The 55,820-nt window shown below is 75.9% G+C and carries 56 protein-coding genes, 1 tRNA gene and 1 pseudogene (1 of these 58 running past the window's edge); 41 read left to right on the plus strand and 17 right to left on the minus strand.

Features of this window, described 5'->3' with window-relative positions; translation table 11 throughout:
- Positions 1-332: pseudogene (locus tag SH587_RS06770) on the plus strand (hypothetical protein); the annotation flags it as partial.
- Between the two features lie 30 nt (positions 333-362).
- Here the strand turns inward: SH587_RS06770 and SH587_RS06775 are convergent.
- Genes SH587_RS06775 through SH587_RS06785 form a run of 3 tightly spaced genes read right to left on the minus strand, consistent with a single transcriptional unit; the run spans position 363 to position 4,216 of the window.
- Positions 363-2,111, minus strand: a complete 1,749-nt coding sequence (locus tag SH587_RS06775; RefSeq protein WP_320669824.1) for a purple acid phosphatase family protein — start codon at positions 2,109-2,111, stop codon at positions 363-365.
- 48 nt (positions 2,112-2,159) lie between these two features.
- Positions 2,160-3,596: a DHA2 family efflux MFS transporter permease subunit gene (locus tag SH587_RS06780; RefSeq protein WP_320669825.1), complete on the minus strand. Its 1,437-nt coding sequence runs from the start codon at positions 3,594-3,596 to the stop codon at positions 2,160-2,162.
- Complete coding sequence (locus tag SH587_RS06785) at positions 3,593-4,216, minus strand: NADPH-dependent FMN reductase (RefSeq protein ID WP_320669826.1); 624 nt, start codon at positions 4,214-4,216, stop codon at positions 3,593-3,595. The genes SH587_RS06780 and SH587_RS06785 overlap by 4 nt, the downstream gene beginning before the upstream one ends.
- A 74-nt stretch (positions 4,217-4,290) precedes the next feature.
- Between SH587_RS06785 and SH587_RS06790 the strand changes: the two genes are divergently transcribed.
- Positions 4,291-4,947, plus strand: coding sequence for a TetR/AcrR family transcriptional regulator (locus SH587_RS06790; RefSeq protein ID WP_320669827.1), 657 nt, complete (start codon positions 4,291-4,293; stop codon positions 4,945-4,947).
- A gap of 3 nt (positions 4,948-4,950) precedes the next feature.
- Here SH587_RS06790 and SH587_RS06795 read toward each other — a convergent pair whose 3' ends face one another.
- Positions 4,951-6,117, minus strand: a complete 1,167-nt coding sequence (locus SH587_RS06795; protein ID WP_320669828.1) for a zinc-binding dehydrogenase — start codon at positions 6,115-6,117, stop codon at positions 4,951-4,953.
- A gap of 269 nt (positions 6,118-6,386) precedes the next feature.
- Positions 6,387-7,061 (minus strand): hypothetical protein, encoded by a 675-nt coding sequence (locus tag SH587_RS06800; protein WP_320669829.1) that lies wholly within the window; start codon positions 7,059-7,061, stop codon positions 6,387-6,389.
- Between the two features lie 177 nt (positions 7,062-7,238).
- Here SH587_RS06800 and SH587_RS06805 point away from each other — a divergent pair, with 177 nt between their 5' ends.
- From SH587_RS06805 to SH587_RS06815, 3 genes are read left to right on the plus strand one after another with little or no spacing between them, the layout of a single operon-like run.
- A complete protein-coding gene (locus SH587_RS06805; RefSeq protein ID WP_320669830.1) occupies positions 7,239-8,408 on the plus strand; it encodes a histidine kinase in 1,170 nt (389 codons plus the stop codon).
- Positions 8,405-9,571: a sensor histidine kinase gene (locus SH587_RS06810; RefSeq protein ID WP_320669831.1), complete on the plus strand. Its 1,167-nt coding sequence runs from the start codon at positions 8,405-8,407 to the stop codon at positions 9,569-9,571. Before SH587_RS06805 ends, SH587_RS06810 begins: the two co-directional genes overlap by 4 nt.
- Positions 9,568-10,248, plus strand: a complete 681-nt coding sequence (locus tag SH587_RS06815) for a response regulator (RefSeq protein ID WP_320669832.1) — start codon at positions 9,568-9,570, stop codon at positions 10,246-10,248. Before SH587_RS06810 ends, SH587_RS06815 begins: the two co-directional genes overlap by 4 nt.
- Here SH587_RS06815 and SH587_RS06820 read toward each other — a convergent pair.
- The 3 genes from SH587_RS06820 to SH587_RS06830 form a co-directional block, all read right to left on the minus strand.
- Positions 10,234-10,803, minus strand: a complete 570-nt coding sequence (locus tag SH587_RS06820) for a TetR/AcrR family transcriptional regulator (RefSeq protein ID WP_320669833.1) — start codon at positions 10,801-10,803, stop codon at positions 10,234-10,236. The genes SH587_RS06815 and SH587_RS06820 overlap by 15 nt on opposite strands.
- Positions 10,800-11,123: a DMT family transporter gene (locus SH587_RS06825; protein ID WP_320669834.1), complete on the minus strand. Its 324-nt coding sequence runs from the start codon at positions 11,121-11,123 to the stop codon at positions 10,800-10,802. The genes SH587_RS06820 and SH587_RS06825 overlap by 4 nt, the downstream gene beginning before the upstream one ends.
- A gap of 121 nt (positions 11,124-11,244) precedes the next feature.
- The gene (locus tag SH587_RS06830) at positions 11,245-12,168 is read right to left on the minus strand and encodes an oxidoreductase (RefSeq protein WP_320669835.1); all 924 of its coding nucleotides are present in this window, start codon (positions 12,166-12,168) and stop codon (positions 11,245-11,247) included.
- A 200-nt stretch (positions 12,169-12,368) separates the two neighbouring features.
- On the opposite strand from SH587_RS06830, the gene SH587_RS06835 reads away from it, so the two are divergent.
- The 10 genes from SH587_RS06835 to SH587_RS06880 all read left to right on the plus strand — a co-directional run bounded on the left by SH587_RS06835 (position 12,369) and on the right by SH587_RS06880 (position 22,380).
- Positions 12,369-13,703, plus strand: a complete 1,335-nt coding sequence (locus SH587_RS06835) for a hypothetical protein (protein ID WP_320669836.1) — start codon at positions 12,369-12,371, stop codon at positions 13,701-13,703.
- A gap of 41 nt (positions 13,704-13,744) precedes the next feature.
- Positions 13,745-14,353, plus strand: coding sequence for a TetR/AcrR family transcriptional regulator (locus tag SH587_RS06840; protein ID WP_320669837.1), 609 nt, complete (start codon positions 13,745-13,747; stop codon positions 14,351-14,353).
- A gap of 50 nt (positions 14,354-14,403) precedes the next feature.
- Entirely contained in the window at positions 14,404-17,325 is a 2,922-nt protein-coding gene (gene uvrA, locus SH587_RS06845) for an excinuclease ABC subunit UvrA (RefSeq protein WP_320669838.1), read from the plus strand.
- Between the two features lie 27 nt (positions 17,326-17,352).
- Positions 17,353-18,126: a helix-turn-helix domain-containing protein gene (locus SH587_RS06850; protein ID WP_320669839.1), complete on the plus strand. Its 774-nt coding sequence runs from the start codon at positions 17,353-17,355 to the stop codon at positions 18,124-18,126.
- A gap of 126 nt (positions 18,127-18,252) precedes the next feature.
- A complete protein-coding gene (locus SH587_RS06855; RefSeq protein ID WP_320669840.1) occupies positions 18,253-19,134 on the plus strand; it encodes a hypothetical protein in 882 nt (293 codons plus the stop codon).
- A gap of 93 nt (positions 19,135-19,227) precedes the next feature.
- Entirely contained in the window at positions 19,228-20,286 is a 1,059-nt protein-coding gene (locus tag SH587_RS06860; protein WP_320669841.1) for a magnesium and cobalt transport protein CorA, read from the plus strand.
- Complete coding sequence (locus SH587_RS06865) at positions 20,283-20,972, plus strand: metallophosphoesterase family protein (RefSeq protein WP_320669842.1); 690 nt, start codon at positions 20,283-20,285, stop codon at positions 20,970-20,972. Before SH587_RS06860 ends, SH587_RS06865 begins: the two co-directional genes overlap by 4 nt.
- A gap of 45 nt (positions 20,973-21,017) precedes the next feature.
- On the plus strand, positions 21,018-21,494 hold the full coding sequence (locus SH587_RS06870) for an SRPBCC family protein (protein WP_320669843.1): 477 nt from the start codon (positions 21,018-21,020) through the stop codon (positions 21,492-21,494).
- 89 nt (positions 21,495-21,583) lie between these two features.
- Positions 21,584-22,219, plus strand: a complete 636-nt coding sequence (locus tag SH587_RS06875; RefSeq protein WP_320669844.1) for an acyltransferase — start codon at positions 21,584-21,586, stop codon at positions 22,217-22,219.
- Positions 22,216-22,380 carry a hypothetical protein gene (locus tag SH587_RS06880; protein WP_320669845.1) on the plus strand — a complete coding sequence of 55 codons (165 nt, stop codon included), beginning with the start codon at positions 22,216-22,218 and terminating at the stop codon, positions 22,378-22,380. The genes SH587_RS06875 and SH587_RS06880 overlap by 4 nt, the downstream gene beginning before the upstream one ends.
- A 48-nt stretch (positions 22,381-22,428) precedes the next feature.
- On the opposite strand, the gene SH587_RS06885 is transcribed toward SH587_RS06880, so the two are convergent.
- Complete coding sequence (locus SH587_RS06885) at positions 22,429-23,427, minus strand: LysM peptidoglycan-binding domain-containing protein (RefSeq protein WP_320669846.1); 999 nt, start codon at positions 23,425-23,427, stop codon at positions 22,429-22,431.
- Between the two features lie 142 nt (positions 23,428-23,569).
- Complete coding sequence (locus tag SH587_RS06890) at positions 23,570-24,178, minus strand: TetR/AcrR family transcriptional regulator (protein ID WP_320669847.1); 609 nt, start codon at positions 24,176-24,178, stop codon at positions 23,570-23,572.
- A gap of 98 nt (positions 24,179-24,276) precedes the next feature.
- On the opposite strand from SH587_RS06890, the gene SH587_RS06895 reads away from it, so the two are divergent.
- Positions 24,277-25,080, plus strand: a complete 804-nt coding sequence (locus SH587_RS06895; protein WP_320669848.1) for an MBL fold metallo-hydrolase — start codon at positions 24,277-24,279, stop codon at positions 25,078-25,080.
- A 54-nt stretch (positions 25,081-25,134) separates the two neighbouring features.
- Here the strand turns inward: SH587_RS06895 and panB are convergent, their stop codons facing one another.
- Genes panB through SH587_RS06915 form a run of 4 tightly spaced genes read right to left on the minus strand, consistent with a single transcriptional unit; the run spans position 25,135 to position 28,118 of the window.
- The gene (gene panB, locus SH587_RS06900) at positions 25,135-26,064 is read right to left on the minus strand and encodes a 3-methyl-2-oxobutanoate hydroxymethyltransferase (RefSeq protein WP_320669849.1); all 930 of its coding nucleotides are present in this window, start codon (positions 26,062-26,064) and stop codon (positions 25,135-25,137) included.
- Positions 26,065-26,099: 35 nt separating this feature from the next.
- Entirely contained in the window at positions 26,100-26,510 is a 411-nt protein-coding gene (gene panD, locus SH587_RS06905) for an aspartate 1-decarboxylase (protein WP_320669850.1), read from the minus strand.
- A 7-nt stretch (positions 26,511-26,517) separates the two neighbouring features.
- Positions 26,518-27,435 (minus strand): pantoate--beta-alanine ligase, encoded by a 918-nt coding sequence (gene panC / locus SH587_RS06910; RefSeq protein ID WP_320669851.1) that lies wholly within the window; start codon positions 27,433-27,435, stop codon positions 26,518-26,520.
- Entirely contained in the window at positions 27,432-28,118 is a 687-nt protein-coding gene (locus SH587_RS06915; protein ID WP_320669852.1) for a DUF2520 domain-containing protein, read from the minus strand. The genes panC and SH587_RS06915 overlap by 4 nt, the downstream gene beginning before the upstream one ends.
- 391 nt (positions 28,119-28,509) lie before the next feature.
- Here SH587_RS06915 and SH587_RS06920 point away from each other — a divergent pair, with 391 nt between their 5' ends.
- From SH587_RS06920 to SH587_RS06930, 3 genes are read left to right on the plus strand one after another with little or no spacing between them, the layout of a single operon-like run.
- Positions 28,510-29,205 (plus strand): uracil-DNA glycosylase, encoded by a 696-nt coding sequence (locus tag SH587_RS06920; protein ID WP_320669853.1) that lies wholly within the window; start codon positions 28,510-28,512, stop codon positions 29,203-29,205.
- Entirely contained in the window at positions 29,206-30,084 is an 879-nt protein-coding gene (locus SH587_RS06925; RefSeq protein ID WP_320669854.1) for a hypothetical protein, read from the plus strand.
- A gap of 11 nt (positions 30,085-30,095) precedes the next feature.
- Complete coding sequence (locus SH587_RS06930) at positions 30,096-32,099, plus strand: choice-of-anchor D domain-containing protein (protein ID WP_320669855.1); 2,004 nt, start codon at positions 30,096-30,098, stop codon at positions 32,097-32,099.
- Here SH587_RS06930 and SH587_RS06935 read toward each other — a convergent pair.
- Together SH587_RS06935 and SH587_RS06940 are read right to left on the minus strand one after the other, a co-directional pair.
- Positions 32,096-33,940, minus strand: a complete 1,845-nt coding sequence (locus SH587_RS06935) for a hypothetical protein (RefSeq protein ID WP_320669856.1) — start codon at positions 33,938-33,940, stop codon at positions 32,096-32,098. The genes SH587_RS06930 and SH587_RS06935 overlap by 4 nt on opposite strands.
- The gene (locus tag SH587_RS06940) at positions 33,937-35,313 is read right to left on the minus strand and encodes a lipopolysaccharide biosynthesis protein (RefSeq protein WP_320669857.1); all 1,377 of its coding nucleotides are present in this window, start codon (positions 35,311-35,313) and stop codon (positions 33,937-33,939) included. The genes SH587_RS06935 and SH587_RS06940 overlap by 4 nt, the downstream gene beginning before the upstream one ends.
- Positions 35,314-35,390: 77 nt before the next feature.
- On the opposite strand from SH587_RS06940, the gene SH587_RS06945 reads away from it, so the two are divergent.
- From SH587_RS06945 to tsaD, 5 genes are read left to right on the plus strand one after another with little or no spacing between them, the layout of a single operon-like run.
- A complete protein-coding gene (locus SH587_RS06945) occupies positions 35,391-35,720 on the plus strand; it encodes an LPXTG cell wall anchor domain-containing protein (protein ID WP_320669858.1) in 330 nt (109 codons plus the stop codon).
- Positions 35,707-36,153 carry a tRNA (adenosine(37)-N6)-threonylcarbamoyltransferase complex ATPase subunit type 1 TsaE gene (gene tsaE / locus SH587_RS06950; protein ID WP_320669859.1) on the plus strand — a complete coding sequence of 149 codons (447 nt, stop codon included), beginning with the start codon at positions 35,707-35,709 and terminating at the stop codon, positions 36,151-36,153. Before SH587_RS06945 ends, tsaE begins: the two co-directional genes overlap by 14 nt.
- The gene (tsaB, locus tag SH587_RS06955) at positions 36,144-36,833 is read left to right on the plus strand and encodes a tRNA (adenosine(37)-N6)-threonylcarbamoyltransferase complex dimerization subunit type 1 TsaB (protein WP_320669860.1); all 690 of its coding nucleotides are present in this window, start codon (positions 36,144-36,146) and stop codon (positions 36,831-36,833) included. Before tsaE ends, tsaB begins: the two co-directional genes overlap by 10 nt.
- A complete protein-coding gene (gene rimI, locus SH587_RS06960) occupies positions 36,830-37,543 on the plus strand; it encodes a ribosomal protein S18-alanine N-acetyltransferase (protein ID WP_320669861.1) in 714 nt (237 codons plus the stop codon). Before tsaB ends, rimI begins: the two co-directional genes overlap by 4 nt.
- A complete protein-coding gene (gene tsaD / locus SH587_RS06965; protein WP_320669862.1) occupies positions 37,540-38,535 on the plus strand; it encodes a tRNA (adenosine(37)-N6)-threonylcarbamoyltransferase complex transferase subunit TsaD in 996 nt (331 codons plus the stop codon). Before rimI ends, tsaD begins: the two co-directional genes overlap by 4 nt.
- A 154-nt stretch (positions 38,536-38,689) precedes the next feature.
- Here the strand turns inward: tsaD and SH587_RS06970 are convergent, their stop codons facing one another.
- A complete protein-coding gene (locus SH587_RS06970) occupies positions 38,690-39,616 on the minus strand; it encodes a hypothetical protein (RefSeq protein ID WP_320669863.1) in 927 nt (308 codons plus the stop codon).
- A 126-nt stretch (positions 39,617-39,742) separates the two neighbouring features.
- Here SH587_RS06970 and SH587_RS06975 point away from each other — a divergent pair, with 126 nt between their 5' ends.
- The 17 genes from SH587_RS06975 to SH587_RS07055 form a co-directional block, all read left to right on the plus strand.
- Positions 39,743-40,834 carry a redox-sensing transcriptional repressor Rex gene (locus SH587_RS06975; RefSeq protein WP_320669864.1) on the plus strand — a complete coding sequence of 364 codons (1,092 nt, stop codon included), beginning with the start codon at positions 39,743-39,745 and terminating at the stop codon, positions 40,832-40,834.
- A 51-nt stretch (positions 40,835-40,885) separates the two neighbouring features.
- Positions 40,886-42,067 (plus strand): carboxylate-amine ligase, encoded by a 1,182-nt coding sequence (locus SH587_RS06980; protein ID WP_320669865.1) that lies wholly within the window; start codon positions 40,886-40,888, stop codon positions 42,065-42,067.
- Complete coding sequence (locus SH587_RS06985; protein WP_320669866.1) at positions 42,064-42,579, plus strand: hypothetical protein; 516 nt, start codon at positions 42,064-42,066, stop codon at positions 42,577-42,579. Before SH587_RS06980 ends, SH587_RS06985 begins: the two co-directional genes overlap by 4 nt.
- Positions 42,576-43,133: a hypothetical protein gene (locus tag SH587_RS06990; protein ID WP_320669867.1), complete on the plus strand. Its 558-nt coding sequence runs from the start codon at positions 42,576-42,578 to the stop codon at positions 43,131-43,133. Before SH587_RS06985 ends, SH587_RS06990 begins: the two co-directional genes overlap by 4 nt.
- A 60-nt stretch (positions 43,134-43,193) precedes the next feature.
- Entirely contained in the window at positions 43,194-45,119 is a 1,926-nt protein-coding gene (locus SH587_RS06995; RefSeq protein WP_320669868.1) for an amino acid permease, read from the plus strand.
- Complete coding sequence (locus tag SH587_RS07000; RefSeq protein WP_320669869.1) at positions 45,116-45,307, plus strand: hypothetical protein; 192 nt, start codon at positions 45,116-45,118, stop codon at positions 45,305-45,307. Before SH587_RS06995 ends, SH587_RS07000 begins: the two co-directional genes overlap by 4 nt.
- 2 nt (positions 45,308-45,309) lie before the next feature.
- Positions 45,310-47,340: an amino acid permease gene (locus tag SH587_RS07005; protein WP_320669870.1), complete on the plus strand. Its 2,031-nt coding sequence runs from the start codon at positions 45,310-45,312 to the stop codon at positions 47,338-47,340.
- Between the two features lie 96 nt (positions 47,341-47,436).
- Positions 47,437-49,059 (plus strand): FAD-binding oxidoreductase, encoded by a 1,623-nt coding sequence (locus SH587_RS07010; RefSeq protein ID WP_320669871.1) that lies wholly within the window; start codon positions 47,437-47,439, stop codon positions 49,057-49,059.
- The gene (locus tag SH587_RS07015; protein WP_320669872.1) at positions 49,056-49,937 is read left to right on the plus strand and encodes a diacylglycerol/lipid kinase family protein; all 882 of its coding nucleotides are present in this window, start codon (positions 49,056-49,058) and stop codon (positions 49,935-49,937) included. Before SH587_RS07010 ends, SH587_RS07015 begins: the two co-directional genes overlap by 4 nt.
- A gap of 51 nt (positions 49,938-49,988) precedes the next feature.
- The gene (locus tag SH587_RS07020; protein ID WP_320669873.1) at positions 49,989-51,434 is read left to right on the plus strand and encodes an MFS transporter; all 1,446 of its coding nucleotides are present in this window, start codon (positions 49,989-49,991) and stop codon (positions 51,432-51,434) included.
- Entirely contained in the window at positions 51,431-52,123 is a 693-nt protein-coding gene (locus tag SH587_RS07025; protein ID WP_320669874.1) for an ArsR/SmtB family transcription factor, read from the plus strand. Before SH587_RS07020 ends, SH587_RS07025 begins: the two co-directional genes overlap by 4 nt.
- Positions 52,124-52,132: 9 nt before the next feature.
- The gene (locus SH587_RS07030) at positions 52,133-52,918 is read left to right on the plus strand and encodes a class I SAM-dependent methyltransferase (protein WP_320669875.1); all 786 of its coding nucleotides are present in this window, start codon (positions 52,133-52,135) and stop codon (positions 52,916-52,918) included.
- Between the two features lie 67 nt (positions 52,919-52,985).
- Positions 52,986-53,411 (plus strand): NAD-binding protein, encoded by a 426-nt coding sequence (locus tag SH587_RS07035; protein WP_320669876.1) that lies wholly within the window; start codon positions 52,986-52,988, stop codon positions 53,409-53,411.
- Positions 53,411-54,073, plus strand: a complete 663-nt coding sequence (locus SH587_RS07040; RefSeq protein ID WP_320669877.1) for a potassium channel family protein — start codon at positions 53,411-53,413, stop codon at positions 54,071-54,073. Before SH587_RS07035 ends, SH587_RS07040 begins: the two co-directional genes overlap by 1 nt.
- 66 nt (positions 54,074-54,139) lie before the next feature.
- Positions 54,140-54,211: transfer RNA gene (locus SH587_RS07045), tRNA-Gln, on the plus strand.
- Between the two features lie 213 nt (positions 54,212-54,424).
- On the plus strand, positions 54,425-55,342 hold the full coding sequence (locus tag SH587_RS07050; RefSeq protein ID WP_320669878.1) for a hypothetical protein: 918 nt from the start codon (positions 54,425-54,427) through the stop codon (positions 55,340-55,342).
- Between the two features lie 195 nt (positions 55,343-55,537).
- Positions 55,538-55,820, plus strand: the start of a protein-coding gene (locus SH587_RS07055) for an NAD(P)/FAD-dependent oxidoreductase (protein WP_320669879.1). The gene runs 1,085 nt beyond the window's last position; 283 of the gene's 1,368 nt are visible here — the first part of the coding sequence; the start codon lies at positions 55,538-55,540; its stop codon lies beyond the right edge, outside the window.

Raw genomic sequence — 55,820 nt, forward strand, 5'->3', positions numbered from 1 at the left:
GCCCGGCCGCCGCCGAGCCGACGCCGGCGCCCGCGCCGACCGCCGCCGCCGAGCCGGTCCCCGATCCGGAGGCCCCGGCGCCGGCCGCTCCGACCGCGGAGACGGCGATCGTCCCCGCCGCCGAGCGGCTGCCGGCCGCCCAGGGCAGCCTCGACGACGCGGCCCCGGCCGCCGACGCGACCGCCGACACCGCCGGCGCCCGGCTGGTGGCGCTGAACATGGTGCTCGACGGGACCCCGCGCGACGAGGTCGACCGCTACCTGGCCGAGAACTACGACCTGCCGGACCGCAGCGGGCTGCTCGACGAGCTGTACGCCCGCCACGGCGGCTGAGTCACCGCCGCGGCGCGGCGCCGGGGCGGCTCAGCCCCGGTGCCGCAGCCGCACCCGCCGGCGCAGCGTGCGCGCGCTGCCCTCGCGCGGGCGCACGCGGACCTCGACCTCGGCGGTCAGCGTCCGCCGCACCCGCCGCAGCAGCAGCCGGTCGAGCGCGGTCGGCCGCAGCCGCAGCCGCACCGTGCCCGCGATCGTGCGCCGCCGGGCCCGGGCGACGACGATCCGCCGCGGCGCCCGCAGGCCGTCGCGACGGCCGAGGCCGGCGATCAGCCGGACGTCGATCTGGGCGTCGCGGTCGACGTGGACCGCGACGGTCAGACCCCGCCGCCGGACCCGGTCGAGCGGCGCCGAGCGGTCGACGTCGACGTCCAGCCGCGGCCGCCGCGGGCCGTCGGTCGCCGGCGGCGTCTCGGCCCCGCGGACCGGCCCCGGCCCGATCCGGCTGGCGTAGCCGATCACGAACGCGCGGCTGTGCAGGTCGCCGCGGGTGATCGACGGGTGCAGGCCCCAGACCTGGCGGGCGCTGGTCGCCGTCCAGTGGCGCGACCAGGCGTTGTCGGGCCGGTGGAAGGTGCGCATGATCCCGTCCTCGTGGACGCGCAGCAGCGCGTAGCCGGCGGGGTACTCCTTGATCGCGCCGTTCTCCAGGAACGGCAGCCGGCCGCCGGTGGTCGGGTGGGCGCGGACGACGTTCGCGTGGGTGTGGCCGTGCAGCACCAGCCGCACGTGGCCGTGGCGGGCGAGCACGTCGAGCACCGCCTGGGCGCCGCGGTCGGCCGCCACGCCCTGGCCGATCAGCAGCGGGTGGTGGAAGGCGACGATCGCGTCGCGGCCCTCGAGCGCGACCGTCCGCAGCTGGCGGTCGAGCCAGGCCGGCTGGTCGCCGAGGTCGAGCCGGCCGGCGCCGCTGTCGGGGTCGGCCGAGTCGAGCCCGATCACGGCCAGCGCGCGGCCGACCCGGACCACCGAGCGGAGCGTCGCGTCGCCGACCCGCTGGCCGGGGAACGCCTGCTGGCGGAGGCAGTCGCCGTCGGTCGCGCAGGCCCCGGCCAGCCGCCGGTCGTGGTTGCCGCGGGTGACCTGGAGCGGGGCGTCCAGGCGGTGGAGCTGGGCCAGCGCCCGCGAGACCTCGTCGGGCCGGCCGCGGTCGGTCAGGTCGCCGTTGGCGATCACCAGGTCGAGGTCCAGCCGCGACAGCTCGTCGATCGCGGCCGACACCATCCGGTGCGCGTAGTCGGGGTAGGCGTCGCTCGAGAAGCAGGGCGGGATCGAGGGGCCGAGCGCGTCGGTGACGGTGCCCGAGCAGTGCTCGCCGACGTGGAGGTCGTTGAGGACCGCGATCGTGGCCAGGTGGCGCCCGGCCGGCGGGACCAGCGTCCGGAAGCTGCCCGGGTCGGCCTCGCCCTGGCCGAGTGAGACCCGGCGGCCGCCGGAGTACAGCTCGTAGCGGTACCGCTGGCCGGGCCGCAGGCCGTCGACGCGGGCGACGTGGACGTGCTGGCCCTCCTCCAGCCGCAGGATCCGGGTCCGGCCGTCCTCGGGACCACCGACCGGGGTCAGGTGGACGGTGGTGTCGGCGGCGTCCTCGGTCCACCACCAGGCGACGAAGGCGGTGTCGGTGACGGTCACCAGCTCCGGTTCGAGCGCTGGGCCCAGGTAGAGCGAGAGGTCGGCGGCCGCGGCGGGGGCGCCGCCGGCGAGCAGGTCGTAGCCGGCGGCGGCACCGGCGGCCGCGGCCGACCCGACCAGGGCGCGACGGGTGAGCGGGCGGGGCATCGCGCCATCCTCGCCGATCGCGACGGCGTACAGGTGAACGGTTCGTGCTCAGCCGTCCCGCGCGGCGCAGCGCTCGGCGACGGTCAGCCAGAGGGCCGCCGCCAGCCCCAGCAGTGAGGCTCCCGTCAGCCACCAGAACGCCTGGTGGAAGGCCGCCGTCGGGCCGTCGGGCAGCGCGCCCGCCAGCACCACCGCGAACAGCGCCCCGCCGAGCGCGCCGCCGATCCGGAGCACGATGTTGACCTGGGTCGAGGCGTCGGGCAGCTGGGCGGGCCGGACCGCCTTGTAGGCCGCGGTCATCGCCGGCATCATCGCCAGCGCCAGCGCGACGCCGCGGACGAGCAGCAGCAGCTGCAGCAGCCACCAGGGGGCGTCGACCGGGACCAGCGCGAACGGCAGCGTGGTGGCGACCGCCGCCAGCCCGCCCCAGGCGCTGACCGGTCCCCCGCCGAAGCGGTCGACCAGCCGCCCGGTCAGCGGCAGCGCGGCCGTGGACCCGAGCCCGAGCAGGATCAGCGAGAGCCCGCTGGTCATCGCGTCCTCGCCCCGCGCCAGCTGGAAGAAGAGCGGCAGCACCAGCCCGGCGCCGAAGAGCGTCGCGCCGGCGAAGGCCGAGGTCGCGCAGGCGGCGGCGAAGCGGCGGTCGCGCAGCAGGCCGAGGTCGAGCAGCGGGTCGGTCCGTCCCCGCGAGCGGCCGACGAACAGCGCCAGCGCCGCGCCGCCCAGCAGCAGCGGCAGCAGCGCGCCGGGCGTGGCCAGCGTCCGCTGCTCGCCCCAGACCGTGGCGCCGAGCACCACCAGCGGCAGCCCGGCGCTCAGCAGCAGCAGGCCGCCGCGGTCGAGCGGGACGCCGGCGGTGGCGTCGCCGCGGGGGACCAGCCGGCGGCCGGCGACCAGCGCCACGATCCCGAACGGCAGGTTGAGCAGGAACAGCCACGGCCACGGGGCGACCTCGAGCAGCAGCCCGCCGACGGTCGGCCCGAGCGCCGGCGCCAGGGTCACCGCCACGCCGAGGGTCGCCATCACCCGTCCCAGCCGCTCGGGCCCGACCGCCTGGCCGAGGACCGTCTGGCCGGCCGGGATCAGCAGCCCGGCGGTCAGGCCCTGGAGCACCCGCAGGGCGATCAGCGACGGCAGGTCGGGGGCCAGCGCGCAGAGCCCGGAGGCGACGGTGAAGCCGGCCAGCGCCCACAGCCACAGCCGCCCGGCGCCGAGCCGCCGGACCAGCCAGCCGCAGGCGGGGAGCGAGACGGCCAGCGCCACCAGGTAGCCGTTGGCGACCCACTGGACCGCGGCCAGCGAGCCGTCGAGGTCGCGGGCGATCGCGTCCAGCCCGACGTTCACGACCGACGTGTCGAGCCCGCTCATGAAGGCGCCGAAGGCGATCACCGCGGCCAGCCGCCAGACCGCGGCCGGGATCGCGCCCGGCCGCTCGTCGCCGCGCTCGCGGGCGGCCGGGCCGGTGGTGGTGGCGACGGCGCTCACCGCGTGGCCCCGGTCTCGGCGTTGGCCTCGGCCTCGGCCTCGCGGGCGGTTCGGAGGCCGCGGAGGGCGCCGCCCCAGGCCAGCAGCTGGTCGAGCAGCGCGTCGAGCTTGGCGACGTGGCGCGGCGTCGGCCGCAGCACGCCGTCGTCGACGTCGTCGATCAGCGACAGCGCGACCTGCGAGCGGACGTCGGCCACTTGGACCTCGCCGAGCACCGACCGCAGGTGCTCGACCGCCCGCGCGCCGCCGGCGTCGGCCCCGTAGCTGACGAAGCCGGCGGCCTTGTCGGCCCACTCCTCGTAGAGGAAGTCGATCGCGTTCTTGAGCGCGCCGGGGATCGAGTGGTTGTACTCGGGGGTGACGAAGACGAAGGCGTCGTGGCGGGCGATCTCGCGCGCCCAGGCGGTGGTGTGGGGGTGCTCGTAGCGACCCCAGAGGGCGGGGGTCGGCTCGTCGAGCAGCGGCAGGTCGTGGTCGGCCAGGTCGACGGTCTCGACGGCGGCGCCGTCGCGGGCGGCGGCGTGCGCGGCGACCCAGCGGGCGACCTCGACGCCGTAGCGGCCGGGCCGGGTGCTGCCGACGATCACGGCGACCTGGAGGGGGGACTCGGTGGTGGGCACGGGGGCTCCTGGGCGATCGAAAGTACAACGATCGTTTTACAGTAGCACCGGATCTGCGACGATCCCCGACGACGATGGCGTCGCCCTCCTCGACCAGCTCGCCGCGGCGCGGGCCGCAGCCCCAGAAGCGCGAGGCGATCGCCCGGGCCGCCCGCCGGGTCTTCGGCCGCGACGGCTACGCGCGGGCCGGGATCGACGCGATCGCCGCCGAGGCCGCGGTCTCGACCCGCACGATCTACAAGCACTTCGGCGGCAAGCAGGCGCTCTTCGCCGCGGTCCTGGAGGAGAGCGCCGGCGAGGTGGCGGAGGGCTTCGACGCCTTCGTCGCCGACGGCCTGCGCGAGGCCGGCGACGACGTCGAGCGGACGCTGACCGTGCTCGGGCGGGCGATGGTCCGGCAGCGGACCGCCTTTCCCGAGCACTTCGCGATGATCCGCCAGATCAACGCCGAGGCGCCGCACTTCCCGCCCGCGGTGATCGAGGCCTGGCAGCAGGCGGGGCCGCTGCGGGTCCAGCGGCGGATCACCGTCGAGTTGGAGCGGCTGGCGGCGGCGGGGCGGCTGCGGCTGGACGATCCCGAGCGGGCGACCCGCCACCTGGTGGCGCTGGTGACGGCCGACCTGGGGGTCCGCTCCTACGCCGGCGGCCCGCCGCTCGACGCGCGCGCGACCGAGGCGATGGTCGTCAGCGGCGTGCGGGCGTTCCTCGACGGCTACCGCTCGCGCGGCTGAGGGTCAGGGCGCGGTCGCGGCGCTGCGGGGGTCGATCAGGATCTTCGCGTGGTGGATGCCGTCGTCGCCGCCGGCGAGCGCGTCGAACGCGGCGGCGACCCCGTCGAGGCCGACCGTGCCGGTGATCAGCGGCCGCGGGTCGACCTTGCCCTCGGCCAGCATCTGGAGCGTGTCGCGGAACTCGAGCGGCGTGTAGCCGATCACGAACCGCAGGTCGATCTCCTTGTTGATCGCCATCGCGGGGGTGAAGCGGTCGATCCCGACGCAGACGCCGACGACCACCACCCGCGAGAACAGCGGCGCGCCGTCGAGCACGCTCTCGATCATCCCCGGGACCCCGACGCACTCGAAGATCACCGGCCGCTTGGGGGCGGCCCCGAGCGCCTCGCCCAGCCGCCAGGCGTGCCACCAGCCGACCGGCAGCCGTTCCAGCTTCTCGCGGGTCGAGACGGCCAGCTCGAGCGCCGAGGGGATGTCGGCCAGCTGCCCGCGCGGGGCGACGGCCGCGTAGGGCGAGTCGCGGGCCGGGTCGACGACCACGTCGGCCCCGCAGGCGCTGGCCAGGGCGCGGCGGTCGGCGGCCAGGTCGCTGGCCACGACCGTGCGGACGCCCTTGGCCTTCAGCATCAGGATCACGCCCAGGCCGACCGGCCCGCAGCCGATCACGATCGCCACGTCGCCCTTGCCGACCTCGCCGCGGCGGACGGCGTGCCAGGCGACGGCCATCGGCTCGGTGAGGGCGGCGACGTCGGCGGCGAGGCCGTTCGGCACCGGCATCATCAGCGACTCCTCGACCACCACCTGCTCGGCGTAGCCGCCGGGCGCGTGCTGCGAGAGGCCGAGCGTGTCGACGCCCTCGGGCCCGCGCAGCAGCGGCAGCGCGACCACCGGGGTGCCGGGGGAGACCGTCTTGCGGCACCCGGGGCCGTGCTCGGCGACCGTCCCCGACAGCTCGTGCCCGAAGACGATCGGCTGGTCGGAGCGGGCGAAGCGGTGGTACCCGGCGCGGGCGGCCAGCTCGGCCCACTCGTCGCAGCCGTGGCGGGCGTGCAGGTCCGACCCGCAGATCCCGCACCGCTCGACCTCCAGCCGCACCTGCCCGCGGCCGGGATCCTTCGCCGGCCGATCCTCCACCGACAGCGCGGCCTCGGTGCAGACGACGGCCCTCATCGGGCGCGGACGGACGGTCGGCGACGGAGCACCGCCCGACTCTCGCACGGATGGCCCGTCGCGCGGGACCGGATGCGACGTTGCGGTCGCTGAGCGGGAAGGAGGTCACAGCGGACCGACCCCCCGACGAGCGACGAGCGCGGGGACGAGGAGAGTCCCCACGCTCGTGCTCGTGGAACCCGTTCGCGACTGGGTGGCACGCCCCCGCGCGCCCGCGAACGGTCGGATGCCCCGGCCCACCCCGCCGGCGCACCACGCTTGGAACGACCTCAGGCGGTCGCCGGCTGGACCCCCGCCTCGCTGACGCCGTCGGGGCCGCCGACGCCGCGCAGGCGCAGGGCGATCCCGCCGTAGGCGACGACGAAGGTGAGCGCGGCGATCGTCGCCATCACCCCGGAGAAGACCACCGTCGAGGCGACCAGGCCGGCGAGCACCAGCAGCGGCGCCCAGACGCCGACCAGGCCGGCGCGCCAGGCGGTCACCACCACCAGCAGTCCGCCGAGCAGCAGGCCGGCCACGGCCGGGATTTGCATCGCCGCCTGGGCGCCGTAGTCGCCGGCGCGCTCGGCCACCGCGACCGCCTGCTCGGGCGGCAGCGACTGGGCGAGGGCGATGTCGTAGAAGTCGACCACGACCAGGCCCGGCAGCATCGTCGCGCCGCAGAAGGCCAGCGTCGCCGCCACCGCCCGCAGCGCGCGCGGCGCCGCCGTCGCTCGCCGCAGCACGGCCAGGAACGCCAGCCCCATCAGGGCGTAGCCGAAGAACAGCAGCACCGCCGACACCTGCGCCTGGTCGGGATGGGCGCCCATCTGCGCCAGGTAGGCGGAGATCTCGTTCTCGCTCTCCCACGGCGTCGCGGCCATCCCCGCCGCCGTCAGCAGCGGCCCGGCCAGCAGGGCGGCGGTGGTGGCGAGGGGTCGACCCGTGTCGGCGCTCCGGTGCATGCCGACCAGCCTGGACCAGCGTGCCCCGCTCGTCGTCGGCCGCGCGGGCGATTCGGCGCGGGAACCGGGACGACCTGCCGCGCCCGGCCAGCGGACGGCGGATCCTCCCGCCGGACGACCCGCCTCGTCCGCGCGGCCGACGACGGGCCGACCCCCGGCGGCTACCGTGTCGGGCACGTGTCCGGGGTCGTGCGCCTGGCGCCGCTCCGCCGCGGCGCTCCCGAACTCGCTCGCCGTTGGCGCGAGCCGCTGTTCTGGCTGGTCGTCGCCGTGACCGGGGTCGAGGGCCAGCTGCAGGCGCTGACCGAGCATCCCGGCAGCGACGGCGCCCGGATCCGGCTGGCGGCGGTGGCCGCGATCAGCACCGTCGCGCTGGCCGTCTGCCGCCGCCACCCGCTGCCCGCGCTGCTGACGATCCTCGGCGGGATGACGCTCTCGCTGTTCGACGACCCGGGCACGATCGTCTACGCGCCGGCGCTCGGGGTCCTGCTCGTCGGCTACTTCGTCGGCCGCCGCTCCAGCGACCGGGCGACGCTGCTGGCGGTGGTCGCGACCGCGGTCGTCCTGACCGTCGGCGAGCTGGCCGACGGCGGCGATCCGACGATCGCCCCGATGGTCGTGCCGGCGGCGCCGATCGCGCTCGGCCGGGCCGTCCGCCAGCGCGAGGCCGCCCACGCCGCGCTCCGCGACCGGGCCGCGGCCGAGGAGGCGGCGCGCCGCGACGGCGCGGCCCAGGCGCTGCTCGACGAGCGGGCCCGGATCGCCGGCGAGCTGCACGACGTGGTCGCCCACGCGCTCTCGGCGATGGTCGTCCAGGCCGGCGCGGCGCGGGTCCTGGTCGGCCGCCGGCCGCCGGCGGCCGCCGCGGCCTTCGCCTCGGTCGAGCGGACCGGCCGCGACGCGCTGTTCGAGATCCGCAGCCTGCTCGGGGTCCTGCGGGCGGCCGGCGACGAGCAGGAGCTGGCGCCGCAGCCGACCCTCGAGCACCTGCCGCAGCTGCTGCGGCGGGCCGGGGCCGACGGGCTGGCCGTCGAGCTGGAGGTCGTCGGCGCGCCGCAGCCGCTCGGCGCCGGCGCCTCGCTGGCCGCCTACCGCGCCGCCCAGGAGGCCCTCCGCGCGGCCCGCGGCGGCGGCGCCCGCCGGGCACGCGTGACCGTCGTCCACGAGGCCGGCGCGGTCCGGGTCGACGTCGACGACGACGGCGGCGACCGCGATCCGCTGGTCGTCCGCGAGCGGATCCTGCTCTACGGCGGCGAGCTGCTGACGTCGCGGCTGCGCGACCCGGCCGCGGACCGTGCCGGCTGGCACCGGACCAGCGTGCGGCTGCCGCGGGAGGCCGCGGCGTGAGCCGGTGGCGCGGGCCGGGACGCCGCAGCGACGCGCTGCTGGGCTTGGGACTGGTCGCGATCGGGCTGGCCGAGACGGTCCTCGACCGACCACCCGGCGGGTTGCTGGCCCACCTGCTGCTGGCGCTGCCGCTGCTCGCGGTCGGGCTGCTGCGGGAGCGGGGACCGGTGGCGATGGTGCTGGCGGCGACCGGGTTCGTGTGGGCGAAGGCGCTCGTCTCCGGGTTCGACCAGCCCAGCTCGGCCGGCTGGCTGGTGGCGCTGCTGATGGCCTACCTCGCCGGTCGCGACGGCCGCGGCCCGGCGGTCGTGGCCGCGGTCGCGGGGCTGCTGGCCAGTCTCGAGCTGATCTGGATCGCCTACCCCGAGTCGGCCGTCTCCGACTACTTCTACCCGACCTTCTTCGCGCTGCTGGCCTTCGTCGGCGGGCGCGTCGTCCACCAGCACGTCCGGATCGGCGTCGACCTGCACGAGACCGCCGCCCGGGTCGAGGAGCACGCCGAGCACGAGCGGGAGCGGGCCCGGGCCGACGAGCGGCGGCGGATCGCGCGCGAGATGCACGACGTGATCGCCCACTCGGTCAGCGTGATGGTGGTCCAGGCCGGCGGCGCCCGCCGGATCCTCGACCGCGACCCGGCGCGCGCCGTCGAGGCCGCGGCGCTGGTCGAGCGGACCGGCCGCGAGGCGCTGGGCGAGCTGCGGACGCTGCTGGGGGCGATCGACCGGACCGCCGCCGCGACCGCGATCGCGCCGCCGGCGCCGTCGCTGGAGCGGGTCGAGGAGCTGCTGGAGCGAGCGCGCGCGGCCGGGCTGCCGGTCCGCCTGGAGCGCCGCGGCGCCGCCGGCGAGCTGCCCGCCGGCGTCGACCTGGCCGCCTACCGGATCGTCCAGGAGGCGCTGACCAACGTGCTCCGCCACGCCGGCCCGGTCGCGACCACCGTGACCGTCGAGCGGGCGCCGGACGCGCTCGTGGTCGACGTCCGCAACGGCCCCGGGCGCGCGCCGCAGGCCGGGCTCTCGCGGCCCGGCGGCCACGGGCTGCTGGGGATGGGCGAGCGGGCCGCGGTCTACGGCGGCCGGATCGAGGCCGGTCCGACGGCCGACGGCGGCTTCGCGGTTCGCGCGCGGCTGCCGATCTCGGAGAGGATGGAGGTCCCCGCATGAGCACCAGCGTGTTGATCGTCGACGACCAGGGCCTCGTGCGCGCGGGGTTCCGGATGATCCTCGACGCCGAGGACGACCTGGAGGTGGTCGGCGAGGCCGCCGACGGGCTGGAGGCGGTCGCCCTGGCCGCGCGGCTGCGACCGGACGTGGTCCTGATGGACGTCCGGATGCCCGAGCTGGACGGGATCGAGGCGACCCGCCGGATCCTGGCCGCCGCCCCGAACGACCCGCCGCGGGTGCTGGTGCTGACCACCTTCGACCTCAACGAGCACGTCTACGACGCGCTGCGCGCCGGCGCCAGCGGCTTCCTGCTGAAGGACGCCCCGCCGGAGCGGCTGGCCGACGGGATCCGGACCGTCGCCCGCGGCGAGGCGCTGCTGGCGCCGTCGATCACCCGCCGGCTGGTCGAGGAAGTCGCCCGCGGCCGTCCGCGGCCGACGCCGCCGGAGGGCCTGGACGAGCTGACCGACCGCGAGCTGGAGGTCTTCCGGCTGATGGCCCGCGGCCTCTCCAACGGCGAGATCGCGGCCGAGCTGGTGGTGGGGGAGACGACCGTCAAGACCCACGTCGCGCGGGTGCTGATGAAGCTCGGGCTGCGCGACCGGGTGCAGGCGGTGGTGCTGGCCTACGAGAGCGGCGTCGCCGTCCCCGGCGGCGGCAGCTCACCGCTGGCCTGAGCCGGTCGCCTCGAGGGCGCGGCGGAAGACGGCCGCGAAGCCGGCGGCGGTCGGCGGCTCGTCGGCCATCAGCGCCTGCAGGCAGAGCCCGTCGGCGACCGCGAGCACGAGCTGCCGCTGGACCGGGTCGGCGTCGGGGATCAGCGGCACGACGACCGCCTCCAGCCAGGCGCGGGCCGCCGCCCGCAGCGCCGGCCGGCGGGCGGCGAGCAGGTACAGCTCGTACTCGGCGACGATCAGCTCGCGGTGCCGCCGCAGGTCCTCGACCAGCAGCCGGGCGAGCGTGTCGACGTCCGGATCGGCCCCGCCGGCGGCCACGCGAGCGGCGGTCCGCAGCTGCTCGCTGGCGTGCAGCATCGTCGAGACGATCAGGTCGTCGATGCTGTCGAAGTGGTAGGAGGCGGAGGCCAGCGGGACCCCGGCCTCGGTCGCGATCCGGCGGTGGGTGAGGCCGGCGGCGCCGTCGCGCTCAAGCACCACCAGCGCGGCGTCGAGCAGCTCGCGGCGGCGCTGGAGGCCGCGCCGGCGGCGGCCGTCCGGCTCGTCGCCGCTCAATGCGAGCCACCCGCCTCGATCGCCACCACGCCGGTGATCACCAGCGCGATCCCGCCGATCTGGAGCGCCGAGAGCGTCTCGCCGAAGAGCGGGATGCTGAGGACGGCGACGCTCGCGATCCCGATCGCCGCCCAGACCCCGTAGGCGACCCCGAGCGGGAGGCCGCGCTGGAGGGCCAGCGTCAGCAGCGTGAAGGCGGCGAGGTAGCCGACCACGACCACGACCGCGAATCCGGCCCGCGAGAAGCCCTCGGACGCGCGCAGGCTGAGCGTGGCGGCGATCTCGCTGACGATCGCCGCGGCCAGGAACAGATAGCCCATCGACCCCTCCGGTCGCGAGGAAACAAGCTGTACGATCGTACCACTAGTCTCCCCGCGGCCGAAGCGGCCGAAGCGGCCGAAGCGGCCGAAGCGGCCGATCGGGCGGGCGGGCGCCGAGCGATCAGGCGGGGACGGCGACCGCCGCCTCGACCCCGGTCAGCTGCTCGGAGAGCGTCCAGAGCGCCTTCGCCGTGGTGACGTCGCTGGCGCGGGCGGTGCGGCCGACCAGGGTCGGCCGGCCGCGCATCTCGGCCAGGCCGTCGGGGCCGACGTAGGAGTTGCCGGGCAGGTCCTGGGTGGCGGCGAAGAGGGTCGGCAGGGTGCCGGCCTCGTCGTCCTGGGCCAGCAGCCGGTTGCCGACCTGCATCACCGCGTGCTGGACCGGACGGCCGCTGTGGCCCTGCAGGTTGGTCGCCGCCCAGCCCGGGTGCGCGGCCAGCGCCCGGACCGGCGAGCCGGCGGCCCGCAGCCGCCGCTCCAGCTCGAGCGTGAAGAGCAGGTTGGCCAGCTTCGACTGGCCGTAGGCCCACCAGGTCTGGAACGGCCGCCGCTCCCAGTTGAGGTCGTCGAGGTCGATCCGGCCGGCGCGGTGGGCGCCCGAGGCGACCGTCACCACGCGGTCGGTGACGTGGGGCAGCAGCAGGTTGGTGAGCGCGAAGTGGCCCAGGTGGTTGGTGCCGATCTGCAGCTCGAAGCCGTCGGCGGTGCGGCCGAGCGGGACCGCCATCACGCCGGCGTTGTTGATCAGGACGTCGAGGTCGCCCTCCCAGCCGTCGGCGAAGGCCCGCACCGAGGCCAGGTCGGCCAGGTCGAGCGGGCGGACCTCGACCTCGCCGGCGATCGTGGCCGCGGCCCGGGCCCCCTTCTCCGGGTCGCGGACGGCGAGCACGGTGCGGGCGCCGGCACGGGCCAGCTCGCGGGCGGCGACCAGGCCGATCCCGCTGTTGGCGCCGGTCACGACGACGGTCCGGCCGGCGAGGTCGGGCAGGTCGCGGGCCGACCAGGACGAGGAGGAGCTGCGGAAGCGGGAGGCGATCGAGGGCATGGCTCGAATGTAGGCAATGCCAACAGAGTTGTCAATGGAAACATTCGGTGAGGGAGCGGGTGAGGGAAACCACCGCTGCGCGCGGCGGACGGCGTGCCTAGGCTGGCGGACGTGCGGGGTGCGACCGGCGCGCCTCGGCGAGCTGGGGGTTGGTCATGGGTCGTGGGTGGACAGGCGGCATCCGCCGCTGGTTGATGATCGTGACGGCGGTCTCGCTGGCCCTGCCGGCGCTGGCCGGGGCCGACGTGAAGGTCGCCGGCAGCGCCGGGAATCCGTTCTCGGGCTACGCCTACGTCAGCGGGCCCTACACGGTGGGGTCGGTGGTTCCCGGCAGCGCGACGGCGGTCACGGTCGTCCCCGACCGGACGGCGAAGCCGACGCGGCTGCGGCTGAGCCTCTTCCGCGAGAACGAGATGACGCCGTTCGTGCCGCTGCGGATCACGCTCCACCGGACCGGGGCGGACGGGCTGCCCGGCGAGCTGCTGGCGACCGAGAACCTGAACACCCGCGACGTGGCGCTCGGGGCGGGGGCGATCACCACGATCCCCGTCCCCGACTGGCCGCGGCTGGAGGCCGGGACCAGCTACTCGATCGCCGGTCTGATCACCGCCAGCGACGCCCGCCTCGGCTGGGCGTTCGACGGCACGACAGCGACGGTGGCCAGCCGCGGCTACGGCCGGGTCCCGCTCGGCGCCAGCGAGCCGGACTGGGTCCAGGCCACCGACCTGCATACGGTCTGGACCGAGGTCTACGCCGATCCCGATCCGCCGCAGACCACGATCGACCAGGGGCCGGACGGTCCGACCGCCAGCGCGGTGGCGACCTTCGCCTTCTCCAGCGAGCCGGGGGCGAGCTTCGAGTGTGCGCTCGACCGCGGCGACTTCTCGCCCTGCACGTCGCCGCTGACCCTGACCGGACTGCGCGACGGCGAGCACCGGTTCGCGGTCCGCGCCATCGACGGCAGCGGCAACGTCGACCCGACGCCGGCCGAGCGGACCTTCGTCGTCGACACCCGCGCTCCCGACACGACGATCAGCTCCGAGGGCGGCCCGCCGTTCGCGTTCAGCGCCGACGAGCCGGGGGCGAGCTTCGCCTGCCGGATCGACGACGCCGAGTTCGCGCCCTGCACGTCGCCGTTCGACCCGGGGGCCGTCGGTCCCGGCCGCCACGTCTTCGCCGTCCGCGCGGTCGACCCGGCCGGCAACGTCGACCCGACGCCGGCGGTGCGCGAGTTCCGGGTCGCGATCCCGACCCGCCTGGCGGTGCGCCGGGGGACGCTGCTGGAGCGGCTGCTGGTGGCGTCGGCGACGCTGACCCGGACCGACACCGGCGCGCCGGTCGCGGGAGCGCAGGTGACCTTCGCGATCGGCGACGAGCAGCTCTGCGTCGCGACCACCGATGCGGCCGGCGTCGCGGCCTGCCCGCTCGACCCGCTGACGCTGGTGGCGCTGCTGTCGGGCGGCTACGAGGCCCGCTACGAGGGCGACGACGCGCATCTGCCGTCGCGGGTGACCGTCCACATCGACGACGAGTAGGCGCTGCCAACATCGACCGGGCCCCGCGCTAGGCTGGGAGCGTGGGAGCCAGCGACACGACCCGGCCGTACCACCACGGGAACCTCCGCGAGGCGCTGCTGCGCCGCGCCGAGGCGACGCTGGAGGAGTCTGGCGTCGCCGGCCTCTCGCTGCGCGCGATCGCCCGTGACGTCGGGGTCAGCCACGCCGCGCCCCGCCGCCACTTCGCCGACCGCCAGGCGCTGCTCGACGCGCTGGCCGAGGACGGCTTCCTGCGTCTGGCCGAGGAGGTGCGGGCGGCGGTGGCCGAGCCCGCCGGCGGCTTCGTCGAGCGGCTCGGGGCGCTGGCCAACGTCTACGTCTCGTTCGCCACCCAGCACGCGGCGCTGCTCGACCTGATGTTCGCCGGCAAGCACCGGCCGGGCGCCGCGGAATCGCTCTACGCCGCCGCCGAGGCCGCCTTCGCGCCGGTCTTCCAGGTGATCGTCGACGGCCAGGCCGAGGGCGAGGTCGTGCCCGGCGACGTCGAGCGGGTGGCGCTGGCCGCCTGGGCGGGGATCCACGGCCTGGCGGCGATGGCCAACGCCGGCCTGGTCGACCGGGCGACCCTGCCGTCGCTGGTGGGGGACGTCGCCGAGCGGATGGTGCTGGGGTTGCGACCGCGGGGTTGATCCGAGCCGCCGACCCGAACGTCCGTTCGCCTGCGTAGACTCCATAACGCATGCGCGGAAGTGGTCGGATCGTCGTCACCGGTGCCCGGGAGCACAACCTCAAGGACGTCTCGCTGGAGCTGCCGAGGGACAGCCTCGTCGTCCTCACCGGCCTCTCGGGCTCGGGCAAGTCGTCGTTGGCCTTCGACACGATCTACGCCGAGGGCCAGCGCCGCTACGTCGAGTCGCTGTCGGCCTACGCGCGCCAGTTCCTGGGCCAGATGGACAAGCCGGACGTCGACTCGATCGACGGCCTCAGCCCGGCGATCTCGATCGACCAGAAGACGACCTCGCGCAACCCGCGATCGACGGTCGGCACGGTCACCGAGGTCCACGACTACCTGCGTCTGCTGTGGGCCCGGATCGGGCGTCCGCACTGCCCCAACGGCCATGGGCCGATCGCCGGCCAGTCGGCCGAGCAGATCATCGACCGGGTGATGGAGCTGCCCGAGGGCACCCGCTTCATGGTCCTGGCGCCGCTGGTCCGCGGCCGCAAGGGCGAGTTCCGCGACGTCCTCGACCACTGGAAGGCCGAGGGCTTCCAGCGCGCCCGGGTCGACGGCGAGCTGCGGATGCTCGAGGACGAGATCGTCCTCGACAAGAAGTACAAGCACGACCTGGCGGTGGTGGTCGACCGGCTGGTGATGCGCGGCGACCTGCGCAAGCGGCTGGCCGACGCGATCGAGGCCGCCGTCGGCCTGGCCGAGGGCCTGGTCGAGGTCGAGATCGTGCTCCGCGACGACGAGCAGCCGCCCGCCGGCCTCGAGCGGGTGATGACCTTCAGCGAGAACTTCGCCTGCCTGGAGTGCGGCTTCTCGATGCCCGAGGTCGAGCCGCGGACCTTCTCCTTCAACGCGCCCCACGGCGCCTGCCCGCGCTGCACCGGCCTCGGCGCGCAGCTGGTGGTCGACCCCGACCTGGTCGTCCCCGATCCGGCCAAGTCGCTCTCCGGCGGGGCGATCAAGCCGTGGTCGTCGTCGCCGAACCCCTTCTACCGCAAGCTGCTCGAGGGCCTGGCCGAGATCTACGACGTGCCGATGGACACGCCGTGGCGGAAGCTCAGCGCCGAGCAGCAGGAGGGGATCCTCTTCGGCGACCCCGACGGCGGCAAGGTGCCGCTGCGGTTCAAGAACCGCGCCGGCCGCCGCCGCACCTACCAGATGCGCGCGGAGGGGGTGATCAGCAACCTCGAGCGACGCCACCGCGAGTCCGACTCCGACGCGGTGCGGGAGAAGATCGAGGAGTACATGTCGATGGTCCCCTGCCCGGAGTGCGAGGGGGCGCGGTTGAAGCCCGGCCCGCGCAATGTGCTGGTCGGCGGGCTCGGCATCCACCAGTTCTCGGCCTTCTCCGTCCACCAGGCGCTGGAGTGGATCTCGCAGGTCGAGCTGACCGAGACCGAGCAGAAGATCGCGCGCCTGATCCTGCGCGAGATCCGCGAGCGGCTGTCGTTCCTGGCCGACGTCGGGATCGGCTATCTGTCGATGGCCCGCGGCGCGGCCACGCTCTCCGGCGGCGAGGCCCAGCGGATCCGGCTCGCGACCCAGATCGGCTCGGCGCTGGTCGGCGTCCTCTACGTGCTCGACGAGCCCTCGATCGGGCTCCACCAGCGCGACAACGAGCGGCTGATCGCGACCCTCGAACGGCTCCGCGACCTCGGCAACAGCGTGCTGGTCGTCGAGCACGACGAGCAGACGATGCGGGCCGCCGACACCCTGATCGACATGGGGCCCGGGGCCGGCGAGCACGGCGGCGAGGTGGTCGCGATCGGCACCCCGGAGGAGGTCCAGGCCACGCCCGGATCGCTGACCGGGCAGTTCCTCTCCGGCGAGCGCGAGATCGCGGTCCCGCTGGCGCGGCGGGCGCGCAAGGGCGAGCTGGTCGTCCGCGGCGCCCGCGAGCACAACCTCCAGGACCTCGACGTCGAGATCCCGCTCGGGGTGCTGTGCGTGGTGACCGGCGTCAGCGGCTCGGGCAAGTCGACGCTGGTCAACGAGATCCTCCACAAGTCCGCGGCCCACCAGCTGAACCGCGCCAAGGCCCGTCCCGGCAAGCACGACCGGATCGACGGGATGGACCAGCTCGACAAGGTGATCCAGGTCGACCAGTCGCCGATCGGCCGCACGCCGCGCTCGAACCCGGCCACCTACACCGGGATCTTCGACCACATCCGGACGCTCTTCGCCCAGACGCCGGAGGCGAAGGTCCGTGGCTACAAGGCCGGCCGCTTCTCGTTCAACGTCAAGGGCGGTCGCTGCGAGGTCTGCAAGGGCGACGGCCAGATCAAGATCGAGATGCACTTCCTGCCGGACGTCTACGTCCCCTGCGAGCAGTGCCACGGCAAGCGCTACAACCGCGAGACGCTCGAGGTCCGCTTCAAGGGCAAGACGATCGCCGACGTGCTCGACATGCCGGTCGACGAGGCGGTCGAGTACTTCCAGAACGTGCCGAAGATCCGCCGCCGGCTGGAGACGGTCCGCGACGTCGGGCTCGGCTACGTGCGGCTCGGGCAGCCGGCGACGACGCTCTCCGGCGGCGAGGCCCAGCGGGTCAAGCTGGCCCACGAGCTGGCGCGGGTCGCGACCGGCCGCACGCTCTACATCCTCGACGAGCCGACCACCGGCCTCCACTTCGCCGACGTCGAGCGGCTGCTGGAGGTCCTGCAGCGGCTGGTCGACGCCGGCAACTCGGTGATCGTGATCGAGCACGACCTCGACGTGATCAAGAGCGCCGACCACCTGATCGACCTCGGTCCCGAGGGCGGCGTCGGCGGCGGCCATGTGGTCGCCGAGGGCACGCCGGAGCAGGTGGCCGAGGTCGAGGCCTCGCACACCGGGCGCTTCCTGCGGCCGCTGCTGCGCCCGGCCGCGGCGCCGTCGCGCAACGGGGCGCGGAAGGCGCCGGCCCGGCGGCGCGCGACCGCCAAGGCCTAGGGCCGGCCGCGGGGGAGGACGCGGGCGTTGGCGGGCCGCTACCGGGAGCTTCCGCCGCCCGCCGCGCTGGCCGACCGGGTCGCCTGCCTCTGGTGGCGCGATCCGGGGCCGGCGGCGGCCGGGGAGGAGGACCGGGTCGTGGTGCTGCCCGACGGCTGCATCGACCTGGTCTGGAGCGGGGGCGTGCTGCTGGTCGCCGGTCCCGACACCGGTCCGTCGCCGGTCGCGCCGTCGGCCGAGGTCGCCGTCGGCCTGCGCTTCCGGCCCGGAGCGGGCCCGACCGTGCTCGGCGAGTCGGCGCTGGCGCTGCGCGACCGGCGGGTGCCGGTGGCCGACCTCTGGGGCCGCGCCGGGCGCGAGCTGCAGCAGCGGACGGCCGAGGCGGCCGACGTCGAAGCCCGGCTGGCGCTGCTGGTCGACGCGGTCCGGGGACGGCTGGCGGCCGGCGCCGGCCCGGCCGATCCGGCCGGCGACCCGCTGGTGGCGGCGGCGGTCAGCGCGATCGGCGACGGCGGGTCGGCGATCGGCGAGCTGGCCGCGCGGCTGGCGATCAGCGAGCGGCAACTGCGGCGGCGCTTCCACGACCACGTCGGCTACGGGCCGAAGACGCTCGACCGGGTGCTACGGCTGCAGCGGTTCCTGGAGGCGGTCGCCGCCGACGACCCGGCCGCCCCGGCGACGCTGGCCGCGCTGGCGGCCGAGGCCGGCTACGCCGACCAGGCCCACCTGGCCCGCGAGACGCGGGCGCTGACCGGCGACACCGCCAGCGCCCTCGCCGCCCGCTGGCGCACCCCCGGCTGACCCCACCCCGGCGCGCGCTGTTTGGTACCCGGGCGGTATACAGCGGCGCGCGCTCGCGGCGGTCGTCCGCCGAGGACGTCCGGAACGTGCAAGCCGGGCGGCGGCCGACGCGCGAGGATCGGTCGCATGGCCGCCGAGATCGACCTGCCCGCCGCCGAGCGCTTCCTGCTGACCGACGCCCGGCTGATCGACCGGCTGCGCTTCGCCCACCGCTTCCGGGGCGGCGACGCCGGGGCCGTCCGCCGCGCGCTCGCCGCCTACCGCAACGACGACGGCGGCTACGCCGGGGTGCTCGAGCCGGATCTCCGCACCCCCTCCAGCCAGCCGCAGTCGGCCGAGTTGGCGCTGCGGCTGCTCGACGAGCTGGGCCCGATCGACGCCGCCGACGCGCGGCCGCTGTGCGACTGGCTGACCACCGTCAGCGACGACGAGGGCGGCGTGCCCTTCACCCTCGCCAGCGCCCGCGAGCACCCGGCCGCCCCGCACTGGCACCACGGCGACGCGGACCACGGCTCGCTCAACCCGACCGCGGCGCTGGCCAGCCTGCTCCACCGCCACGGCATCGAGCACCCCTGGCGCGAGCGGGCGACGGCCTTCTGCTGGCAGCGGCTGGCCGATCCCGCGGTCCCGCTGGAGATGTACGACGTGCGGGCCGCACTGTGGCTGCTCGACCCCGCCGTCCCGCCCGGTCCCGAGGCGGCCCGCGAGCGGCTGGTGGCCGGTCTCCACGAGCACACCGCGCTCGACCCGGCGGCGCTCGCGCCCGGCCAGCCGCACCGGCTGGGACCGCTCCAGATGGCCCCGCTGCCGACCAGCCCCGGCCGGGCGCTGCTGCCGCCGGACGCGGTCGCGGCCCAGCTCGACGCGCTCGCCGGCGAGCAGCGCGAGGACGGCGGCTGGGACGTGCCCTTCCCGACCGTCTCCGCCGGCGCGCGGGCCGAGTGGCGCGGCTGGGCGACGGTCGAGGCGCTGACGATCCTCGACGCCGCCGGCCGTCTCGACCGCTGAGCCGCCGCCGCCCGGGCGGGGGCGTAGGCTGCCGGATGGTCCCGCCGCCCGACCGATCGCGAGCCGATGCGCCGTCCGCCCACGCCCCGAACCGTGCTGTCCGTCTTCGGCGATCGCCAGACCGCCGCGCCGCCGCCCGCCGAGCCGACGCCGCGCGGCGCGGCCGCGGTCGACGCGGCGCTGACCGACTGCGCGGTCTACGAGAGCGGCAACCGCCAGGGCGGCAAGGTCCAGCTGGAGCAGGCGCTGCAGCGGGCCCGGGCCTGCGAAGACGGGTTCGTCTGGATCGGGCTCCACGACCCGGTTCCCGGCGCGGTCGAGCTGGTCGGCGAGTACTTCGACCTCCACCCGCTGGCGATCGAGGACGCGATCCACGCCCACCAGCGGCCGAAGCTGGAGCGCCACGACCAGATGGTCTTCGTGGTCCTGAAGACCGCCCGCTACGTCGACGACGGCGAGCGGGTCGAGATCGGCGAGCTGATGGTCTTCGCCGGCCGCCGCTTCATCGTCACGATCCGCCACGGCGACGCGACCCCGCTCGGCCCGCTGCGGCGCGAGCTGGAGGCCAACCCGGAGCGGATGTCGGGCGGTCCCGGGGTCGTCTTCCACGCGATCATCGACAAGGTCGTCGACGACTACGCCGATGTGATCGACGGGCTCTCGAACGACGTCGACGAGGTCGAGGAGACGGTCTTCTCCGGTCTCCGCGAGAACCCGACCGAGCGGATCTACCGGCTGAAGCGCGAGGTGATCGCGTTCAAGAAGGCGGTCACGCCGCTGGTGACGCCGATCACCCGCCTGGTCGAGGACGAGCAGCTGCCGGTGCCCGACCACGCGCGGCCCTACCTGCGCGACGTGCTCGACCACCTGACCCGCGACGCCGAGGCGGTGACCGCGCTCGACGAGCTGCTGAGCGGGATCCTGCAGGCGAACCTGGCCCAGCTCTCGGTCCGCCAGAACGACGACACCCGCAAGATCTCGGCCTGGGTGGCGATCGTCGCGGTGCCGACGATGGTCTTCGGGCTCTACGGCATGAACTTCACCCACATGCCGGAGCTGAAATGGACGCTCGGCTACCCCGCGGTGATCGTGGTCACGGTGCTGATCTGCGCGCTGCTCTTCCGCCGCCTGCGCCGGGCGGGCTGGCTGTGAGCGCGGTCGAGCGGGCCGTCGTCCGGGTGACGGTGGTCAGCGACCAGCACGGGCACCTGCCGGAGATCGAGCCCTGCGACCTGCTGCTGCTCGGCGGCGACCTCTGCCCGACCGACAGCCACGAGATCGAGCACCAGCGCGACTGGCTGCTAGGCCCCTTCCGCGCTTGGCTGGAGCAGCTGCCGGCCGAGCGGGTGGTGGCGATCGCCGGCAACCACGACTTCGTCCTCCAGTCACCGCTGGCCGCCGACCTCGCCGGGCTGCCGTGGACCTACCTGGAGGACGAGACCGCCGACGTGCTCGGGCTGCGGATCCACGGCAGCCCCTGGCAGCCGTGGTTCGGCGGCTGGGCGTTCAACGCGCCGCGCGGGGCCGAGGCGGGGGAGGCGTTCCTGGCCGAGCGCTACGCGCTGGTGCCCGACGACGTCGACGTGCTGCTGGTCCACGGCCCGCCGCGCGGCTACGGCGACCGGACCGCCAGCGGCGTCGACGCCGGCTCGACCGCGCTGCTGACGACCATCGAGCGGACCCGGCCGCGGCTCTGCGCCTTCGGCCACATCCACGAGGGCGCCGGCCGCTGGTGGCATGGCCCCAGCGAGCTGGTCAACGCGACCCTCGTCGACCTGAGCTACGCCCCCGTCCACGCCCCGACGGTGGTCGAGCTGGCGGTGCCGGAGCGTCGGTGACGCCGGCGTCACGAATTTTCCTACGGTGCCGTAGACTCGCCGCCCATGCCGGCCCATCCGCTCCGTCACGTCGACGATCAGTTCCTCCGCGACGCCCCCCTGGTGGTCGCCGCCAGCGTCGACCTCGCCGCCACCCCGGCCCAGGTCTGGGAGGCGCTCGGCAGCGACCGGATGTGGTCGTGGCTGCCGGTGATCGACCGCCTGGAGTGGCTGTCGCCGCGGCCCCACGGTCCGGGGTCGGTCCGCCGCCTGCGGCTGGGCAAGGCGGTCACGGTCGACGAGCAGTTCTACCGCTGGGACGTCGAGCAGCGGGCGACCTTCCGGGTCACCAGCCAGAGCCGGCCGGTGCTCGACGCGCTGGTCGAGGACTTCCTGCTCGAGCCGACCGGCAAGGGCACCAAGCTGACCTGGACGATGGCGGTCGCGCCACGCCGCGGCCAGCGGCTGCCGCTCGGCCTGCTGGCCCCGCTGCTGCGACCGGGCAACGGCTTCGCGCTCGCCGGAATCAAGAAGATCCTCTAGCCCGGCCTCGCTCGCGTGGCGGATCGCCCCCGCGCGCCGGGGGGCAGCCGCCACGCGAGGCCGGGTGGGGCAGCGGGTAGGCTGGCGCCGTGCCCCCTGCGCCGCCGCTCGACCGCGCCCTGATCCAGCAGTGGATCGCCAAGTGGCGCTGGTACCGACGGAGCACGCGGCCGTGGAACCGCGCGCGGCTGCAGGTCGAGCTGGCCCGGCGACAGGCGTTCGCCCGCGGGGTCGTCCACGGCGACGCGCTGGCGATGCTCCGCGACGGGCGGCTGGAGATCGGCCCGCAGGCCTTCCTCGAGCCCGGCGTCTGGCTGACCGCGGGGCCGAAGGGGCGGATCCGGATCGGCGGCGGCAGCTTCCTCAACCTCGGCGTGATGGTGGCGGCCGAGCAGCTGGTCGAGATCGGCGAGCACTGCATGGCGGCCAACGGCTGCCTGATCACCGACGGCAACCACCGCTTCGACGACCCTGAGACGCCGGTCCCGTGGCAGGGCTTCACCAGCAAGGGCCCGACGATCATCGGCGACAACGTCTGGCTGGGGGCGAACGTCGTGGTCACCAGCGGGGTGACGATCGGCCGCCGCAGCGTGATCGGCTCGAACTCGGTGGTGACCGGCGACATCCCGCCGTTCTCGATCGCCGCCGGCGCGCCGGCGCGGGTGCTGAAGACGATCGAGTACCCGGCCCGCCGCGACGCCGACGCTCCGGCGGACGCCGCGTGAGCCCGCTCGCGACCGGCCTCATCGCGGCGGCCGGACTGCTGCTGGTCGTCGCGGTGCTCTTCTCGGAGTCGCTGGTCGTGGCCGGCGTCGGGCTGGTGGTGGCGCTGGTGCTGCTGGGCGTGCCGCAGCGGCTGACCGCCCGCTTCCGGCGCGAGCGCTGAGCGGGCGGTCGCGCGGAAGCGGGTCGGGGTCGGGGTCGGGGTCGGACGCTAGCCGCCGAACCGCGAGCGGAGCGCGGCGACGCTGTTGACGTACTGCTTCGTGTCGTCGTACATGCCGCGTCCGCGGACCGAGGCCAGGCCCTGGTAGTAGCCGGCCGCGGCCAGGTTCTGGTCGCCGCCGGTCTGGCGCAGCAGGTGCTTCAGGTAGAGCGTGCCGGCGCGGACGTTGTCGGTCGCCGAGGTCGGGTCGAGCGGGCGGCTGGCCAGGTTGCTGCCGATCCACTGCCAGGTGCCGGGCATCACCTGCATCACGCCGCGGGCGCCGACGCTGGAGATCGCGGCGTTGTTGAAGCCGCTCTCCTGCCAGGCGATCGCCCGTGCCAGCGCCGGCGGGACGCCGTTCTCGCTGGCGATCGCGCCGATCTGGGCGGCGTCGACGCGGCCGGGGGTGGCGACCAGCTTCGACGTCGTGGTCGCCGGCTGCGCGGCGGTGGTGGTGCCGGCGGTCGGCGTGGTCGCGGCGGCGGTGGTCGCGGTCGTGGTCGCCGCGGCGGGGCCGCTCGATCCGCCGGCGGGCAGGTAGAGGCGGGCGCCGGCCGGCAGCAGCGCGGCGGCGTTGAGGCCGTTGGCCGCGGCCAGGCGGGTGACGCTGACGCCCTGGCGGGCCGCGATCGCGCTCAGCGTGTCGCCGGCCTGGACCACGTAGCCGCCGGCGGGGGCGCCGGAGCCGGCCGCGGGGGCGCTGGCCGTGGCGGTGGTCGTCGTGGTCGCGGTGGCGGTCGTGGGAGCGGCGGCGGGCGCGCCGGCCGGTGCGGCGCCGCGCGGCGGGATCGACAGCACCTGGCCGGTCTGCACGGACGCGCCGGCGGAGAGGCCGTTGGCGGCGGCCAGCTGGGCCGGTGACATGCCGTTGGCGGCGGCGATCGACCACAGCGACTCGCCGGCGGCGACCTGATGGACGGGGGTGGCGTGGGCAGCGGGAACGGCCGCGCTCGCGAAGGCGAGCACGCCGCAGACGACCGCCGCCCGACGACGGATCGCGTGCATGCGGACGCGAGCCTCCTCGGGTGGGGGGGTGACGGGGGCAGCACCCGTTGTCGCGCATCGCGCACGCCGATCGCAAGTTCCGCACGCCCTCGCAACGGAACTTGCGTACGCCGCAACCCGGTGCTGAGCCGGCGGCGGCCGCTCAGGCGGGCGGCAGGCCGAGCGCCGCCCGGGCCGCCGCCCGCGCGTAGCCGCCGGCGCGCGGGTCGCCGTGCAGCTGGACCGCCTGGTTCAGCCCCGGCCCGAGCGCCTGGAGGACGAAGACCGCCTGGTCGGGGTCGAGCCCGGCGGGCAGCTCGCCGTCGGCCTGGGCCTGGACGACGTTGCGCCGCAGCAGCCGCCCCCAGCGGCCGATCGCGTCGGCGACCGCCTCCCGCACCGGGCCGGGGCGGCCGTCGTACTCGCAGGCGGCGGCGGTCAGGAAGCAGCCGCCGGGCAGCGGGCAGCGCTCCAGGTAGGCGAACCACGCCTCGAGCGCGTCGAGCAGCGCCGCCCGTCCCGGCGGCCGGTCGCGGACGACGCCGGCCACCTGCTCGGTGAAGACGGCGACCGCGGCCTCGACCGCCTCCAGCTGCAGCTGCTCCTTGTTCGCGAAGTGGCCGGCGACCCCGGCCTTGCTCATCCCCAGGTCGCGGGCCAACCCGCCGAGGCTCAGCTTCTCCAGCCCCGCGACCGAGGCGACCGCGGCCGCGTGGCGGACGATCTCGCGGTGGGTGTCGCGGGTCTCGGCGACCGACCGGCGGGGGCTCACCGCTCCGACCTTAGCGAACGACCGTTCGGGTATTGCATACGTACGATCGTACGCTAAAGTCGCGGCCGCACCGCCACCACCGACACGAGGAGCACGCGATGCGCATCCGCCGCCTGGGCTGGGCCGGGGTCGAGATCGAGCAGCAGGGCACGACGGTCGTGATCGACCTGCTGCGCAACGGCGAGACGATGCGGGCGTTCGTCGGCGACGTCGCCGGGCCGCTGCCGGCGCCGTCCGCCGAGGGCGCGGTCGCCGCGGCGCTCGTCACCCACCTCCACAGCGACCACGCCGACCCGCCCGCGATCGCCGAGGCGCTCGCGCCCGACGGGATCGTCCTGCGGCCACCGGCGTCGACCGGCGGCGGGCTCGAGGCCGCCGGGCTGGCGCTCGCCGAGCAGGGGCTGGCCGAGCTCGACCGGGTCGAGGTGCTGGAGCCGTGGCAGACCCGCCAGGTCGGGCCGTTCGCGATCACCGCGGTGCCGGCGGTCGACGGCTTCGGCGATCCCCAGAGCGGCTGGCACGTGGCCGCCGGCGGCGCGTCGCTGGTCCACTTCGGCGACACCCTCTTCCACGGCTGGTGGTGGCCGCTGGCGCAGCGGCTCGGCGCCCCCGACGTCGCGCTGCTGCCGATCAACGGGGCCACCATCTCGCTGCCGCACCGCCAGCCGCCGAGCGAGCGGCCGGCGGTGATGACCCCCGAGGACGCCGTCTCCGCGGCCCGGATCCTGGGGGCGGGGACGCTGGTGCCGATCCACTACGACGCGATCCAGTCGCCGCCGACCTACGTCCAGGTCGACGATCCGGTCGGACGGCTGCGGCGGGCGGCCGAGCAGGCCGGAGTCGCGCTGCGGGTGCTCGAGCCCGGCGAGGAGCTGGAGCCGGCGGCCGCCGCGGCCGCCTGAACCGGGCCGGGCCGACCGGACGCCGCGGCGCGCGGCCGGCCCGTTCCCGCGGCCCTAGGCCGTCGGCTCGGCGATGTCGTGGTCGCCGTGCCCGTGCAGCTGGGCCAGCGACGACTGGAAGCGCTGGAACTCGTCCGGCGCGACCGCGTAGGTGTGCTCGCGAGCGGGGAACTCGCCGTCGCGGACCTCGCCGGCGAACTGGTGGATCGCGGCGACCATCGCCTGGTGCAGGTGGGCGTACTGCTTGACGAACTTCGCCGTCCGCCCCTCCAGCAGCCCGAGCAGGTCGTGCCAGACCAGCACCTGGCCGTCGGTCGAGGCGCCGGCGCCGATCCCGATCACCGGGATCTCCAGCAGCGGCATCAGCTCCTCGGCGACCGCGGCCGGGATCGCCTCCAGCACCAGCGCGCAACAGCCGGCGTCCTGGAGCGCCAGCGCGTCGGCGACCATCTTCGTCGCCTGGGCCGCGCTCTTGCCCTGGGCGCGGAGGCCGCCGAGCGCGTTGGCGGTCTGCGGCGTCAGGCCGAGGTGACCGACGACCGGGATCCCGGCGTTGACGATCGCCCGCGCGCGGTCGACCATCACGCCGCCGCCCTCGAGCTTGACGGCCTGGGCGCCGGCGTCCTTGACGAACCGCTGGGCGGTCTTGATCGCCTCGTGGTCGGAGGCCTCGTAGGACCCGAACGGCAGGTCGGAGACCATGAACGAGGCGCGCAGGCCGCGGCGGACGGCGCGGCTCAGCATCAGCATCTCGTCGACCGTGGCGGGGACGGTCGAGTCGAGGCCGAGGACGGTGGTGGCGGCGCTGTCGCCGACCAGCACCATGTCGACCCCGGCCGCCTCGACGACGGTCGCGGAGGGGTAGTCGTAGGCGGTGACCATGACGATCTTCTCGCCGTGGTGCTTCTTCTCGAGCAGCGACGTGACGGTCACCGGCGCCCGGTCGGGCGCGTTGATCTCGAGGGAACGCGGGCTGGCGGACATGCTGGTTGCTCCGGGGAGAGGGAGACGGGGATGCCTCAGGCGGCCGGGGTCGGCCGCGAGGTCTCGGTGAGCAGGGTGGCGACGGCGGCGTCGACGTCGATGATCCGGTTGCTGCCGTGCTCGACGTGGACGACGACCGGCTCGTACTCGGCGAGCTCGGCGCGGTCGTACTGGGCGTAGCTGATGACGATGATCGTGTCGCCGCGGTGGACGAGGCGGGCGGCGGCGCCGTTGACCTTGACCTCGCCCGAGCCGCGCTCGCCCTCGATCGTGTAGGTCTCGAACCGCTGGCCGTTGTCGACGTCGACGACGGCGACCTGCTCGTGGGGCAGGATGTCGGCCGCTTCGAGCAGATCGGGGTCGATCGTGATCGAGCCGACGTAGTGGAGGTCGCAGTCGGTGACCGTCGCGCGGTGGATCTTCGACTTGAGCATCGTGCGCTGCATCGGGGATTCAGCCCTTCGGTGCGTGGGTGGGGAGAAGCGCCCGCTCGCCGTCGCCGGTCAGCGGCGGGGCGGGGCGGTCGGGGTCGAGGAGGACGTTGTCGATCAGCCGCACCGGTCCGACCGGGACGGCGATCGCGAGCAGGGAAGGGGCGTCGACGGCGATCCGCTCGTCGAGCGTGGCCGGGTCGACCAGCGCCACGTACTCCGGCACGAGGCCGGCGTCGGCCAGCCGCTCACCGACGGCGGCCCGCAGCCGGTCGCCGTCGCGCTCGCCGTCGGCGAGGCCGACGAGGGCGGCGTCGAGCGCCCGCGGGAGGGCGGCGGCGCGCCGGCGGTCGTCGGCCGAGAGCCGCAGGTTGCGGCTGGAGCGGGCCAGGCCGTCCGGCTCGCGGACGGTGGCGCCGACGGCGATCCGGACCGGGATGTCGAGGTCGCGGACCAGCCGCTGGACGACCAGCACCTGCTGGGCGTCCTTGGCGCCGAAGAAGGCGACGTCCGGCTGGACCATGTTCAGCAGCTTGGTGACGACGGTGGTGACGCCGTGGAAGTGCGCGGCGCCGCGGTGGGCGCCCTCCAGCCGCTCGGTCAGCGGCCCGCCGATCCGGACCTCGGCGCTGAAGCCGTCGGGGTAGACCTCGGCCACCGGCGGGGCGAACAGCAGCGTCCCACCGGCCGCGGCGGCGAGCCGCGCGTCCTCCCGCTCGGTCCGCGGGTAGGCGTCGAGGTCGCCGGCGTCGTTGAACTGGGTCGGGTTGACGAACAGCGAGACGACGACCTCGTCGTGGTCGGCGGCGGCGCGCGCGATCAGCGACAGGTGGCCGTCGTGGAGCGCGCCCATCGTCGGCACCAGGCCGACGGTGCGGCCGGCGGCGCGGGCGGCGCGGACGTGGTCGCGGAGCGCGGCGACGGTCCGGACGGTCCTCACGCGCGGCTCCCGGAGAGGGCCGGCGCGGCGCGGCCCGCCAGCCGCGCGGTGGCGTCGGTGAGCGCGTCGAAGAGGGCGAGGTCGGCGGCCGGCAGCCGCTCGGCGACGGCGGCCCGCTGGCGGGCGACCGTCCGCTCGTCGCCGCGCGCGACCGGGCCGGTCAGGGCCGGGCCGGCGCCCTCGGCCTGCCAGCCGTCGACGGCGGCCCGCACCAGCGGCCCCAGCAGCTGCCGGTCGACGCCGGCCGAGGCGGCCAGGCGGGTGGCCAGGTCCTCGACCGCCTGCAGGTAGTTGGCGGCGATCGAGGCGGCCGCGTGGTACGCGGCGCGGTCCTCGTCGGCGACGGCGACGGCCGGCATCGCGAGCGCCTCGGCCAGCGCCCGGGCCACGGCCAGCGCCCGCGGGCTGCCGCCGGCGATCGCGCAGGGCGCGCCGCGCAGCTCGGCCTCCGGCCCCGGGACGGTCATCAGCGGGTGCAGCGAGAGCGCCTCGTGGGGGGCGAGCGGGGCCAGGGTGGTCGCGCCCGAGCAGTGCCCGACCAGGGGACCGGGGAGGATCGCGGCGGCCGCCTCGGCGATCGCCGCGTCCGGCACGCAGAGCAGGACCAGGTCGTCGCCGCGGCCGTCGTAGCCGCGACCGTGCGGCCCGCTGACCGGGACGCCGGCGGCGGTGAGGGCGCGCACCAGGGCATGGCCCAGGCGGCCCTGACCGACCACGGCGGATCGGGCGATGTGCGCGCCAAGGGGCGCGCTCGGACGGCTGTCCATCGAAGGAACTCCGGTCCAGCTCCCCACCAGGGGATGCCGGTCGCGTACTCAGGAAAGGAAAGGGGAGAAACGGGTCCGTCCCGCTTGCGCGGTGACGGCCATACGGGAGTTGTAGCACTCCCGGAGCCGAACGCAACCCCCAGCGCGCGATCCCGTGGGAACGCCCGTCGGACACCGTGACCGAGGGCACGGATCGCCAGTTTCCAAGCGGCTTTCCGCCCGCCATCAGACACCCTGAATCCGGATCGGAATTCAAGCTCCACCCGGTCGGGGGACCCGGGTGTTGGATCGTCTAGCCTCGGAGGCGATGGCCGATCCCGCCACCGCGGGCGAGCGCCGGGCCGGCCTGGCCGAGCTCGCCGCCCGCGCCCGCGCCTGCACGCGCTGCCCGCAGCTGGCCGCGGGACGGACCACCGTCGTCTTCGGCAGCGGCGATCCGGACGCCGACCTGCTGCTGGTCGGCGAGGCCCCGGGCCAGAACGAGGACCGCCAGGGCGTGCCGCTGGTGGGGGCGCCGAGGCGGCTGCTGAACGAGCTGCTGGCCGAGGTCGGGCTGGCCCGCGACGCGGTCTTCCTGACCCACCTGCTGCGCTGCCGGCCGCCCGACAACCGCGACCCGCTGCCGGAGGAGCTGGACCACTGCCACGACTACCTGCTGGAGACGCTGGCGCTGGTGCAGCCGAAGGTCGTCTGCACGCTCGGGACGCTGGCGACCCGGCTGCTGCGGGGCGACCCGCGGCCGCTGCGGGCGGTCCACGGGCGGCCCGAGGTGCGCACGATCGGCGCCACCACCGTCCGCCTGCTGCCGCTCTTCCACCCGGCGGCGGCGCTCTACCAGCCGACCAGCGTCGAGCAGCTGCGGCGCGACGTCGCGCGGCTGCCGGCGCTGCTGGAGCTGCCGCGGCCGCAGCCGGTCGTGGCGCCCGAGCCCGACCCGGCGCCGGCGGCCGAGGAGCCGCCGGCCCCCGACCCGCCGAGCGACGTCCAGCTCGGGCTGTTCTGAGTGGATCCGCTGCCCTTCAGCTGGCCGAGCGGGCTCTTCACCGTCGTCCAGGCGCTGCTGGTGGCGCTGCCGGCGGCGGGGCTGCCGGCGTTCGCGCGGCCGCTGGCCGGGCGCTGCTGGTCGCTGGTGCTGCCGCTCTCGATCGCGGTCGTGGTCGGGCTGCTGGCGGTGCTGCCGGGGGCGGCCTCGGTGCTGACCTGGACGGCGCTGCTGGCGATCCCGCCGCTGGCCGGGGCGGCGCTCGGCTGGGCGATGGTCGGCGCCCGCTGGTGGCTGGGCCTGGCCGCGCTGCCGCTGCTGGCGCTGGCGATCGCCGACGAGGGCCGGTTGGCCGGGCAGCTGGCGGCGGCGGCCCTGACCGCGCTCAGCTGCGTGGCGCTCGGGCGGCTGCTGGCCGGGGTCGTCGGCGGGGTCGGCGGCCCGGCCGGCGGCGGCCTGACCTGGATCCGGGTCGGGCTGGTGGCGATGGCGGCGATCGACGCGGTGCTGGTCTTCTCCGGCGGGCTCGAGAAGCCGAACGCGACCCTCAACGCGGCCGTTCCCGCCGCCGGCCTGCCGCGGTTCCAGTTCCTGACCGTCGAGGGCGCCTCGCTCGGCTACGGCGACGTCTTCGTGGCGGCGGTGCTCGGGGCGGTGCTGGCCGCCGAGGGCGCGTCGCGGCGGCTGCGGGTGGCCGCGGCGGCGGCGCTGCTGGTGGTCGGCTTCCTCTTCGACCTGCTGTTCTGGGTCTTCGACACGCTGCCGGCGACGGTCCCGGTGGCGCTGGTGACGCTGGCCTTCGGCGGGCTCCGCGGCCTGCGGGGGCGGCGTGCGGCGGTGGACGACGTCCACCCGGACACCCGTCCAGCGACGGTCGGTTCGCCGCTCCCGCCCGGCTAGCGTCCCCGCGCATGCACGGACGGTGGCGGCGCGGAACCCTCGTCGCGTCGGCCGCCTGCGGTGCGCTGCTGGCGCCGGCCGCGGTCGCGTCGGCCGCCTCCGGCTGGGCGGCCACCGGCAGCATGGCCGACGCTCGCGGCGGGGCTCAGGCCGCGCTGCTGCGGGACGGACGGGTGCTGGTCGTCAGCGGCTTCGACGGCCAGCGCGAGGTCGCCGGTGCCGAGCTGTACGACCCGGCCAGCGAGCGCTGGCAGTCGGCCGCCCCGCCGCTGGTGCCGCGCCACTACGCGACCGCCACGCTGCTGCTCGACGGGCGGGTGCTGGTGACGGGCGGCCGCACGCCCGCTGGCACGATCGCGACGAGCGAGCTCTACGACCCGCGGGCCAACACCTGGACCGCGACCGGCAGCCTCAACCAGCCGCGCGAGGGCCACAGCGCGGTCCGGCTGGCCGACGGACGGGTGCTGGTGGCCGGCGGCAGCGCCGGCCGCGTCGGCCAGCGCAGCGCCGAGATCTACGACCCGGCGACCGGCACCTGGACGACCACCGCCAGCCTGGCCGTGCCGCGGGAGAACGCCGCGGCGGCGCTGTTGGCGAGCGGCCAGGTGCTGGTGGCCGGGGGCTCCGACCCCTCGCCGTTCTCCGTGGCGGCCAGCAGTGAGCGCTACGACCCGGCCACGGGCACCTGGTCGCCCAGCGGATCGATGGCCGCGGCCCGCGCCCAGGCCGGCAGCGCGCTGCTCAGCGACGGCCGGGTGGTCGTCGCCGGCGGCATCGAGGGGCTGACGCACGGGACCGGGATCGAGCGCTACGACCCGGCGACCGGCAGCTGGACGCCGCAGGGCCAGCTGCCGGCGGGCGGCAACCTGGTCCAGGCGGAGCCGCTGGCGGCGGGGCGGGCGATCCTGGTCGTCGGCGAGCGCGGCGCGAGCGAGCTCTACGACGCGGCCGCCGGCGGACCGATCGCGAGCTTCCTGCTGGGCGAGCCGCGCTTCTTCCCGACCCTGACCGCGCTCCCCGACGGGCGGGTGCTGATCGCCGGCGGCGGCTCGACGACGAGCGCGGCGCGACGCGCCAGCGCCGAGCTGTTCACCCCGCCGACCGTCCGCCAGGCGGCGGACGCCGACCTCGGCGCGGTCGCGGTCGGGGCGAGCGGCGAGCACGAGCTGACGGTGACCAACGCCGGTCCCGGTCCGCTGCGGGTGACCGGCCTGGCGCTGACCGGGGCCGACGCCGGGGCGTTCGCGATCGTCGCCGACGGCTGCCGCGGGACCTCGGTGGCGGTCGCCGGGCGCTGCACGGTGCGGGTCCGCTTCGCGCCCACCGCGGCGGGCGAGCGGCGGGCCCAGCTGACCTTCGCCGACAACGCCGAGGGCTCGCCGCCGGTCGCCCTTCGCGCGACCGGGACCGCGGACGCGCCGACCGTCCCGACCACGCCGACCGACCCAGGGATGCCGCCGCCGGTGCCCTGCGCCGACCGCTACGTGGTGCTGGCCGCGATCGAGGCCCGACCCGGCCGCCGGCCGCGGGTGCGGCTGACCGGCCTGGCCGCCCGCGCGCTGGCCGGCGCCGCCGTCGCCGTCGAGCGCGACGGCCGCTCGGTCGGCCGCACCCGGGTCGCCCGCGACGGCGCGATCGTCGTGACGGTGCCGGCCCCGACGGCGGCGCGGGCCCGGGCGCGCGCCCGCTACCGGCTGACCGTCGCCGGCGGGGCCCGCTCGCTGGCCCACAAGGCCACCCGCGCGGCCACGATCGAGGCCCGCCGCACCCGCGCCGACGGGGCGGTCACGATCCGCGGGCGGATCGCCGGCGTCCACCGCGCCACGCGGCTGGCGATCGAGGGGGTCGCGGTCTGCGGCGGCGGCCGGCCGACCGTCACCAGCGTCCGCAGCGACCGCCGCGGCCGCTTCCGGGTGACGCTGGCCGCGCCCCGCGACGGTGCGGCCGCGGTCGTCTACCGCGTGCGTCAGGGCCGGCGGACCAGCACCCTGCCGCTGGTCGTGCCCGCGCGCTAGCCGCCGTCGTAGGTGACGGTGGCGGAGGAGCCGCGGACCGGCAGCTGCGCGTCGACCACGGCCAGGTCGGGCAGCGGGCCGCTGTGGAAGCCGCCCTGGACGCGCGAGAAGCGGGCGGCGCGGTCGAAGCGGATCGTCGTCCCGTCGGCGACCAGCGTGCGGTCGTCGCGGCGGCGGAGGCCGGAGCGGGTGCCGAAGGTGCGGACCCGCAGCGTCCCGCCCGCGAGGCCGGAGACGGTCAGCCGCAGCCCCGTGGCGAGCGGCCGGTAGGCGAACCGCACGCCCTGCCGCAGCCAGGCGCCGTCGGCGGTCCGGAAGCCGCCGCGAACGCTGACGGTGCCGTCCGAGGCGACGCCGATCGTGCGGCCCTCGGGGTAGCCGGTGCGGCCGCCGACGGTCAGCGTCGGACCGGCGGTGCGGGTGGTCGCGTTGCCGGTCTCGGTCAGCGGCCGCGGCGCCAGCAGGTCGCGCCAGCCGCCGTCGTCGCCGCGCAGCTTCAGCCGCAGCAGCCCGAAGTCGTAGCGCAGGTCGCGGGGGTGCTGGACGACCGCGTGGACGCCGAACCAGACCCGCCCGCGGCGGACGACGGCCAGCCGCGACGCCCGCGGATCGCTGACCCGCAGCTCGTCGTCGGCGGGCAGCGGACCGGCGGCCAGGCCGGGGATCGCCTCGATCGCGTCCGACGCCTTCCACAGCGCCAGCTGGGCGAGGCCGCCGTAGACGACGCTGCCGGCGTAGGGATCGATCCCGCGCACGTTGCGGCGGCTGCCGCCGCCGGGCCAGGTGTCGACCAGCGCCAGCAGGCCGGTCGACTCGCGGTGGCGCTCGCGCAGCCGCTGCAGCGCGACCCGGGTCACCGCCAGATAGCGGCCGGCCAGCGCCGGCTGACCGCGGAACGCCCGCGCGCCCTCGGCCCCGGCCGCGGCGGCCATCGCCAGCGTCCAGACCTGGGCCTGGCCGCGGCCGTACCAGGCGATCTCGCCGTCGGGGGCGATCAGGACACTGAGCGCGTCGAGCGTCTCGCGCAGCGCCCGCCGGGCCGACGACGAGGCCGAGGCCCCCAGCTCGGCGACCGACTGGGCCAGCATCCAGGTCGACAGCGCGTGGTAGGCGAGCGGGTCGTTGGGCGGGTCGGAGAGGACGCTGCCGCGGACCGTCGCGCCGCCCGTCCGGGCCCGCAGCCGGCCGTCGGCGATCGCCGGCACCCGCCGCTCGATCACCTCGGCCGCCCACCGCCGCGACGCGGCCGCCGACGCCAGCCGGCTGCCGGGCACGTTCGAGGTCAGGCCCGAGCGGGTCAGCAGCAGGACGTCGAGCGCCTCCAGCAGCTTCAGGTTGCTGTAGCAGCGGGGGTCGCGCTTGCAGGCGACGGCCCGCGGCCCGACCTCGGTGTCGCGGAACCGCTGCAGGTAGGTCGCGGCCCAGCGGCGGGCGGCCGGCGGCGCGTCGGGCACGTCGCGGTGGAGGAAGGCGGCGGCGAGCCCGCGGAAGCCCTGGCTGGAGAGCTGGCGCTGGGGCGAGAGCGCGCGGTCGCCGGCGGCCCAGAGCGCGCCGCCCGAGGGCGTCTCGCGGCCGACCGCGGTGCCGGCCCGCAGCAGCCCGTAGCCGAGCATCACCCGCCCGTAGCCGTTGGTCGGGCGGTCGTTGCGCAGCCGCTCGGGGAAGGTCCCGCCCGACTGCTGGTGGGCGGCCCACCAGCCGGCGTCGTCGATCGCCAGCTGCCGCGCCTCGGCGGCCAGCGGCGGCAGCGCGGGCGTCGCCGCGGCGGCGTGGGCCGGGGCTACGACGGTGGCCAGCAACAGCGCGCCCGCGGCCAGCGCGCGGCGACCGCGGCGGCTCACGCGACGGCCTCCGCCGCCGTCCGCTCGTCGACGCCGGGCGCCGGCTTGGTGAACCAGGCCATCGTCAGCGTGGTGGCGGCCGCGACCGCCTGGGCGGCGAGCACGATCCCGGCGAACTCGGTCGCGCTCCAGTCCTTGCGCAGCAGCAGGCCGATCTCGACCGCGGCCAGCACGAACAGCGGCAGCAGGTGGCGGTGGCGGCCGATCGCCGACAGGTACTGGACCGACATCAGCGTGATCGAGAGCAGCAGCATCGCGATCCCCAGCAGCGGCAGGGCACCGGAGGCGGTGTCGAACTCGGGCCCGAACGCGGTCGTCAGCAGCCAGCCCGGGATCACGGCGAAGATCGCGATCGCCGGCAGCCCGATCAGGGCCAGGAAGGCCAGCGCCCGCCGCAGCACCGGGTGCGGATCCTGCCCGCGGACGGCGCGGTGGGTGGCCTCCGGCAGCAGGTGCAGGGCGACGCCGACCGCGACCCAGACGACCGCCTTGGCCGCGACCGCGGCGGCGGCGTAGGAGGCCGCGACCGCCTTCTCGAACTCGCGGTTGGCGAGGATCGTGTCGACGTTCTGCATGATCGCCAGCAGCAGCAGCGAGACGATCACCGTCAGCTCCCACTGGGCCAGCTGACGCAGCGGGACCGGCTTGTCGCCCGCGGCCTCGGCCTCGCCGTCGCCGAGGTGCGCGTGGCGCAGCCGGCGGTCCATCCCGATCGCCAGCAGCGCGAAGGCGGCGGGGGCGGCGGCGAAGGCGCCGGTGACCTCGGTGTCGGCCCAGACCAGCGGCCCGAGCCCGACGAACAGCAGCGCCCCGCCGAGCCGGAAGACCGCCTCCAGCACGATGCTGGTCGCGACCGCGTCGAAGTCGCGCAGGCCCTGGAGCGCGCCCCGCTGCAGGCAGACCAGCAGCCAGAGGGTGCCGGTGACCGGCAGCAGCGCCGCCGCGCCGCGGTGCTCGTCGACCCCGATCAGCTGCGCCAGCGGTGCCCGCAGGACCACGCCCAGCACCAGCACCACGCCCGACAGCAGCAGCACCTGGCGGGTCCAGGCGGCGACCTCGCGGTAGGGGGCGTGGTGGCCGCTGCGGGTCCACCGCACCATCGCCCGCGCCGCGGCCGCCTGCATCGACTGGCCGGAGACCTGGAGGATCAGGAACGCCGCCACCAGCGCCGCCAGCGAGGCGTAGCCGTCCTTGCCCAGCAGCCGGGTCAGGACGACCACGAAGACCAGCTGGATCGCGTTGTTCAACATCGACGCGGCCGCCAGCTCGGCGGCGCGGCCGGTGTCGGTCGTGCGCAGCTCCTTGAGGCGCGAGAACGAGGCGGAGAGGGTCATCGACGAGCGCCGCACGGACGGCGGAGCGTCGGACGACACGGCGGACAGGCTAGTGGACGCCCGCCGCTGGGGCGTTGGCGGCCACCCGCCGCGCCGCCGCGTAGGATTCCCGGCGAATGCGTCCCGAGCGTCGTGCCCTGTCGGCGGTGCTCGCCGCCGGCGTCGTGACGCTGGCGGTCGTCGCGTCGAACCCGTCGGTCGCCGCGGCCCAGAGCGAGCCGTTCGGCCGGCTGCTCGACCAGCCGCCAGACCTCCGTCCCGCACCCGCCCGCCGGGAGCCGCCGGCACGCCCCGACCGCGAGCCCGGCGCCCGCTCGCCGCGGGCCGCCGCCGCGGCCCACCTGCCGGACACCGGCAGCGACCTGCGCGGCCTGGCCCTGGTCGGGCTGGCGATGGCGCTCGCGGGGGCCGGGCTGCGGCTGCGGACCGCCGATGTCCGCTGGTGACGTCGCGGCCGGCGGCGTCCGCCGGACCACCTCCGCGGAGCAGACCGAGGCGCTGGGCGCGGCGATCGCCGCCCGCCTGAGCCCGGGCGACGTGGTGCTGCTGCGGGGCGAGCTGGGCAGCGGCAAGACCACGCTGGTGCGGGGAGCCGCGGCGGCGCTCGGGGCCGGCGGTCGGGTGACCTCGCCGACCTTCGCGCTCGCCAATCGCTACGACGGCGGCCGGGTGCGGGTGGCGCACCTCGACCTCTACCGCCTGGCCGGGCTCGGCGACGAGGACGAGGAGCTGGTCGAGGAGGAGCTGGCCGGCGACGTGATCGCCTTCGTCGAGTGGCCGGACCCGGCCGCGGCGCTGCTCGCCGAGCGGGTGGTGCTGGAGCTGGAGCTGCGCCACGCCGGCGACGACGCACGGGAGGTCGAGCTGCGGTGGCGGTGAGCGCGGGCTGGACGCTGGCGCTCGACACGGCGACCCCGGCGACGGTCGCCGCCGCGATCGCGCCCGGGCCCGACGGCGCGACCGCGGCCCGCCACGAGCCGCCGCCCGCGGGCCAGCGGCCGGCCCACACGGCGCGGCTGCTGGCGCTGGCCGACGAGGTGCTGGCGGAGACCGGCGGCGGGCTCGACCGGCTGGGGCGGATCGTGGTCGGGCTCGGGCCGGGCACCTTCACCGGGATCCGGGTCGGGGTCGCGACCGCCCGCTCGCTGGCGCTGGCCACCGGCACGCCGCTGGTCGGGCTGCCGACGCCGGTCGCGCTGGTCGCCGCCGCGGCCGACCTGGCGGGGGAGGGGCCGGTGCTCGCGGTCCAGGACGCCCGCCGCCGCGAGCTGTTCCTGACCCTCGGCGACGGGGCGCCGTTCGTGGTCCCGGTCGCCGATCTGGCCGCGGCGCTGGCCGCGCTGCCGGAGCGGCCGGCGGTGGCGGTCGGCGACGGCGCGCCGGTCCACCGGGCGGCGTTGGAGGCGGCCGGGATCGCCGTCCCCGACGACCCGCGGCGGCACGCCGTCGACGGGCTGGCGCTGGCCCGGGCCGGGGCCGCGATCGCGGTCACCGCCCCGGCCGACGTGCGACCGGTGTACGTTCGCGGGGCCGACGCGATCCCGACCAGCCGACGGTGACGCCACCCGTACCCAGCCCCTCCCCGGACCGCCGCCCGCCCGACGGGGCCGCTGGCGCGCGGGCAGGGACGGCCCGTGGGACGGCGATCCAGCGGCTGACCTTCGCCGACCTGCCGCAGGTGCTGGCGATCGAGCGCCGCAGCTACCGGGCGCCGTGGTCGCTGGCGATGTTCGTGCTCGAGGTGGCGAAGCCGGGCGGGCTCTGCATCGTCGCCCGCTCGTTCGCGACCGGGGTCGCGCCGACGGCCGGCCGGCCGCTGGTCGGCTACGCGATCGTCAGCCGCTACGACGACGCCTTTCACGTGATGAACGTCTGCGTCGAGCCGAACCGCCGCCGCGAGGGGATCGCCCGCGCGCTGCTCGACCACGTGATCGCGGCCGCCGGCGGGTCGGAGGCGCGGCTGACGCTCGAGGTGCGGCCGTCGAACACCGCCGCGCGGGCGCTCTACGACCGGCTCGGCTTCCTCTCGGTCGGGACCCGCCGCAACTACTACCGCGACGACGGCGAGGACGCCCTGATCATGTGGCGGACGCCGGCCACGCTCGACGGCCGGGTCGACGACGTGCCCGGGGCCGAGGGCGTGCGGGTGGACGGCGACGGCCGGCCGCTGCGGTCGGGCGGGCCGGGCGGGTTTCCGGGCTCCCGCGGGCCGGTGCCGCCCGACGCCGACATCGGCCAGCCGGCGCCGCCGCGAGGGCCGGCGCGGTGATCCTGGCGATCGAGACCAGCTGCGACGACACCTGCGCGGCGGTCGTCGACGACGGCGGGCGGATCCTCGCCAACGTGATCTCCAGCCAGGGGGTCCACGACGCCTACGGGGGCGTGGTGCCGGAGCTGGCCGCCCGCGTCCACGTCGAGCGCTGCGACCTGGTGGTGGCCGACGCGCTGCGGACGGCCGGGGTCGGGCTCGACGCGATCGAGCGGGTGGCGGTGACGCAGGGGCCGGGCCTGGTCGGGGCGCTGCTGGTCGGCCTGCAGACGGCGAAGGCGATCGCCGTCGCCCGCGACCTGCCGCTGATCCCGGTCGACCACCTGCACGGGCACGTCCTGGCCTGCACCCTGGAGCCGCTCTCGTTCGCCCCGCCGTTCGTGGCGCTGGTGGCGTCGGGCGGCCATACGTTCCTGGCCCGGGTCGACGCCCCCGACGCGATCGAGGTCCTGGGCGGCACGCTCGACGACGCCGCCGGCGAGGCGGTCGACAAGGGCGCGCGGCTGCTCGGCCTGCCGTACCCGGGCGGACCGCACCTGGAGCGGCTGGCGGCCGACGGCGACCCGCGGGCCTTCGCGTTCCCGACCGGCGCCAAGGTCCGCGGGCTCGACTGCTCGTTCTCGGGCCTGAAGACGGCGCTGCTCTACCGCCTCCGCGACCTCGGCGAGGACGAGGTCGCGCGCCACCGGGCCGACCTGGCGGCCTCCTACCAGCGGGCGATCGTCGAGACGCTGGCGGTGCGGGTCGAGCGGGCGCTCGAGGCGACCGGCCTCGACCGGCTGGCGGTCGGCGGCGGCGTGGCGGCCAACGGCCCGCTGCGCGAGCGGCTGACCGCCCTCGGCGCCGCGGTGGCGATCCCCGACCGCGCGCTCTGCACCGACAACGCCGCGATGATCGCCGCCGTCGCCCGCTTCCGGGCGCCGGTCGACCCGGCCCTGCGCGGCGCGCTCGAGGCCTACGGCAACGGCCAGTCGGCGCCGGTCGCGGCCTGAGCGCGGCACCCGGCACGACGCGCCACACCTCATCGCTACCGCGGGTGTGGCGCACCGCGCCCGTCAGGCGAGCGCCAGGCGCCACACCCCGGCGGCGGCCGGAGGTGTGGCGCGCCAGGCGCGACCCCCCCCCCGACCCTTCCGAGCCTCCGCCTCAGCCGGCGGCGCCCGCGCCGCCGGCGCCACCCGTCAGCGAGAACGGCTTGGCGTCGTCGATGCCGTCGGGGCGCTCGGGCGAGGCGGCCTGGCCGTACTGGTCCATCCGCATCGAGATCACGGTCCGGGGGGCCGCGGCGGCGACCGGTCCGAGGACCTTCGAGGGCTCGTAGTCCTCCTCGATCCGGTAGGTCAGGCCGCGGCCGTCGACGCACGCCTCGAGCGGGATCGCGGCGTCCTTGGGGGCGCTCTCCATCGCCTGGCGGACCGTCGGGTCGCGGACGTTCTCGAGCGCGTCGGCGACCTTCACGCGGGCCTCGAACCAGCGGCACTGCTGGCCGTCGACGGTCTCGACGTCGCCGACGTCGACGATCTCGGCCTTCTGCAGCTGGCGGACCTGGGCCATCGGGTCGCTGGTGTCGATCGGGTTGTCGGTCACCATCCACTCGCTGCTGCCCGGGCGCTGGAAGTAGGCCTTCTGCTTCTCGCCGTAGACCTCGAGCGTGGTCTTCTGACCGCCCTGCGAGACGGTCTGGTCCATCGCGGTCCGCTGCTCGACCAGGTCGATCGTGCCGGTCGAGGTGCTCTCGATCGGGCCGATCTTCATCTTCATCGCGATCCGCGCGGTGCGGGCGCGGGTGGCGCTGGCCTGGCCCTGCCCGAGCGCCTTGCGGATCGCCGCCTCGTCGTCGGCGGGCGCGCCGCCGCCCGGGCCCGGGTCGGCCGTGGTCGAGGGACTGGTGGTGGCGGTGGTGGGGGTCGAGGGCGCGGTGGTGGCGGTGCTGGGGGTCGAGGCGGTGGTGGTCGAGGTGGTCGGATCGGGATCGGACGATCCGCAGCCGGTGGCGGCGGTGGCGAGGGCGGCGCTCAGGACCAGCGCGCCCAGCAGCGGGCCGCGGCGACGGGACAGGGGACGGTGGGACATGCCGCCACCCTAGGCCGGGCGCGGCGAGCGTGCGAAGGACCCCCGCGGGGGATCCGGGTCCCCCGGCGGCCGGGTCCGGGTCGCGACGGCGGACACGCGGCCCGGCCGGTCTGCGAGGATCGGATGGTGTCCGCCCCCGAGGTCGTCGTCTTCCTGCGTCCGGGATGTCATCTCTGCGCCGATGCGCTCGAGGATCTCGACGCGCTGCGGGCGCAGGAGCCGTTCACGGTCCGGACGGTCGACATCGAGCGCGACGACCGGCTCCACGCCCGCTACCTGGAGCGGATCCCCGTGATCGCGGTCGCCGGCGAGGAGCTGTGCGACTTCGCGGTCGACGCCGAGCGGGTGCTGGGGGCCGTCCGCGACCTCCGCCAGCGGCTGGCCGGCGCGGCCGGCGCGCGCAGCGGCGGCGGCGCCACGGCGGCGACGGCGGCGGCCCGTCCGGCCGCGCGGGCCCCGGAGCGGCGGCTGGAGGCGGTGCCCTCCGAGCCCGTCCCGACGGTTGCGCCGCGTAGAATCGTCGCCCAGCCGATGAACACCCTCGACGCCACCCCCGCAGCCGCGCTGGACCCCGACGAACCGCGCGCCGACCCCGCACCCGAGGTCCGGCTCGGGGTCGGCCAGGCCGAGCGGCTGTCGCGCTACCTGCAGGTCCTGACCCAGGCGCGCAAGATGGGCCGGGCGACGATGAGCTCGCAGGAGCTGTCGGCCCACACCCACGTCAACAGCACCCAGATCCGCCGCGACCTCTCCGGCTTCGGGCGTTTCGGCAAGCGCGGCGTCGGCTACGACGTCGAGGAGCTGGTCACCCAGATCCGCGGGATCCTCCACACCAGCCAGCACGTCGGGATCGTGCTGCTCGGCGCCGGCCACCTGGGCCGCGCGATCGCCGGCAGCGACGTCTTCGCCGACCACGGCTTCGAGATCGTCGCGGTGCTCGACAACGACCCGGCCAAGATCGGCACCCCGATCGGCGAGCTGGAGATCGGCGACGTCCGCCACCTGGCCGACGTGGTCCGCGAGCACGAGGTCGTGGTCGGTGTGATCGCCTCGCCCGCGAAGGCCGCCCAGAGCCTGGCCGACGAGCTGGTCGAGGCGGGCGTCCAGATCATCTTCAACTACAGCGGCAGCCTGCTGCGGACGCCGGCGGGGGTCACGGTCCACACGTCGAGCCCGGCCGTCGACCTGCTCCACGCCCTCTACTACTACCTCGCGTAGCCGAATGCCCGATTCCGCGACCGACGCCCGCCACCAGCCGGGGAGGCGCTGATGGGCGCCGACGCCGCGATCGACCTGATCGCCGCCGAAGCCGCCTACGCCGCCGGGACCGACGGCACCGTCGGGATCGAGGAGGAGTTCATGCTCCTCGACCCGGGGACGCTCGACATGGTCACCCGCTTCGAGGAGCTGAAGCAGCTGGCCGACGCCGATCCGGTGCTGGCCGAGTCGGTGGCCGGCGAGCTGATCCGGACCGAGGTCGAGATCCGCTCCGGCCGCGGGCTGACCTTCGGCGACGCCCTCGACCGCCAGCGCGACCGGCGGGCGCGGCTGTTCGGCGCCGCCGAGGGCCTGGGGATCGCGCTCGGCGCGACCGGCACCCACCCCTGGGACGACTACCGCCAGCAGGCGTTCATCGACACCGAGCACTACCGGCGGGTGGTCGACGGGCTGCGCTGGGTGGCCAAGCGCAACGCCACCTTCTCGCTCCACGTGCACGTCGGGATCCGCGACGCCGACCGCGCGATCGCCGTCTGCGACCGGCTGCGGCCGGTGCTGCCGCTGCTGCTGGCGATCTCCGCCAACTCGCCGTTCGTCGACGGTCTCGACACCGGCCTGCACTCGATCCGCACCCAGACCTTCACCAAGTCGTTCCCCCGCTGCGGCGTTCCCGACCACTTCGGGTCGTGGCGGGCGTTCTGCGAGTACCTCGAGCTGCTGGTGAAGACCAACTCGGTGGTCGAGTACACGCAGGTCTGGTGGTCGGTGCGGCCGCACATCGCCTTCGGCACCGTCGAGATCCGGATCTGCGACGCCCAGAGCACCGCCGCCGAGGCCGAGGCGCTGGCCGGCCTGATCACCGCCTGCGCGCTGCAGGCCGCCCGCGACCACGACGAGGGCCGGCCGTTCGCGCCGCCCGCGCCGCGGCTGATCGAGGAGAACGTCTGGCGGGCGATCCGCGACGGTCGCCGCGGCCAGCTGATCGACTGGGAGACGGCCAGCGAGTACCCCGCCGCCGCCGCGGCCGACCGGCTGCTGGCCTGGACCGCGCCGGTCCGCTCGGAGCTGGGCATCGAGCCGGTCTTCCCGCTCCAGAACGGCGCCGAGCGCCAGCGCGCGCGGGTCGAGGAGGGCGCCTCGCCGGCCGAGGCGTTCGCCGCTGCCGTGGCCGAGACGCGCGCCACCTATCCTGGAGCAGCACCCGCCGTCATCAGCGAGGAGCGTCCCGCATGAGCACGAACGAGTCCTTCCCCGGCGCCGGAGGCCCCGGTGGCCCCGGCCGCGAGCCGACCCAGGAGGAGCTGCTCGCCGCCTACGAGGAGCAGATCCGCAACGTCCGCGTCGAGGACGTGGTCGTCCAGTCGCTGGCCAGCCTGATCGAGCTGGGCGGCCGCCGCGCCGGCCTCGCGCCCGGCGCGCTGGGCGAGCGCGACCCGGCCCAGCTGGAGGTGGCGATCGAGGCGATCAAGGCGCTGCAGCCGGTCGCCGCGCCGCTGCTGGGCCCGAACGCCAAGCAGGTCGAGCAGGCGCTGTCGCAGCTGCAGATGGCCTACGCCCAGCTCGCTAGCGGCCAGCCGGCGGCCGAGGACCCGACCGGGCCGCTCGGCGCCGACGTCTCGCCGGGCGGCGGGGCCGCCCCGGCCGAGGGCGCCGCGCCCGGCACCCCGCCGGCCCCGGCGGCCGAGCCGGGCAAGCAGGAGCCGAGCGCGGTCGAGTCCGGCCGGCTCTGGATCCCGGGGCAGTGAGCCCGGGGCGCGGCCGGGCCGCGCTGCTGGCGGCTGCGCTGACCGGCGCGGTCGCGGTCGCCGTCTCCGGCTGCGGGGGCGATGACCCGTCGCCGTCGACCACCACCGGCGCGACGGCGACCACCACCGCAGCCGCGCCCGCTGCGAGCGCCTACGCCCGCGACGCGGCCAGCGCCTGCCGCACGATCGTGACCGAGAGCCGCGACCTGCCGCGGCTCCAGCGCGAGCGCGAGCTGACGGTCGACCAACTGGAGCAGGTCGCCGAGCGGCAGGGCCGCGCGTTCCGCGACCGGATCGCCGCCCTGACGCCGCCGGGCGACCGCGCGGACGCCCACCGGCGGCTGGTGGCGCTGCTCGCACGCCAGGCCGATCCGGCCACCCGCGCCCGCGACATGGCCGGCCTGGCCCGCGCCCAGCGGACGGCGGCGACGGCCTTCGATGCCGCCGGACTGACCGCCTGTGCAGGGCTTTGGCGCGACGGCGCGCGCCAGACCGAGCGGCTGGCGGCGCGCGGTCCGCAGGTCTCGCGCGGAACCGTCGACCCCGCGGGCTGAGCGGCGGCGCGCCGGCCGCGCGACGGTCGCCGCGGCACGGCGTAGACTGCCGCGTCGGCCATGGCCGAACGACGACTCCACGGACTGCAGCGGGTCCTCGGGACCAACGCGCTCTTCTCGACCGCGTACGGGAACGTCGGTTCGTCGATCTACTACGCGCTCGGTCTGGTCGCGAGCTTCGCGCTCGGCCTGACGCCGGTCGTCTTCATCATCACCGGCGTCATCTTCTACTTGACGGCTGCCACCTACGCCGAGGCGACCTCGATGTACCCCGAGGCGGGCGGCTCGTCGAGCTTCGCCCGTCGCGCCTTCAACGAGTTCTGGTCGTTCTTCGCGGCGTGGGGCCAGATGCTCAACTACACGATCACGATCGCGATCAGCTCGTACTTCGTGCCGCACTACCTGGGCGGCCTGTGGGAGCCGATCTCGTTCCTCCGCCACGCGCCCGGCGACGTGGTCTTCGCGATCGTGGTGATCGGGGCGCTGGCGGCGATCAACGTCGTCGGGGTCAAGGAGTCGGCGGGGATCAACATCGCCCTCGCCGTCACCGACTTCCTGACCCAGGTGCTGCTGGTCGGGCTCGGCCTGTTCCTCGTGTTCAGCCCCGACCAGCTGATCGACAACATCGACCTCGGGGTCGCGCCGGAGTGGAAGGACTTCTTCATCGCGATCCCGATCGGGATGGTCGCCTACACCGGGATCGAGACGATCTCGAACATGGCCGAGGAGGCCAAGGACGCCGGCACCACCGTGCCGGCGGCGATCAAGCGGGTGGTGATCGCCGTCTTCGCGATCTACGCCTTCCTGCCGATGGTCGCCCTCTCCGCGCTGCCGGTCACCAAGGGGGAGGACGGCACCTACACCACGCTGCTGGGCCTGCCCGAGAGCCAGGGCGGCTACGCCGGCGACCCGATCCTCGGCGTCGTCAAGCACATGGAGCTGGGCGTCCTCCAGACCCCGGTCGAGGTCTACGTCGGCCTGCTCGCGGCGACGATCCTGTTCCTCGCCACCAACGCCGGCGTGATCGGCGTCTCGCGGCTCGTCTACTCGATGGGCATCCACCGCCAGCTGCCCGACCGGCTGCGGACGCTGCACCCGAAGTTCGGCACGCCGTGGTTCGGGATCCTCGTCTTCAGCGTGCTGGCCGCGATCGCGGTGATCCCGGGCAAGGCCGACTTCCTGGGCAACATGTACGCGTTCGGGGCGATGCTCTCGTTCACGATCGCCCACGTCGCGGTCGTGCGGCTGCGGCTGAAGTACCCCGACTTCGACCGGCCCTACCGCGGCCCCGGCAACCTGCGGATCGGCGGCCGCTCGCTGCCGCTGTTCGCGATCGTCGGCGGGCTCGGGACCGGGATCGCCTTCGTCGTCGTCACCGGCCTCCACCCGTCGGTGGCGCTGGCCGGCCTCGGCTGGATGGCGACCGGGCTGGTGATCTACCCGCTCTACCGCCGCAGCCAGGGCCTCGACCTGCGGACGACGCACAAGATCGCCACCCCCGAGGCGGTCGTCGACCACGAGGCCGAGTACGAGTCGGTGATCGTCGCGCTGCTCGGCCTGCGCTACTCCGAGGGCGCGCTCTCGACCGCCGCCACCGTCGCGGCCAAGCGCCGCCGCGGGATGTTCCTGCTGGTTCCGATCATCGTCCCCGCCTCGTCGCCGATCGACGCCCGCCTGCCCGAGCAGGAGCGGGCCGCCGAGGCCCTGATCGAGCAGGCGCGGCTGCAGATCGGCAGCCGGATCAGCGGCCGCTGGGTGAAGGTCCGCGCCGGCCAGTTCGGCCGCGTGGTGGTCGAGCACGCCCGCACCACCAAGGCCCGCGCGATCGTGATGTCGATCCCGCCGAAGGCGCCGGCCGGCGGCATCAGCCGCAGCATCGAGACGGTGATGGCCGAGCGCCCCTGTCGCGTGATCCTGCAGGCCGACCCCGACGCGCGGACGGTCGCCCAGCTCGGCAAGGCCACCACGACGGGAGCGTCGGCGTGAACCGCGGACTGCACGGGCAGGTGACGATCGTGCTCTCGACGGTCGTGGCGCTGCTGGGGGTGGCGCTGATCGTGATCGCGATCGCCGGCGGCGGCGGACCGCTGGCCCGCGGCGTGCTGATCGGCGCGCTGTTCGTGCTCGCCGGCGCGGGCCGGGCGTGGATCGCGTGGAAGGGTCCCGGGGGCTGACGATGCCGAGCGCTCGCAAGGCGATCGCCCACCGCGCCTTCGGCTCGCCGGCGGTCTTCGCGGTCACCTACGCCTCGCTCGCCGGCGGGCTCTACCTGCTGCTGGGCCCGATCGCCGGCGCCGCCCTCGGGGCGACCCCGCTGGTGATGCTGGCCGCCGCGCTGCTCTTCGGGCTGGCGGTGATGACCTACGTCGAGGGCGCCTCGCTGCACCCCGAGCGCGGCGGCTCGCCGACCTTCGCCCGCTACGCCCTCGACGAGGCCTGGAGCTTCGTCGCGGCGTGGGCGCTGCTGCTCGACTCGCTGCTGCTGACCGCGGCGGCGACGCTGGCGGCGACCAACTACCTGGAGGCGATCTGGCCCGAGACCGCCGAGGGCTGGGTCGAGATGACGATCGCGGCGCTGCTGCTGTCGGCGATCACCGTCCGCACGATCCGCGGCCACGCCCCGCGCCGGCTCGGGCGGCTGTCGGCGGTCGTCGCCTTCGACCTGGTGCTGCAGGCGCTGGTGGTGGTGCTGGCGATCGTGCTGCTCTCCGACCCCGGCTCGCTGACCGAGGAGCTGGAGATCGGCACCAGCCCCGACGTGCAGGGGATCCTCTTCGGCCTCGGCGCGGCGATGGTGGTCGTGACCGGGCTCGAGTCGGCCTCGGGGCTGGCCGGCGAGCTGTACATCGGCCGGGCCGGGCTCAAGCGGCTGGTGGTGGCGCTGCCGCTGGTGATGCTGGTGCTCTACCCGGGGCTGGCGATCGCCGGCCTGATGGCGCTGCCGGTCCACGACGGCAGCACCGCGCTCGCCGACCGCTGGGTCGACGCGCCGATCCTGGGGATCGTCGACCAGCTCGACTCCGGGCCGCTCCGCGACGTGCTGCGGATCGTGGTCGGCACCGCCGGCGCGGTGACGCTGGCCGGGATGGCGCTGGCCTCGATGGGCAGCGCCAGCCGGATCACGTCGCACATGGCCCGCCACCGGCAGCTGCCGACCCGGATCGGCCGCCTGCACCCGCGCTACGGCACGCCGTGGATGGTGATCGGCGCGACCGCCGGGATCGCCGCCGGCCTGGTCGCCGTCCGCGACATGGACGCGCTGGTCGGGATGATGGCCTTCGGCGTGATGCTGGCGGTGACGATCGCCCACGTCTCGGTGATCCGGCTGCGCTTCACCGAGCCGGACCTGCGGCGGCCGTACCGGATCCCCTTCAACGTCCGCGTGCGCGGCCGCGCGGTGCCGGTGCCGGCGGTGGTGGGGGCGGTCCTGAGCGCGCTGGTCTGGCTCTCGATCGTGATCTCGCACCCGGCGGCGCGGGCGGTCGGCTTGGCCTGGATCGCGATCGGCGTGGTCGGCTACGTGCTCTACCGCCGCAGCCGCGGGCTGCCGGTGCGGGGCCGGGTGGCGGTGCCGGAGCAGGCGCTGCGGCAGGACACCGGCGAGCAGCCGATGTACGGCTCGATCCTGGTGCCGCTGCTCGGCACCGCCCTCGACGACGACGTCGTCCAGACCGCGGGCCGGCTGGCCGGCGGCGACGACGAGACCGACATCGAGGAGGGCTACGCGGTGATCGAGGCGGTCTGGATCCACGTGCTGCCGATGTCGCTGCCGATCGACGGGCCGCTGGCCGACGGGCGCCTGAAGGAGGCCAAGCAGGCGCTCTCGCGGGCGAAGGCGGTCGGCGAGGAGTACGAGGGCGTGCGGGTGGCGACCTCGGCCGTTCGCGCCCGCTCGCTCGGCAAGGCGATCGTCGACGAGGCGGCCCGCCGCGGCTGCCAGGCGATCGTGATGGTCGCCCCGCCGCCGACCGGCCGCTCGCGCAGCGGCCGCGCGGGGTCCGCGCTGGGAGCCCGCGGCGGCCGCGGCGACGTCCTCAACGAGGCCTCGCGCTACGTCGTCGACAAGGCCCGCTGCCAGGTGATCCTGACCGCGCCGGCGCTGGAGGAGACCGAGGCCGTGATGCGCAAGCGGCGCGAGGCCGAGGGCGCGGGCGTCGACGCCGAGGCGCTGACCGACGACGACGAGCGCTGGCTCGAGCAGCTCTGAGGTCCGCCGGCGGCCGGCTTGCCGCGCCGGCCCGCACTGGTTACAGTTGAACACTTCTTGGCAAAGTGTTCACCTGAGATCGCGAGACGGACCCCGATGACGAGCGCCCGCCCTGACCACGGCTACCCCGAGATCGCCTGGGCGGGCTGGGGCGATCCAGCCGATGCCGCGCCGCTCTCCGACGCGCTCCGCGACCTGCTCGGGCAGGCGCTCGGCGTTCGCCGCGAGGGCACCCCGGTGCCGCCGGTCGGCGAGCTGCGCGCGCCCGCCTCGACGCTGCCCGCCGCCGTCCGCGAGGCGCTGGTGGCCGCCGTCGGCGCCGACCACGTCCACGAGGACGACGAGGCCCGCCTGCGCCACACCCGCGGCCGCTCGACCCCCGACCTGCTGCGGCTGCGCGAGGGCCAGGTCGAGGACGCCCCCGACGCGGTCGTGCTGCCGACGACGCACGACGAGGTGCTGGCCGTGCTCGCCGCCTGCGCCGAGGCCCGCGTGGCGGTCGTGCCCTTCGGCGGCGGCACGTCGGTGGTCGGCGGGCTCGAGCCCGAGCGCGAGGGCTTCGCGGCGGTCGTCGCGCTCGACCTGCGGCGGATGGACCGGCTGGTCGACGTCGACCCGGTCTCGCGCACGGCGACCCTCGAGCCGGGTCTGCGCGGGCCCGACGCCGAGGCGCTGGTCGCCGCCCACGGCTTCACGATCGGCCACCACCCGCAGTCGTTCCTGTGGGCGACGATCGGCGGCTTCGCGGCCGCTCGCTCCAGCGGCCAGGCGTCGGCCGGCTACGGCCGCTTCGACGAGATGGTGGTCGGGCTGCGGGTCGCGACCCCGACCGGCACGCTCGAGCTCGGGCGGGCGCCGAAGAGCGCCGCCGGCCCCGACCTGCGGCAGCTGGTGCTCGGCTCGGAGGGCGCCTTCGGCGTCATCACCCAGGTCACGGTCGCGGTCCAGCCGCTGCCCGAGGAGCGGGTCTACGACGGCTGGCGCTTCCCCTCCTTCGCCGAGGGCACGGCGGCGCTGCGGCGACTGACCCAGGACGGTCCGCGGCCGACGGTGCTGCGGCTCTCCGACGAGGTCGAGACCGCGCTCAACCTGGCCCGGCCGGACGCGATCGCGTCCGGCGACGCGCCCGGCGGGGTGCTGGCGATCGTCGGCTTCGAGGGCACCGCGGCGGTCGTCGCCGAGCGCCGCGCCGCGGCCACGGCGGTCCTCCGCGAGCTCGGCGGCGAGCCCGACGCCGAGGCCGGTCCCGCCTGGGAGCACGGGCGCTACAAGGGCCCCTACCTGCGCGACGCGCTGCTCGACGCCGGCGCGCTGGTCGAGACGCTGGAGACGACGACCTTCTGGTCGAACCTGCCGGCGCTCTACGCTGCGGTCGGCGACGCGCTGCGCGACGCGCTGACCGGGCAGGGGACCCCGCCGGTGGTCCTGACCCACGTCTCGCACGTCTACCCGACGGGGGCCTCGCTCTACTTCACCGTCGCCTGCGCCCAGATCGACGACCCGCTCGCCCAGTGGCAGCGGGCCAAGCGGGCGGCGAACGACGCGATCGTGGCCGCCGGCGGCTCGATCAGCCACCACCACGGGGTCGGGGTCGACCACCGCGAGCACCTGGCCGAGGAGATCGGGCCGCTCGGGGTCGCGCTGCTGCGAGCGGCGAAGGACGCCGTCGACCCGCAGGGCATCCTCAACCCCGGGGTGCTCGTCGCCCCACGGCGATGAGCGCGCGGCGGCTGCACGTCCTCTGCAACCCGACCGCCGGCGGCGGCCGCGGCGCCCGCGCGCTGGCCGCCGTCGAGGCGGCGCTGGGCGGCCACGGGATCGAGGTCGTCGTCGAGCGCAGCGACTCGCACGAGCACGCGGTCGCGCTGGCGCGGGCGGCGGCCGCGAGCGGCGCCGAGGTGGTCGCCTTCGGCGGCGACGGGATGGTCCGGCTGGTGGCGCACGAGGTCCGCCACAGCGACGCGACGCTCGGGATCCTGCCCGGCGGCCGCGGCAACGACTTCGCGGCCCGGCTGGGGATCCCGCGCGATCCGATCGCCGCCTGCGCGCTGCTGGTCGACGGCGCCACGCGGACGATCGACGTCGGCGACGCCGACGGCGAGACCTTCGTCGGGGTCGCCTCGATCGGGCTCGAGTCCGAGGTCACGCGGCTGGCCAACGCCGCTCCGCGGATCGGCGGCCGGGCCGTCTACGCGGGGGCGATGGTGGTCGGGCTGGCCCGCTGGCGGCCGGCGACGTTCGTGCTCGAGGTCGACGGCGAGCCGCAGCGGGTGACCGGCTTCCTGGCCGCGGCGGCGAACTCGGGCCGCTTCGGCGGCGGGATGCGGATCGCGCCCGACGCCGCGCTCGACGACGGCCTGCTCGACCTGGTCGTGATCGAGCACGGCACCCGCCGCCGCTTCCTGCGCAACGCGCCGAAGGTCTTCACCGGCCGTCACGTCCACGAGCCGGACATCCGCGTGCTACGGGCGCGCGAGGTGCGGATGGACGCCGACCGGCCGTTCGAGGTCTACGCCGACGGCGACCCGATCGCCCGCACGCCGGCGGTGGTGCGGGCGGTGCCGGCGGCGCTGGCGGTGATCGCGCCCCCGGAGTGAGCGGGGGAGGGCGGGCTTGACGTCCGGCCATATTCTAATAATCTTTGGAATATGGCCTCAGACGAAGCAGCAGCGGAGCGCGCCACCTGGGGCGCGCTCTTCGATCGCGCCCACCGGGCCGCCGTCACCGTCTTCGCCGGCGGCGTCGCCCTCTACGCGGTCAACGTCTACCTGACGACCAGCCTGCTGCCGAACGCCGTCGACGAGATCGGCGGCTTCGAGCTCTACGCCTGGACGATGACGATCTTCCTGGTGGCCTCGGTCTTCACGTCGATGCTCGTCAGCCAGGCGCTGGTCCGCTACGGCGCCCGCAACGCCTACGGGATCGGCCTGGTCCTGTTCGCCGCCGGCAGCGTGGTCGCCGCCGCCGCGCCGACGATGACCGTGCTGCTGGTCGGGCGGGCGCTCCAGGGGCTCGGCGGCGGCCTGCTGGCCGGGCTCGGCTTCGCCCTCGTGCGCACGATCCTGCCGCCGCGGCTGTGGCAGCGGGCGATCGCGCTGATGTCGGCGATGTGGGGCGTCGGGAACGTGATCGGGCCGCTGCTCGGCGGGCTCTTCGCCGAGATCGACCTCTGGCGCGGGGCCTTCGTGCTGCTGGCCCTGACCGCGGTCGCGATCGGCGTCGTCGCCTGGCGCTCGCTGCCGGCGCGGCACGAGACCGACGGCCGCGCCGCCCCGGTGCCGTGGATCGCGCTCGGGCTGCTGGCCACCGGCGCCGCCGCGGTCAGCGTCTCCTCGGTGGTCGACGGCAGCGCCCCGATCGCGCTGCTGCTGGCGGTCGCGTTCGGCCTGCTGGTCACCTTCGTGGCCCGCGAGCGCCGCTCGTCGGTGCGGGTGCTGCCCGAGCTGACCTACCGCCGCGGCTCGGCGCTGCGCTGGATCTACCTCTCGATCGCGGTGCTCGCGGTCGGCTCGACGGTCGAGACCTTCCTGCCGCTCTTCGGCCAGCGGCTCGGCGGGCTCTCGCCGCTCGGGGCCGGGCTGCTCGGGGCCTCGCTCTCGTGGGGCTGGAGCATCGCCTCGATCCTCAACGGCGGCGTCACCGACCCGCGGGCGAAGGACCTCAACCGGATCGCCGGGCCGCTGGTGCTGGCCGTCGGGCTGGTCGCCTACACCGCGCTCCAGACCCCCGATCCCGACGGGCTCCGGATCGCGCTCTGGTTCGCGACCCTGATCGTCGCCGGGGCCGGGATCGGGATGGCGTTCGCGCACTGGATCCCCGCCGCGATGGGGATCAGCCCCGATCCGGAGCAGGCGAACAAGGCCGCCGCCGGCGTCAACACCGTGCAGCTGATCGCCAACGCCTTCGGCTCGGCGGTCGCCGGCGTGCTGGTGACGATCGGCGGACCGGGCATCCTCGGGTCGGCGCACCTGCTCGGCTACGGTTACGCGATGGTCGCCCTGCTCGGCGCCGCGGTGGCGCTCCCGGGCCTCGCCCGCCGGCGCGCGCCGTCGTCGGCCGTCGCCCCCGCCTACGCGACGAGGGACGGCGGGTGAGCGACCACAGCTACGACGAGCTCGACGACGCCGGGGTCTACGCGCAGCTCGCGCGGCTGGGCAAGGCGCTGTCGAACCCGCTGCGGATCCGGCTGCTCGACCTGCTGGAGCAGGGCGAGCACACCGTCGAGGAGCTGGCCGCGGCCGCCCGCGCGCCGGTCAAGAACACCTCGGCCCAGCTCCAGCAGCTGCGGGCGGTCCAGCTGGTCGCCACCCGCCGCGAGGGGGTCCGGATCCACTACCGGCTGGCCGACCCGAGCGTGACCGGGTTCCTGGCCGGCTTCGAGCGCTTCGCCGGCGAGCGGCTGACCGAGATGCGGGCCGAGCTGGAGGCGCTCTACGCCAAGCCGGGCGGGATGGAGCGGATCGGGATCGCGGAGCTGGAGCGGCGGATGCGCGAGGGCCACGTGGTCCTGGTCGACGTCCGGCCCGCGACCGAGTACGCCCGCGGCCACCTGCCGGGGGCGATCTCGATCCCGGTCGACGAGCTGCGGCGGCGGATCGACGAGCTGCCGGCCGACGCGACCGTCGTGGCCTACTGCGAGGGGCCGTACTGCTTCGCCTCCGGCGACGCGGTCGCGATCCTGGCCGCGGCCGGGCGCGACGGGCAGCGGGTCGACGGCGGGCTCGCCGGCTGGGTCCGGGCCGGTCGCGCGCTCGAGCTCAGCGGCGGCGGAGCCGGGGGATAGGGTCCGGCCATGTTCGACTGGAGCCTCGGCGAGTACGAGCTGACCGCGACCCAGCTGCTGCCGGCGGCGGAGCGGGCGGTCGCGGAGGCGGCGATCGGCGCCGGCGAGCGGGTCCTCGACGTCGCCTGCGGGACCGGCAACGCGGCGCTGCTGGCGGCCGCCCGCGGTGGGGTCGCGACCGGCGTCGACTCGGCGCCGCGGCTGCTGGAGGTCGCGGCCGAGCGGGCCCGCGAGGCCGGCGTCGCGGCCGAGTGGCGGGCGGGCGAGGCCGCGGCCCTGCCGGTGCCCGACGGTGGCTTCGACGCGGTGCTCTCGGTCTTCGGCGTGATCTTCGCCCAGCCGCCCGAGCCGGCCGTCGCCGAGCTGGTGCGGGCGACCGCGCCCGGCGGCCGGATCGTCCTCACCACCTGGACCGCCGAGGGCACGGTCGCCGCCGCCGGCCAGGTCGTGCGGCGGGCGATCGCCGAGTTCGCCGGCCCCGACGCGGTCGCCACCGGCCCCGCCCCGCGCGACTGGGGCGACCCGCAGGTGCTGGCCACGCTCTTCGGCGCCCACGGGATCGCGCCGCGGGTCGAGCGGGTGCCGCTGGCCTTCGTCGCCGCCTCGCCGGAGGCGTTCGCCGACGAGTGGCTGACCTCGCACCCGATGTGGCTGGCCGCCCGCGACCTGCTCGGCGAGCAGCGCTACGCGGCGCTCCGCGAGCCGCTGGTGGCGGCCCTGGAGGAGGGCAACGAGGACCCGGACGGCTTCCGGGCGACCAGCGTCTACCTGCTCGTGCGGGCCGAGGTCGACTGAGCCGTCCGGGGGGTCGGCGAACGGCCGCGGCGGACGGCGCTCGCCGGCGCGCTATCGTGCCGCGCGTATGTTCGTGCTCATCGTCGGGGCGGGCCGCGTCGGCGCGGCCGTCGCACAGTCGATGCTCGCCCAGGGGCATGAGGTCTCGGTCCTCGACGAGGACCCCCTCAGTCACGAGCGGCTCGACGCGGGTCTGTCCACCTCCTGGGAGGAGGCGGGAGGCCGCTTCACCGTCGGCCAGGGGATCGAGGTCGAGGCCCTGCGCGAGGCGGGCGTCACCGACGCCGACGTCTTCATCGCCTCGACCGACGGCGACAACACGAACCTCGTGATCGCCCAGGTCGCCCAGAAGAAGTTCGGCGTCGCGACGGTGATCGCACGGGTGATGGACCCGGCCCGCGCGACCTGGTTCGCCGAGCAGGGCGTGCGCACGATCTGCCCGACGCTCGAGGCGATCAGCATGTTCGAGACGGCCCTGAGCGAGGTCAGCTGATGTACGTCGTGATCGCCGGCGGCGGCAAGGTCGGCTGGAACCTGGCGCGCGAGCTGATCGAGAAGGGCCACGAGGTCACGCTGATCGAGCAGACCCGCTCGCGCTACCTGACGATCGAGGAGGAGCTCGAGCACGCCGTCCAGTACGGCGACTCGACCGAGATGTGGGTGCTGGAGCGCGCCGGCATCCAGCGCGCCGAGCTGGTCGTGGCGGTCACCGGCGACGACGAGGACAACATCCTCATCTGCCAGATGGCGCGCGAGAAGTACGACGTCCAGCGGACGATCGCCCGCGTCAACAACCCCCGCAACCGCGAGCTGTTCGAGCTGCTCGGGGTCTCGCCGGTGGTCTCGGCGACCGACCTGATCCTGCGCCTGATCGAGCACGAGGTGCCGAGCTTCGGGCTCGTCCACCTGCTCGACCTGCACGCCGAGCGGCTGGAGATCGTCGAGGTCGAGGTCACCGCCGGCGCCCCCGCCGCCGGGGCCCGCGTGGCCGACGTCGCGATGCCCGACGGCTCGCTGATCATCTCGATCCTGCGCCAGGGCGCGGGCTTCGTGCCGAAGCCGGACACCGTGATCGAGGTCGGCGACGAGGTGCTCGTCGTGCTCGACCCGGGGCTCGAGGCGGGGATCACCGGCCTCTTCACCGCCGCCGCCTGAACGGGCGGTGGTCGCGCCGCACCGGCCGGCCCCGGCCGCTATGATCGCGGACCGCTGAAGCGCCCTTGCGGGATGGTGTAATTGGCAACACGCCTGATTCTGGTTCAGGTATTCAAGGTTCGAGTCCTTGTCCCGCAGTCTCTCGAAGCCCCCGTCTCCACGGGGGCTTCGTCGTTCCCGGGCCGGCCCGCGTTGACAGGTCGACGGAAGACGAACTAGTGTCCATCACGCTTGGTGGCGCCAGCCGTCGACGTCCGTCGTCGGCCGGCGTTGGAGGGGGGCGTCGCGCGGCCGGGCCGCGTCGCCAGTGCACTGCCACGCCCGGTGCTTGGAGGGACCATGGGGGACACGATGGGACACCGCGATCGCCGGGCGCGTGCCGTGCGCCGGGCACGACGGGCATCCGCCGTTGCGCTCGCCGTCACGACCTGCGGCCTGGTCGCCGGCTCGGCCCAGGCCGCGCCGACGCCGGCCCAGCTGCAGGACGCGATCCAGCAGCTGACGAGCAAGACGACCAGCGCGCTGACGACGAAGGCGAAGACCGCCGAGGCGCCGGCCGCGGCCGACGCGGCGGAGTGGACGAAGCCGTTCGACTGCCAGACCAACTACCCGGGCGCGCTGCTCTGCTTCCAGTTGCAGACGACCTCGGGCAACGCCCAGGTCGGCAGCTTCAAGGCCTCGCTCGACAAGTCGCCGATCTCGCTCGCGGGCGGGCTCGACGCCAACCTCTCGCCGATCCCGGCCGCGCCGGGCAGCGGCAGCGGGGGCGGCGGCGGCTTCCCGACGATCGACGTGCCCGGCGGGGTGACCGGCATCCAGCCGCTCCAGGACCTGCTCGACCGGCTCGCCCTCGGCGGGCTGACCGGCGTCAAGGCCGCGTTCGCCCCGGTCGGGACGCCCGGCTTCGGCCTCGACCTCGGCACCGGTGAGATCGGCGCCTCGCTGCAGCTCTACGTCAAGGTCCAGAGCCTGCTGCTCGGCAACGACTGCTCGATCGGGACCGCGAAGAAGCCGATCGCGCTGAACCCGAAGGGCGGGATCGACGGGATCGACCTCCAGGCCGACCACATCCGCCTGGCCCTGCACCTGGACGACGACACGTTCACCGTCCCGGGCGCGGCCAACTGCGGCCCGCTCGGCCTCGGCGGCCTGCTGACCGGCGCCAAGATCAACCTGCTGGACGGCATCATCAACTCGCGGCTCGGCCTGCCCGCCGGCAGCGGCCGCAACCACCTCAACCTGAAGGCGGACCTGGTCCTCTTCCCGTGAGCGTGGCGGGGCGAACGTCGCACGCTCCGCGCGACGCTCGCCCCGTGTGACGTTCACCCCCGCCCGCGGGGGTGAACGTCACATCGCCGGGCGGGGCAGCGTCGCATGTGACGTTCGCCCCGACCGGCTCGTGGCGTGCGTCGCGAGCCGCTCGTGCCGTTGGTCTCTTCCGGAGCCAGCCCGTACGCTCGGGGCATGGCCTGGAACATCGTCATCGCCGGCGGCGGCTTCGGAGGCTTCGAGGCGGCCCGCAAGCTGGAGCGGCTGCTGCCGCGCCACAGCGCCCGCCTGACGCTGGTCTCGGACCAGAACTTCATGCTCTACACGCCGCTGCTGCCGGGCGCGGCGGCGGGCACGCTGGAGCCGCGCCACGCGGTCGTCCCGCTCCGCGACCAGCTGCGCGACACCGACCTGCGGCTGGGCGCCGTCAGCGGCGCCGACCCGCAGCGCAAGCTGCTCCAGGTCACCACCGGCGACG

Source organism: Patulibacter defluvii (genome assembly GCF_034096925.1).
Taxonomy (GTDB): domain Bacteria; phylum Actinomycetota; class Thermoleophilia; order Solirubrobacterales; family Solirubrobacteraceae; genus Patulibacter; species Patulibacter defluvii.

Bases quoted from the DNA above. Each gene is read 5' to 3' on its own strand.
- SH587_RS06775 (WP_320669824.1), bottom strand. From the start codon at position 2,111: ATGCCCCGCCCGCTCACCCGTCGCGCCCTGGTCGGGTCGGCCGCGGCC.
- SH587_RS06790 (WP_320669827.1), top strand. From the start codon at position 4,291: ATGGCGTCGCCCTCCTCGACCAGCTCGCCGCGGCGCGGGCCGCAGCCC.
- SH587_RS06795 (WP_320669828.1), bottom strand. From the start codon at position 6,117: ATGAGGGCCGTCGTCTGCACCGAGGCCGCGCTGTCGGTGGAGGATCGG.
- SH587_RS06800 (WP_320669829.1), bottom strand. From the start codon at position 7,061: ATGCACCGGAGCGCCGACACGGGTCGACCCCTCGCCACCACCGCCGCC.
- SH587_RS06815 (WP_320669832.1), top strand. From the start codon at position 9,568: ATGAGCACCAGCGTGTTGATCGTCGACGACCAGGGCCTCGTGCGCGCG.
- SH587_RS06825 (WP_320669834.1), bottom strand. From the start codon at position 11,123: ATGGGCTATCTGTTCCTGGCCGCGGCGATCGTCAGCGAGATCGCCGCC.
- SH587_RS06830 (WP_320669835.1), bottom strand. From the start codon at position 12,168: ATGCCCTCGATCGCCTCCCGCTTCCGCAGCTCCTCCTCGTCCTGGTCG.
- uvrA (WP_320669838.1), top strand. From the start codon at position 14,404: ATGCGCGGAAGTGGTCGGATCGTCGTCACCGGTGCCCGGGAGCACAAC.
- SH587_RS06855 (WP_320669840.1), top strand. From the start codon at position 18,253: ATGGCCGCCGAGATCGACCTGCCCGCCGCCGAGCGCTTCCTGCTGACC.
- SH587_RS06870 (WP_320669843.1), top strand. From the start codon at position 21,018: ATGCCGGCCCATCCGCTCCGTCACGTCGACGATCAGTTCCTCCGCGAC.
- SH587_RS06885 (WP_320669846.1), bottom strand. From the start codon at position 23,427: ATGCACGCGATCCGTCGTCGGGCGGCGGTCGTCTGCGGCGTGCTCGCC.
- SH587_RS06895 (WP_320669848.1), top strand. From the start codon at position 24,277: ATGCGCATCCGCCGCCTGGGCTGGGCCGGGGTCGAGATCGAGCAGCAG.
- panB (WP_320669849.1), bottom strand. From the start codon at position 26,064: ATGTCCGCCAGCCCGCGTTCCCTCGAGATCAACGCGCCCGACCGGGCG.
- panD (WP_320669850.1), bottom strand. From the start codon at position 26,510: ATGCAGCGCACGATGCTCAAGTCGAAGATCCACCGCGCGACGGTCACC.
- SH587_RS06920 (WP_320669853.1), top strand. From the start codon at position 28,510: ATGGCCGATCCCGCCACCGCGGGCGAGCGCCGGGCCGGCCTGGCCGAG.
- SH587_RS06930 (WP_320669855.1), top strand. From the start codon at position 30,096: ATGCACGGACGGTGGCGGCGCGGAACCCTCGTCGCGTCGGCCGCCTGC.
- SH587_RS06945 (WP_320669858.1), top strand. From the start codon at position 35,391: ATGCGTCCCGAGCGTCGTGCCCTGTCGGCGGTGCTCGCCGCCGGCGTC.
- tsaE (WP_320669859.1), top strand. From the start codon at position 35,707: ATGTCCGCTGGTGACGTCGCGGCCGGCGGCGTCCGCCGGACCACCTCC.
- SH587_RS06970 (WP_320669863.1), bottom strand. From the start codon at position 39,616: ATGTCCCACCGTCCCCTGTCCCGTCGCCGCGGCCCGCTGCTGGGCGCG.
- SH587_RS06980 (WP_320669865.1), top strand. From the start codon at position 40,886: ATGGGCGCCGACGCCGCGATCGACCTGATCGCCGCCGAAGCCGCCTAC.
- SH587_RS06985 (WP_320669866.1), top strand. From the start codon at position 42,064: ATGAGCACGAACGAGTCCTTCCCCGGCGCCGGAGGCCCCGGTGGCCCC.
- SH587_RS06995 (WP_320669868.1), top strand. From the start codon at position 43,194: ATGGCCGAACGACGACTCCACGGACTGCAGCGGGTCCTCGGGACCAAC.
- SH587_RS07005 (WP_320669870.1), top strand. From the start codon at position 45,310: ATGCCGAGCGCTCGCAAGGCGATCGCCCACCGCGCCTTCGGCTCGCCG.
- SH587_RS07010 (WP_320669871.1), top strand. From the start codon at position 47,437: ATGACGAGCGCCCGCCCTGACCACGGCTACCCCGAGATCGCCTGGGCG.
- SH587_RS07015 (WP_320669872.1), top strand. From the start codon at position 49,056: ATGAGCGCGCGGCGGCTGCACGTCCTCTGCAACCCGACCGCCGGCGGC.
- SH587_RS07020 (WP_320669873.1), top strand. From the start codon at position 49,989: ATGGCCTCAGACGAAGCAGCAGCGGAGCGCGCCACCTGGGGCGCGCTC.
- SH587_RS07030 (WP_320669875.1), top strand. From the start codon at position 52,133: ATGTTCGACTGGAGCCTCGGCGAGTACGAGCTGACCGCGACCCAGCTG.
- SH587_RS07035 (WP_320669876.1), top strand. From the start codon at position 52,986: ATGTTCGTGCTCATCGTCGGGGCGGGCCGCGTCGGCGCGGCCGTCGCA.
- SH587_RS07040 (WP_320669877.1), top strand. From the start codon at position 53,411: ATGTACGTCGTGATCGCCGGCGGCGGCAAGGTCGGCTGGAACCTGGCG.
- SH587_RS07050 (WP_320669878.1), top strand. From the start codon at position 54,425: ATGGGACACCGCGATCGCCGGGCGCGTGCCGTGCGCCGGGCACGACGG.